We start from the raw sequence: 55,066 nt of genomic DNA, 5'->3' as shown, positions 1-55,066 counted from the left end.
TCGATGCGTTGCGTGAACTTGGAGTCGAGCGCGTCGTCGCGGTGTGTGAACTTCGCGTCCATCTGGTCGAATCGGGCGTCCATTCTCGACTCGAGGGAGTCGATGCGTTGCGTGAACTTTGCGTCCATCTGATCGAAACGGGCGTCCACCTGCTTAAATCTGGAGTCCACTTGCTCGAACTTTTGGTCCATGCGCTTGATGAACCACGCGAAACCAGAGAAGGTCGAGGCAACAATGGTCACCACCACGGCGACCGCGGAGATCACCACCGTCAACACTTCCACCGACACGTACATACCTCCATTCTGCCCAGTCTCTGGATCGGAGACCAGTGGGTTCTCGGAATGGTCCAGGAATCTACCGAGGCGACAATGGGCGGGAAGGTCGCCACCGCTGTTGGTGTGGACGACCCGCGCCCGGCATCTACGTGTGGAGGAGTCCACCGGCTACGGTAGAACCATGAGCGTGACGAGCCCCACTGAGCACTCCACCGATTCCTACCTCGACGATCTCTCAGACTTCATCACCGCCAGCCCCTCCAGCTATCACGCAGCGGAAGAAACAGCCCGCCGTCTCGAAGCGGCCGGCTACCGCCGGCTCAACGAATCCGAGCCCTTCCCCTCCGAAGCCGGAGGCTACGTGGTGGTCCGCGACGGCGCCGTCGTCGCCTGGTCCCTGCCCGGCGGTGAGCTCGGCACCCAACAGCTGCCGGCCTTCCGCATTCTCGGCGCCCACACCGATTCGCCCACCTTCAAACTCAAGCCCAACCCCTCCACTTCCACGGACGGCTGGAACCAGGCCGGAGTCGAGGTCTATGGAGGCCCGCTGGCCAATTCCTGGCTGGACCGCGACCTTTGCTTCGCCGGGCGGCTGATCAGCGACGATGGCGAAACGCACCTGGTGCATACCGACCCCATGGCCCGGATCCCGCAGCTGGCCATCCACCTGGACCGCGAGGTCAACAACGGCCTGACCCTGGACCGTCAGCGTCATCTGCACCCCATCTTCTCGGCCGGTGAGCAGGCATCCGATGTGATGACCGTGCTGGCCCGCCACGTGGGCCTCACCGCCGAGGAGGTCACTGGGGCCGACATCGTGCTGATCGACAGCCAGCGTCCGGCACGCTTCGGTGCCCGCGACGAGTTCTTCGCCTCCGGCCGGCTCGACAATTTAGCCTCCGTCCACGCCGGAGTCACCGCACTGAGCGGCTTCAACGCCCAACTGCCGGACTACGGCGACGATGCCCCGGTCATCCCGATGCTCGCCGCGTTCGATCACGAAGAGGTCGGATCCGCCAGCCGCACCGGCGCAGGCGGGCCCCTGCTGGAAGAAATTCTGGGTCGCATCCTGGAAGCGCTGGGCATCACCACGGTCTCCGAACGCTCTCGGGTACTCGGAGACTCCTGGTTGCTCTCCGCCGACTGCGGGCACCTGGTGCACCCCAACTATTCGGAGCGCCACGACCTGGCCAATCACCCGCGTGCCAACGCCGGAGTCCTGTTGAAGATCAACGCCAACCAGCGCTATGCCACCGACGGCGTCGGCGCCGCGGCTTTTAGTCGGTGGTGTGCCGCCGCGGAGGTACCGTTCCAGGAGTTCGTCTCCAACAACACGGTGCCTTGCGGCTCCACCATCGGCCCCATCTCCGCCACCCGGCTGGGAATCCGTACCGTCGACGTCGGCATCGGGCTGCTCTCCATGCACTCCGCCCGTGAAATGTGCGGGGCCGAGGATCCGCGTAGCCTCGGCCTGGTCACCACGGCGTTCTTCTCCGGGCCCTGATCCTTAGCTGAATTCTCGGTTTCCTGCCGGGTCTGATCTCGGGTAAGATGATCAAGGTTTTCTGCGCTCTGAAACTGGCTGATGCCGGGGACTGCGCAGACCACTGCACTAACTAGAACCTCCTGTTACGGAAAGACCGTGACCGCAAAGCCCGAAGGAGGTGGGTTCGCATGCGTGCATATGAACTGATGGTGCTGATCGACCCTGAGGTCGACGAGCGCACCGTTGAACCGACCATTCGCAAGTACCTCGACGTCGTCACCAAAGATGGCGGATCCGTGGAGAATGTGGACGTTTGGGGCCGTCGTCGCCTGGCCTACGAGATCCAGAAGAAGGAAGAGGCGATCTACGTGGTCGTCAACTTCTCCTCCACTCCGGAGACCTCGAAGGAACTGGATCGTCAGCTCGGCCTGAACGAAACCATCCTGCGCACGAAGATCATCCGCCCGGAAGAGCAGAAGATCTCCGCCAAGTGACTCGACGCTGTGACTGCGTCAAGACACTGAGCTGATACACGCCAGAGACACGGAAGCACCAAAGGAGCGGACATTATGGCCGGAGAACCAGTGATCACCCTCGTGGGTAACCTGACTGCCGATCCCGAATTGCGGTTCACCGCGTCGGGGCAGGCTGTCGCGAACTTCACGGTGGCCTCAACTCCCCGGACGTTCGACCGTCAGTCCAACGAATGGAAGGACGGCGAGACGCTTTTCGTGCGTGCCTCCGTCTGGCGTGAAGCCGCTGAGAACGTCGCGGAATCGCTGACCAAGGGTATGCGCGTGGTGGTCCAGGGCCGCCTGCGCGCCCGTAGTTTCGAAACCCGCGACGGCGAACAGCGCACCAACTGGGAACTCGACGTCGACGAGGTCGGACCGTCCCTGCGCTACGCCACCGCCAAAGTGACCCGCACTCCCCGCTCCGGCGGCGGAGGCTTCGGAGGCAACTCGGGCGGCAACGCCGGAGGCGGCTTCGGTGGGAATGACGGCGGCGGCTGGGGTGGCGGCAACCAGTCTTCCGGCGGCAACGGCGGCTGGGGCGGTGGCAACCAGGGAGGCAACTCCGGTGGTGGCCAGGCCGACCCATGGGGTGGCGCCCCCTCGGCTGGTTCGTGGGATACCCCGCGCAACGACGAGCCCCCGTTCTAACCCGAACAGCTCATTCCCCTTAGTTACACCCAATATTCACCCATCCCGCAGACTGATCTGCGGGCTCCCCAACTCAAAGGAGCACCACGATGGCAAAGGCTGAAATTCGTAAGCCCAAACCAAAGTCCAACCCGCTGAAGGCGGCCGACATCGAGGTCATTGACTACAAAGATGTCGCCCTGCTGCGCAAGTTCATTTCCGACCGCGGCAAGATCCGCGCACGTCGCGTCACTGGCGTGTCCGTGCAGGAGCAGCGCAAGATCGCCCAGGCCATCAAGAACGCCCGTGAGGTTGCCCTGCTTCCTTACTCCGGCGCAGGCCGCGGCTGATCGAGACGTCGAGGAAGGAAATAGATACAGATGGCTAAGCTCATTCTGACTCAGGAAGTATCCGGTCTCGGCTCTGCCGGTGACGTCGTAGAGGTCAAGAACGGCTACGCTCGCAACTACCTGGTGCCCCGCGGTTTCGCTACCGCGTGGACCAAGGGTGGGGAGAAGCAGGTCGAGGCGATCCGCGAGGCTCGTAAGACCCGTGCGATCGCGAACCTCGAAGATGCTCAGGCCCTGGCCGAGAAGCTGCAGTCCACTGCAGTGCGTCTCGACGTGACCGCTGGTGAATCCGGCCGCCTCTTCGGCGCCGTGAAGCCCGCTGACATCGCCACCGCTGTCGAGAACGCTGGTCTCGGCCAGATCGACAAGCGCAAGGTGACCATCCCCAAGCCCATCAAGGCCACCGGGAACTACCAGGCACAGGTGCGTCTGCACGACGACGTTCTCGCCGTGATCAGCCTGCAGGTTGTCGCGATCAAGAAGAAGAAGTGAACTGACGTAGCTCAGACCACTTGCTGAGGCGCCGCGGCGTTTCACGCTAAGAACCAGGGCAGGAACCCGAATCGGGTTCCTGCCCTGGTTCTGTTTCTGGTGTGTTAAGGTCATGGCCATGTCGACCTCTGCCACTCCAGCTCCACACCCCACTCCGGAATCAGTTGCCGAATTTCGGGAGAACCTCGATGCTGTGCGTGCACGCATCGACGCTGCTGCACAGCGGGCTGGCCGGGATGCCTCGGAAATCCGGCTGCTGCCCGTTTCGAAAACTGTGCCATCGGAAAGGCTGCGTCTCGCTATCGAAGCGGGCATGACCGGACTTGGAGAGAACAAAGTCCAAGAAGTCTCCCGCAAGGCTCAAGAGCTCTCCGATCTGGACCTCCACTGGGCCGTCATCGGACCTCTGCAGACCAACAAGGCTCGCGACGTGGCGCGCTACGCGCACGAGTTCCAGGCCTTGGACAGGATCAAGGTCGCTGAGGCCTTAGAACGCCGCCTGGAGGCCGAGGACCGCACCCTGGACGTCTACGTCCAGGTCAACACGTCGGCCGAAGAAGCAAAGTCGGGGCTGAACCCGGATGAGCTGCCAGAATTTTTGGCAACCTTGCCGCAGTTCTCTCGTTTGCGGGTGCGCGGTCTGATGACGCTTGCTGTGCACTCCGAAGACGTCGAGCAGGTGCGTGGTTGTTTCCAGTTACTGCGTCAGCTGCGCGACGACGCGAGGGAATCCACACCGGAGCTGATCGGTCCCGGTGAGCTCTCGATGGGGATGTCCGGCGACTTCGAATTGGCCATTGCTGAAGGGACCAATGTGGTGCGTGTGGGCCAAGCGATTTTTGGTGCCAGACCTGTCCTTCCGAAGCAAAAATAAGTTCCACGCAGAACCGGAACTGAGCACCGGTGTTCCATCAGGTGTTCGAAGTTCAGACACCTTGTGTTCAGCATTGGCTTTATTCCGGGATTAACAGGTGTGGATAGGCTGTGGATAAACGTACTACGTTGTGGAGTTCGCCCCGGTTCCACTCCCACTGCCACACAAAATCCCCTAGTGCAAGGCGGAAAAACTGGGGCAAAAATTCTCTGAGTCCACACACCAGGTTCTGCAAAATCCCAAGTCAGAGGGCTGTTGTGCACGGAGTGACACGGGTTCTCCACCAGTTATCCCCAAACACTTCACACATGTGGGTACTTAATTCACAAGTTATCCACAGTCTGGGGTCGACACGCGGTTGAGTGATATGTCTAAGCCGAGTAGTGTCACGTGGTATTCCCCCTGAGCGAGTGGATATTGGCCGGCCTGCTGGCACCAGTATTCCGGCGTGCATCCTCCTGCTCTTGGGGTCCAAGCGTGAGGGTGCCGGAGCGAGGGTTTCGGGGAAGGGAATCAAGCAACAGTGACGTCTACGCGGTTTGATTCCGCCCAAAGCTCCGGCGCCCCACGCGATGACCGCACCCCTCCCCAGGACCTCGATGCTGAACGCTCGGTACTGGGTGGGATGATGCTCTCCAAGGATGCGATTGCCGACGTCGTGGAAATCATCCGCGGACGCGACTTCTACTCTCCTGGTCATGAGCTAGTCTACGAAGCCATCATCGACTTGTATGGCCGCGGGGAGCCCGCCGACGCCATCACCGTGACCGCATTGCTGAACCGGCGCCAGGAGCTCCAGCGCGTCGGTGGCGCGGCAACGCTGCACGAACTGGTGCAGTCGGTGCCCACCGCGGCCAACGCCGGTTTCTATGCTGAAATCGTGCGTGAGAAGGCGGTGCTGCGACGCCTGGTGGGCGCGGGTACCAAGATCGCGCAGATGGGCTACGTCCAGGACGGCGAAGTCGAGGAAATCGTCAACGAGGCCCAGGCCGAGGTCTACAAGGTGGCCGAGGGGCGTCAGTCTGAGGACTACGTCGCCCTGGCGGACATTCTCGAGCACACCGTGGATGAGATCGAAGCGGCCGGATCCCACGGGGACGGCATGTCTGGTGTGCCCACCGGCTTCTATGAATTCGACGAGCTGACCCAGGGCCTACATGGCGGTCAGATGATCGTGATCGCTGCCCGCCCCGCAGTGGGTAAATCCACTCTGGCCCTGGACTTCGCCCGCTCAGCGGCCATCAAGAACAACATGGCCACCGTGTTCTTCTCCCTCGAAATGGGCAAGAACGAGATCGCCATGCGTCTGCTGTCGGCCGAGGCCACGATCGCGTTGCAGGATTTGCGCAAGGGCACCATCCGTAATGAGCAGTGGACCCAGATCGCCGCGACCGTCGGTCGGCTCAACGAGTCCCCGTTCTTCGTCGATGACTCCCCGAACATGTCCATGATGGAGATCCGCGCCAAATGCCGTCGACTCAAGCAGAAGCACGACCTGAAGCTGGTGATTCTCGACTACCTGCAGCTGATGAGCTCGGGCAAGCGCGTGGAATCCCGTCAGCAGGAAGTTGCCGAATTTTCGCGTGCACTGAAGCTGCTGGCCAAAGAGCTCGAGGTGCCGGTGATCGCGCTGTCCCAGCTGAACCGTGGTTCTGAGCAGCGCACCGACAAGAAGCCTCAGGTCTCCGACCTGCGTGAATCCGGCTCGATTGAGCAGGACGCCGACATGGTCATCCTGCTCCACCGTGAAGACATCTATGACAAGGAATCACCGCGTGCCGGTGAAGCGGACCTGATCGTGGCCAAGCACCGTAACGGCCCCACCAAGACCATTGTGGTCGGATTCCAGGGCCACTACTCGCGCTTCTCCAACATGGCCACCGATTCAGGCGGTTTCTAAGCCGAGCACGCCTTCTGAGGGGAGCTACGCCACCTCTGGTGGCACGGCGGTGTTGCGTATGTCGTGCAAGGTATCGATGATGACCTCCACGTCAGATTGAGGGAAAACCATATCCGGTCCTATTGGTGCATGGTCGGTATATGGAGGCTCGAACAGGCGCTCTGGGTCCATCACACCGTTGCGCGTCAGCTCGTCAACGATGAGATTGACGAAACGGACCTGATCGACGGTAAACCTGGTCTCATCCAGATAGTCCTTGAATGCTTCAGCGGCAGCGGCCCGGTCGAGTCCGACGAGACCGCGGATGAAGATCCCGAGGCCCCCGCCTTGCTCATTCGCCCAAACGATGTCGATAGGTCCGGCACCGGCTTCGACGAGCATGCCTTCGAGCTCCGAGAGATCGCCCGGAGTGAGTTGCTTATTTCTGCGGAGCCGCTGCAGCGCAAGATGTTCCAAGTGCTGGCGAAGATACGCTTCTGCCTTGGACTGGAAGCGTACGAAGTCAGTGCCTGGGGTGATGCGCGGAAAATCGACTTCTACACCGTCCCCCAAGAGGTCTTCGAAATCTGTGTATACGGGACTCCGCTGGGTCTTCTCGATAAAGCGCACCAAGCCACGAACCCGCTGTCGTGCAAGTTCGAGCATCGGTAGTGTCACGTCGAACCACCACTCATCGCCAGCTATTGATTCCAGCAGAACGCTCTGCTCCGCCACAGACGGGATTGCTAGCTTGCTGAGCAAGGATGTCGCAATATGCTGGACGGTTTCTCGGATCCGTTCGGCGAGTATCGCGTCCCCATCGAGTTGTGCCAGCTGTCGACGAAGAATCAGCAAGTCGAATCGTTTGGCGTCCTCGTCGTCATCGCGGACTGAGGTGGGTAGCCCGGCGATGGGCAGCAGCCGCTCGGCTTTTGCGGGCGTGAGTTGCTTCCACGCATCCTTCTCGGCGAATTCCTCGACTGCCGCACGGTGGGGACGTACGACGAAATTGTCGAGGTTCATCCCCTCGACGATTGAATGTAGCGTAGCTGCGGTCGAGGTGCGTAACTCTGGCTCAGCGTCGCCCAGTGCGGTCACGAGCCCGAGACGGGCCTCAAACAATCGCTGTGAGAGCGATTTTTGGATCTGGCCTTGCGAGCCGGGAAGGTCTTGGCCGAAGTACTCGAGATTGCCGCAGAAATCGAAGACGAGAAAGTCTTGTTTATCTTCTCCTGGTCCAAAGAGGTCGGGGCTCAATCGTGTGCCGCGGCCGATCATCTGCCAGAATTTCGACTTGGATCGCACCATCTTGAAGAACAGGAGGTTCACAACCTCGGGCACATCAATTCCGGTGTCGAGCATATCGACGCTGATCGCAATATGCGGCGCCTTGTCCGGAACCGAGAAGTCGTCGATGAGACTTTGCGCGTACGGGGTGCCGTGCGTGATGACACGGGCGAAATGGCCCGCATACTCCGGATAGGCGAGGTCGAAGCGACGCTGGATGAATTCGGCATGCTTCTGATTTTTCGCGAAGATGATGGTCTTACCCAAACGGTCGCTGCCGGCCACCTTGTAGCCGCGTACCATCAGCGTCTCGAGGACCTTATCGACGGTGTCTTCGTTGAATAGGAATCGATTGATCTCTTCGGCCCCGACCTCGTCGGGCGGGCCGTTATCTCCCCAGTCAAGGGAATCCCATTGTTCCTTCTCTTCCTCACTCAGGTCGGCATACTGAATTCCTGCGCGCAAGAAGCCACCGTCAAAGCTCACGCCACGCGGAGGCACGAGATACCCCTCGTCCACGGCTTCATCGAGCGAGTAATTGTCGGTGGGGACACCATCCTCAAGGTGAAACAGTCGATAGGTATTGTGGTCGACTTCGTCCTTCGGGGTGGCAGTCAGGCCGACCAGCATGGCGTCAAAGTAGTCGAAAATTGCGCCGTACTTGGCGTAGATGGAGCGATGCGCCTCATCAATCACGATGAGGTCGAAGTATCCTGGTCCGAAGCGCCGCAGTTTGTTGTCGACCTCGTTGATGAGATTCATCATGGTCGGATAGGTCGAGACGTAGACGCGCCCGTCGACGGCCTTCTCGGTGACAAGGTTGACGGTAGTCGACCCAGGTAAGTGGGCTTTGAAGGCGTTCGCAGCCTGTTTCACGAGCGCGGTACGGTCGGCAAGAAACAGCACTCGTTTGACCCAGTTGGCTTTCTGCAACAGATCGACCAGAGCGATCGTGGTGCGGGTCTTCCCGGAGCCAGTGGCCATCACCAGGAGTGCTTCGCGCTGATGACGATCGAAGGCATCGCTAACGGCTTTGATCGCCCGCACCTGGTACGGACGCCCTGCGATATCAGTGTTCACAGGCTGGGGCGACAGCGGTTGCTTTGTGCGTCGGCGTTGGATGAGTAATTCCAACTCGTCACGTGTGTAGAAGCCTTGAACCTCGCGCGGCGGGTAGCCCCCCGCGTCGTCCCAGATGCGGTGGACGTAGCCGTTGGTGTAGAAGATCACTGGTCGGCGTCCGAACTCGCGCTCCAGGCAGTCGGCATAGAGCTTCGCCTGTTGCTGCCCGACGTCCGGCGACATTGCCGTGCGCTTCGCTTCGATCACCGCAAGCGGCAGACCATCGGCACCCCACAACACATAGTCGACAAAGCCACGCCCCTCAGCGGTGGGCATACCTTGGACTTCGTATTCGCGATCGCGGTCTTGGTCCAAGGGCCAGCCGGCCTCGCGCAGGAGAACGTCGATGAACTGATCGCGCGCGGCGGCTTCGTCGTAGTCCCGGGTGTCTGGCGCGACGGACGCCTGGGCCTTAGCGATTTTCGCCTGAAGTTCGGCGATTTCGGCCTCGTGTGCCGCGAGCCGCTCATCCCTCTTGGCGAGCACACGGGCGTGCTCCTCATCTTGCTCGCGGAATTTTTCCGTAAGTTGGGAAATCTCCTCGCGTGAGAGCGGGGCTGAACGGGCGGCTAGAGCTGGGTCGAACCGCGCCTGGAGGGGCACCACATCAGGCCGAGGAGAGTAGTGGTAGGACGCCCAGACGATGACGTTGAACAGCTCTCGCAACACTGCAAGTGACGTTTCTTGGCTGATCTGCCGAGTGTCGTGGACGGCCGTGTTTGCCATGCGCCTGATTGCCGTGAGCTTTTGTCCGATGGCTGGTGGCACGTGTGTTTTGAACGAGGCGTCACTGATCTTCGCGGCAAGGTCACTTCGGTACGGCTCCCGTAGCGACAGCACGTCGTAGAGGTAGTCGACTAGGAGCTCGACAGCGCGGCGACTGTAGAAGCACGCCGAGCGCGGATCGGACGCGAGATAGGACTCCGCCCGGGCAGCGTCGGTGAACAGCTGTGGGATCGTCTCTCGCAGGAAGGCGAAGTTGCTCATGTATCCACCCCAGGGATGACGGTGTCGATGAGATACGTGCGCAGCGCGGGCACGTCGCTCACGATCGTGCGCCATACGCGGTGTTGGTTGAGGTCGTCGTATTGGTGGGCGGCAAAGTTGCGCATGTCGATGATTGCTCGCCATGGCTGGGCGGGGAAGCGCTCACGCACGGGAAGAGGGATCTTCGATACAGCTTCGCCGATGCGGATGAGCCCCATCTGGGCGGCCCACTGAGTTTGGACGTTCGCAAGGAATTTCTCCTCGCCTGCGGAGACGATGTCGCTAATCACGTCGCACACTGCAACCACGCGTGTTGCCGCATCCTGCGTTTTCGCCGCCTCCGAGGTCATATGGCGACGGCTTCCTTGAGTATCCGCTCGCGCATCTCCCCACGAAGTGAATCGACGTCCACCACATCGACGTCGATGTGCAGTAGATCAACCAGGTCGAGCCGGAGTCCGATGATGTCGAGCAGGCTGGCATCCGGCGTGAAGTCGACGAGTAGGTCGAGGTCGGAGCCTGCGGTATTGTCACCGCGTGCCACTGATCCGAAGATGCGGGGCGCGGCGGCACGGTGCTCGGAAACGAGGCGGTGGATGTCGGCGCGGTGCTGGTCAATTCGGTGCATTGGTGGCGCGTTGAGAGCGCGGCGCAGTCGTTCTAGCACCTCGGGGCTGGGCTCGCGGCGGCCGTTCTCGTAGGCGGATATATTCGGTTGCGAAACCTTTGCGGCGCGTGCCAGCTGCGACTGGCTCATGCCTGCCGCAAGTCGCTCAGCCCGAATATCCATATCTCTACTGTAGTGCAAGGGTTATCGCGGGCGATATAAGTGGCTACCTGAATGGCTTGGTTTAGAGATCTCCCCGAAATGCCCGGGACTGAAGTGAGGCGAAGAGGTCATCGTCGGCGGTGAGTGCATGAAGGGTGGCCTGTCGTAAACCTATAAGTACTTGCATGCGTTGAGCGTAAATGCGTTGGGTTTTTCGGGGTGGCACAAGGACTTCTATCGAGGCGAATGCTGATTTGTTGACGAGACCTTTCATCCCTCCGGTCGACCTACCACGGACTAGCTCAGGGAATGTTTTTAGCTGACCGAGCAGGAACATGGCGTCGATGGAATCAGAAGGGAGTATCGCATTGATCTGCTGATTAAAAGCGACAGGGCGATCGACAATGGAGGCCTTACCGATACTTAAAGCACTGCCTGCAATACAGGTGACGAGGATGGAGCCAGCCGGGGCGATTCGAGCGCGTCTCATTCCGGTCTCGGAGAGCCCTTCGATTGCACGCGTCGCGATGACATTGCCGAGATTGTCAGACTTAATCCATTCGATCGCATTGCCGAAATTCTCGGCGGAAGCGCGGGATGGTGAGTTGCCAGTCTCCACAGTCGCGAGCGAGCCGATCGACTCCTTCGGGAAATGGCGTTCGTTTGAAAAAGGGTGACCGAACATGTCGTGGAAGATCGACTGGGTGAGCGAGTCGAGGTGGGCGAGAACCTGGCGGCGCTTGGTGCGGATCGCGTCGGCTCGGTCAAGGAGCGCCGCGATCCGTTGCTGCTCGGGGATCGAGGGGAGGGGAATGGGGAGATTTCCGAGCGCGCTTAGTGAAATCGATTTGCGCCGGTGGATAGCGCCTTTGCCTAGCTGAGGGTAATGCGCGAGTGCCCGGGGGCTCTTGAGGAACCGGATCAGGTAGTTAGAGTCCACGCGAGATCCGTCAGCGCTGAACACCGTATACATCGGACTTATGAGTCCACGTTCGGGTGCAATGCCGATGGATCCTTCGTCGAGATGGATGGTGGCATAAGCAAAGTCCCCGGGCTCGACAAGCTTGTATCCGGTGACTTCGCGACTGAATACCTGCTTCTTGAAGTACTCCAAACTCGGTACGAATCCCGAGTGCTTGGTCACTGAGTAAACGGGGAAGTTGGTGTCGGCGCCCGCCTTTCGTCCCGCCGGACGAATTAGATCGCCGAGGACAACTGTTTTCACGAGAGCATCGCCTTCAGCTCGTCGAGGTCGGCAGCGATTTCGGCATCCAACTTCTCGATGTCGGCGATGATGTCGAGCGGGGCGGGATGTTCGACTTCTTCGTAGACGACTTCTTTGTACCTGTTGATAGTGAGGTCATACCCCTGCGCGACGATGTCCGTCTTGGGCACGAAGAACGACTGGTCGGTGCGGGCGCGATCCTTTTCTGCATCTCGCGCTTGCCAGCGAGCCAGCACATCCGGCAGATCGTTTGCTTCAACGGGGCTGCGTTTGTCGTCCAGAGAGAACCCATCGGCACGCACATCGTAGAACCAGACGTTATCCGTGCCGCCATCGTTCGTTTTGGTGAAAAAGAGGATGGCGGTCGAGACACCGGCGTAGGGGCGGAAGACGCCAGAGGGAAGCTTGACGACGGCATCCAGCTTTTGGTCTTCAACGAGCGTCTTGCGCAGCTTCTTGTGAGCTGAGCTCAAGCCGAACAGTACTCCATCGGGAACGATGACCGCAGCGCGACCGCCAGTCTTGAGGAGTTTCAAGAACAAGGCAAGGAACAGCAGCTCGGTCTTCTTCGTTTTGACCGTGTTCTGCAAATCCTTCGCGGTTGACTCGTAGTCCAGAGACCCAGCGAAAGGCGGATTGGCGAGGATGAGCGTGTACTTCTCGGTATCCCCAGCGGCACCCTCAGAAAGTGAGTCACGGTAACGAATATCCGGGGCTTCGATACCGTGCATGAGCATGTTCATGCTGCCGATGCGGAGCATGGTCGAGTCGAAGTCATAGCCGTGGAACATCGAATGGTGGAAATGGCGCCGTTGTGTGGCATCCAGCAGCGCATCATTGTGAGTCTCGCGGACGTACTCGCTCGCCGAGACAAGGAATCCAGCGGTGCCGCAGGCGGGGTCGCAGATCTCATCGACCGCTGTCGGCGCGGTCATCTGGACCATGAGGTCGATGATGTGGCGCGGGGTGCGGAACTGTCCGTTCACGCCAGCCGAGGCGATTTTCGACAGCAGATATTCGTAAAGGTCGCCGTTAGTGTCGCGGTCGGTCATCGGGATGCCGTCGAGCATGTCGACGACCTTCGACAGCAAGGACGGGGTGGGGATGGTGAAGCGAGCATCTTTCATGTGCTGGCTGTATGTGGTGCCATCGCCCATTCCACGCAGGAACGGAAAGACCTCGTCACCGATGATCTTGAACATCACCTCGGGGGAGGTGTTCTTGAAGTGGCTCCACCGAAGATCCGTCTGGCCTGCCAAAAACACTGGATTCTCGATCGGCTTGCCGGTGACCCGTGCCTTATTCTCGGCGAGGGTCTGGATCTCGTCCAGTCGGCGGATGAACAGCAGGTAGGTGATCTGCTCGATGACTTCCAGCGGATTGCTGATGCCTCCCGACCAGAAGGCATCCCACACGCGGTCGATCTTGGATTTCAGTTCCCCGGTGATCACTGTGTAGCTCCATCCGACAAGAGGAGAGTGAATCGTGTCGGGAGAGAGCTCATCGGTGGGTCCTTTGGGGTGCTGCTGAAACGGGTGACGCGCGTGGGGAGCGCATTTTCATCAGGTTATCAGCGGAACTTTCTCAATCTGCTGGCCCATGCGGTGGGTCTTCCACCAGCCGTCGGTGATGTCCCACGCACTGATGGTCACGATGCCGAATCCGAGAATCACGCCGAGGGTGCGCAGCGTGTCTTGGCTGACCCCGTTGCTCAGCGCCAGCTCGATCAGCTCGGCGCTGAACAGGTCGCCACGCCCCAGCAGGGTCATGGCCCAGCTGAGGAACAGGATCGCCAGGGCGGTGTTGGCCACGGCGAGAGCTGTGCTCCAGCGCCGTCGTCGATACAGCACGATGGCGAAAACTGCTTCAAGTACCAGCAATCCCAGTAACCCGACCATCCACCAGGGCCACAACTGCGGCGCGAGAATCGGAACCGATTCCCCGTCTACGTGGATGAATCCGCGCAGTTGATCCCACAGGACGGCACCGAGGGCCAGTCCCAGGAAGACCAGGGTGGCGATCAGGTCGGAGCGACCGGTGCCGTGGTCTTGCCAATCCGGCAGCTGGTCGACGTCCCAAGTGGTGCCCGTATCGGCACCGGTACGTTCGAAGATCACGAACACCAGGGTGACCCAGAAGCTCACATGCACCACCGACGCCAGGGCGACGCCGAGGGCCTGGCCGACCACCTCGCCGGGGGAGGAGTTGGCCAGTACCTGGGCGAAGGCGACCCCGCCGAAGGCACAGATCGGGACGATGATGAGCAACAGTTTCAGCAGTCGGCGCCACGCGATGAAATAGCGGGGGCCAATGAGGTGCAGAGGCTGGTTGGAGTACCCGGCGGCGAGGACGGCCGGGTCACCCAGGGCAGTGAGGACGGCGCGCTCGGCTTCTTCCGGGGTTTCTCCGGCCTCAATGCGGGCGTCGACGTCGTCGAGAATGGAAGCTTCCAGCTCGGTGCGGACGTCCTCCTGGACTGAGGCGGGCAGTGACTTCACGGTGGCCGCGATGTAGTGGGCTTACCCTGAATTAGTGGACATCTGAGCAAGGTGGCGGCTGTGGCTGTTACCAGGAAGGTGTCACGATGAGAACCATGACGAGTAAACGCCGGAGCTTTACCCCGGAATTCAAAAGAGAAGCCGCTCGATTGGTGATCGATACCGATCGCAGCATCCGAGCTGTCGCCGAAGAGATCGGCGTTGGAGAACAGTCACTTGGCCGGTGGGTGAAGATCGAGCGCGAGTCTCGCCAGCCAACGAAACGACGCACCGTCGAGGAGCTTGAAGCTGAGAACGCGAAGCTAACGAAGGAACTCTACGAGGCCAGAAAGGACAATGAGTTCCTGGGAAAAGCCGCGAGCTTCTTCGCGCAGAAGCGTCAGGACCGGAACGGTTTGAACTGATGCACGTGGAGAAGCACAATCACCAAATCAAGCGCATGGCGCGATTATTAGGAGTCTCCGCCTCGGGCTATTACGCCTGGGTCGGTCGCGAAGGTCGTCCTCCCGGGCCGCGTGCGGCACGTCAACGACAGATCGACGCGAAGGTTCGCGACGTTCATGCCGAGTCTGGTCACGTGTATGGAGCGCCTCGGATCAGTGCTCAACTCGGCCGAGAAGGGATCAACGTCAATCGGAAAACGGTGGCTGCGTCGATGCGTCGTCAGGGGTTGGAAGGGATCAGCCCACGAATGTTCTCCCCGGTGACCACGATCGCTGGAGTACGCCCGCATCGCATTCCAGATCGGGTGAAGCGCACCTGGGATCAAGGCGAACTGGACAAGGTCTGGATCAGTGATGTGACGTATCTACGTACCGGGGAAGGATGGCTGTATCTGTGCCTGGTCACCGATGCCCATAGCCGGCGCGTGCTGGGCTGGTCGATGTCGAGGGTGCAGAACTCCGAGCTGATTGAATCCGCGCTGCGAAGAGCGTGCTTGGTCCGGCAGAATCACAAGCCTGATGGCCTGGTATTTCACGCGGATCGAGGGGCCCAGTACACCAGTGAAGACACGTACAAAGTCTGTTGGGATTTGGGCTTGGCTCAGTCAGTCGGCCGGACCGGGGTTTGCTTCGATAATGCGATGGCAGAGAGCGTGTTCTCCAAATTGAAAACCGAGTTCTATGACCGTCGTGTCTGGGCTACCCGGGCTGAAGCTCGTGCTGGGGTCGTTCATTGGATTGAGCAGGTTTACAACCGTCGGCGACTGCATTCGGCCCTCGGGATGCTCCCGCCGGTGGAATACGAACATTCCCTTAGGGAACAGCAGTCAGCCGGTGAGATAGAAAGACTTCAGGCAACGGCCTGATGAACTAAGAACATGTCCACAACTTGCGGGCAAGCCCAGTAGCGGTCGGTCAGGGTGGCGCTCATGACGATGCTCCAGATGTTTCAGGGGAGCCCTCGGGGGTGAGTGAGGTGAGGGATGTGGTGAGTGCGAGCCAGTCGCTGTGCAGGGTGTCGGCCAGGCGGAGGCCCTGTTCGGAGGTGCGGTAGAACTTGCGGGGTCGGGATTCTTCGGTGTTCCACTCGCTAGTGAGGTGCCCTTGTTTATCGAGGCGGCGCAGCAGGGGGTAGAGCGTGGGATCAGGTGGGACTGCTATATCTGGTGGCGTGGTGATGGAGATCTGGGAGCGGGCGACGAGTGTGCAGCCGCCGCTGAGTTGGCTGGTGGTGCTGGCACTCGGCGTGGGTGCGCTGGTAGTGACGTGGACGCCGCTGGGATACCGGATGGTGCGGCAGGTGGGCACGCTGATCCACGAGGCCGGGCACGCCCTGGTCGCGGTGCTGGTGGGACGCCGACTCAGCGGGATCCGGTTGAATTCCGACACCTCCGGGGTGACGGTGAGTCGGGGGCGACGGAGTGGGCCCGGCATGGTGGCGACCCTGCTGGCGGGCTATCCGGCGCCGGCGCTACTGGGCCTGGGTGGCGCGTGGTTGGTGAGTCTCGGTTACGCCGCCGGCTGGCTGTGGCTGCTGGTGCTGCTGTGTGCGGTCATGCTGGTGCTGATCCGGAACCTGTACGGGCTGTGGGTGGTGCTGGCCACCGGGGTGGCGGTTGCGGCGGTGTCGTGGCTGGCCCCTGGGCCGATGTTGACCGGGATGGCGTACCTGTTGGTGTGGTCGCTGCTGTTGATCGCGCCCCGAGCCGTGGTGGACCTGCAGCGGGCGCGACGTCGTGCCGTGTCGGGGCGGGGTAGCGTGAGCGGCGGCACGGACGCCGACCAGCTGGCCGCCCTCACCCGGATCCCCGCCGTCGCGTGGGTTGCTGTGTATTGGTTGGTCTGTGCTGGGTGCCTCGTAGCTGGTGGGTGGCTGATGCTCGATGCGGCTACCGGGTCATTTCCGTGGTGATGGCCTCGTCGATGGCGTTCACGAAAGCGATGAGCTCGTCGTTGCTGATGATGAATGGCGGGCTGATCTGCAGGGTGTTGCCGCGCAGCGGCCGGGAGATGAACCCGAGCTCGATGATCTCGTCCGCCACCCGTTCTGCGGAGAGGTTTTCATTCAGGGTGACGCCGCCGAGCAGGCCCGCCACACGCACGTCCTGTACCGCGGAGTTTCGCTCGGCCAGGGCGGAGAGCTGTTGGTCCAGCACCGTTTCTAGTTCGCGGACGCGCGGGATCAGCTGCTCGCGCTCCAGCAGGTCCAGGTGCGCCAGGGCGACGGCAGCGGAGGTGGCGTGACCGCCGTAGGTGGAGCCATGCCGGAAGACCGGGGTGTCCGGTGAGTCCCGGTAGAAGGGCTCCCACAGCCGGGGGCTGATCAGAATGCCGCCCAGGGGCGCGTAGCCGGAAGTGACCCCCTTGGCGAAGGTCACGATGTCGGGGTCGACCTGGTAGCGCTCGGCCGCGAACATGGTGCCGGTGCGGCCGAACCCGGTGATCACCTCGTCCAGGATGATCAGGATGTCGTTCTCACGGGCCAGCCGTTGCAGTTTGTCGAGGTAACCCGGCGCGGGAGGATTCACCCCGCCGGTGCCCTGGACGGGCTCGGTGACGATGGCGGCGATGGTGTCGGCGCCGATCTCGTGGATGATGCGCTCCAGGGCGTCGGCGTCGTGCACGGGAACCCGCGCGGTTTCCGGGACGAGCGACTCGGTGCCGTAGCCTTCACGGTTGAACTCCAGGCCCGCGATCGAGGTGCCATAGGCGTGCAGGCCGTGATAGGCGAATTCGCGGCTGAGAATGAGCTGCTTGCTGGGTCGACCCTCGCGCTGCCAATGCCGGCGCGCCAGCTTGCAGGCGACGTCGATGGCGTCGGACCCTCCGGAATTCAGGATCACCTTGGAGCGCTCGATGGGCGAGATGCTGGCCAGGCGCTCACCCAGGGCCTGGGCCTGATCGTTCGTGAAGCGGGCGAAGGTGTGATAAGTCTCCAGCCGTTGCATCTGGGAGTATGCAGCCTGGGCCAACTCCGGATGGGAATGCCCCACATTGGCGTGCCAGAGCCCGGCGGTTCCGTCGAAAAGACGGCGCCCGTCGGTGGTGTGAATGTAGGAACCCTCACCGCGCTCGATGACGAGCTGACGTCCCAGCACGCTGGGGGTATGCGCCTGGGCCGGCCAGAGGGCGGGTCCGTCGACGAGGGGGGCGGTGGCGGTGGTCGGGGGGTGCAGGTCGGTGTTGCTCATCTGCTGGACCTCTCTTCGACGTGGATGACGACGCTTCTTCAGAAACGCACGGATCTGAGTGCCATTGTTTCCAGGCTAGGAGCTAGCACCGGTTAAAGAAAGTGGCGGGGAACACGCGGGTGAACATCGGGCGGTGCATCTTTTCGTCGAGGGTGGTTGCATACTAGGCTGACCGCAAAGCTCGACGGCGCGACCCGGAAGCCGAGGCGATCTCATGCTCCTGACGCAACCCGACCTCCAACTCGATCCGCTGTGGGCGCTGACGGCCGAATGTGCCGCCGACCTGCGTTTGAACCGGCTGAACCTGGTGATCGGCGTGTACCGGGATGAGCACGGGGTGTGCCCCGTGCCGCAGGCGGTGCAGGAGGCGGAGCTGCGGCTGGCCTCGATCGCCGCGACCAAGGAGTACACGAGCCCGTCGGGCAATATCGAGTTCAATGCGGGGATCACCGACCTGGTACTGGGCGACAGCGACCTGACCCAGCGGGCGCGCTCGCTGCAGGCGGTCGGCGGGACGGGGGCGCTGCGGCTGTTGGCCGAGCTGTTGGCGATCACCGGCCCGGAGCGCACGGTGCACCTGGGGGTTCCCGCGTACGTGAACCATGTGCCGGTGCTGCAGGCGGCCGGGCTGCGGATCCAGGAGTACGCCATCGAGAATGAGGGGTATCTGAACGTCGACGCCGTCGTCGAGGCGGTGCGGGGCGCGCGGGCCGGGGACGTGTTGCTGTTGCAGGGTGCCTGCCACAATCCGACCGGGCTGACCATGCCCGTGGCGGTGTGGGAGCAGTTGGGACACGAGATGAACCGGGCCGGGGTGATCCCGCTGATTGACCACGCCTATTTCGGGCTGGGCGACGGACTGGAAGAGGACCTGGCCGGGATGCGGCGGATGCTGGAGATCGTGCCGGAGGGACTCGTGGCGGTGAGCGCGTCGAAGGTGTGGGGGCTGTATAGCGAACGCACCGGCTGCGCCGTCGCCGTGATGTCGAACCCGGAGCGCGGTACGTACGTGCACGGGGTGCTCGAGGTGATCGCCCGGGCGGCGTACTCGCAGGCACCTTCGCACGGTGCCCGGGTGGTGGCGGAGGTGCTCGGCGACGACGGGTTGCGCGCGCAGTGGCGTGCCGAGCTGGACCAGATGCGGGAGCGGATCACCGGATTGCGCGAAGGGCTGGTGCGGGGGTTGACGGCGGCCTCGGACGCGCCAGAATGGCCGGCGCTGGCGGATCAGCGGGGGATGTTCTTGCGGTTGCCGCTGAGCCCGGAACAGATGGCCCGGCTGCGCATCGACCACGCGGTGTATGGCGTGCCTTCGGGGCGGATCAACCTGGCGGGGGTGCCCACCGCGGCGGTGGACCGGCTGGCGAACGCGATCCTCGAGGTGCATGATCGGGTGCGCGATGCTGGTTGATGTGATCCTGCGCGATGCCCGGGTGGTTACGGGTGCTGGTCCGGGCACTGATTCGCCCGCAGAGGTGGACCGTATGGCGGTGCTGAACGGGCGCGTGGTGGCGATCGGCGACGACGCCGCGGGGCTGACCGCGCGCGAGGTGGTGTCGCTGGGTGGGCGCACGGTGTTGCCGGGGTTCAACGACGCGCACGCGCACTCGGTCTGGTACGGGATGACCCTGATCGAGGCGGACCTATCGGCGGTGCGCAGCCTGGACGACGTGTACCGGGTGGTGCGCTCGCGGGCGGCAGACACCGACCCGGGGGAATGGGTGATCGCCTCGGGGTTCAACCCGGTGCTGATCGGCGGGGCCGTGCCCGATGCCGACGCCTTGGACGAGGCCTCAGACGGGCGGCCGGTGTGGATCAAGCACGCCTCCGGACACTCCTGCCAGCTCAGCGGGCTTGGCATGCAGCGAGCCGGGGTGGGGGCGCACCTGGACCGGGAGATCGACGGCGGGCGGATCGTGGTGGATGAGACCGGGCGTGCCACGGGGGTGCTCGAAGAGCGCGCCATGAAACTCATCCAGGACCTGCTGTTGCCCAGTTCGATCGACACCATCGCTCGCGCCCTGGACTTGGCCACCGCCCAGTACGCACGTGAGGGGCTGACCAGCGTGACCGACGCCGGGGTGGCCGGCGGGTGGATCGGCCACGCACCCGGTGAGCTCGCCGGCTATCAGGCGGCGCGTGAAGCCGGCACCCTGCGCACCCGGATGCAGGTGATGCCGGTCATCGATGTGCTGCAGAGCCTGGGCGGGCACGACGACGAACCGGAGCGGCAGGGGCTCAGCGGCGGGCTGCGCACCGGCTGGGGTGACGATGCACTGCAGTTGGGACCGGTCAAAGTGTTCACCGATGGGTCGATTCTTGGGCGCACGGCGCAGGTGACCGAACACTATGACGCCTGCCCCGGTCAACACGGCTACCTGCAGGAGGACCCGGAGGTGATGCGGGCCCGCGTGCTTGCCGCCTACGCCGCTGGCTGGTCTGTAGCCCTGCACGCCGTCGGGGATGCCGCTCTGGATCTGGCGCTGGACATCATCGAGGAGGCGCGCCGTCGTGATGGGGCGCGGAGCGTGCCGAACCGGGTGGAGCACGGGATTGTGGTGCGGCCCGACCAGATTGATCGGATGGCCCGGCTCGACGTCGCCTGCGTGATGCAGTCCAGTTTCATCAGCACGTTCGGAGAGGGCATCCGCGCCGCGGTGGGTCCGGAACGCACCGAATGGGCGCAACCGGCGCGCAGCGTGCTCGAATCGGGCATGCCGCTGGCGCTCAGTTCGGATCGGCCGGTCACCGCCGGGGCGCCGTTGCGGGGCATCCAGTCGTTCGTCGAGCGTCTCACTGAAGCCGGTCGGGAGTACGGGCACCGGCAGCGGATCACGGTTCAGGAGGCCCTTGCCGCAGCGACGGTGGGGTCGGCGCAGGTTACCGGGCAGCGTGACAAGGGCCGGCTGGTGCCCGGCCAGCTCGCGGATGTGGTGGTGCTGCGGGAACATCCGGTCGACGTCGACGTCAGCGAGATTCATGCGATTCCGGTGGACGCGACCATGGTGGGCGGCCGATTCACGCACCGCAGCCCGGAGGTGTGAAGAGTATCCGGGAGCGACCAGGACTCGAGCAAAGGGAGGCACGATGAGCACAGGATCGGATGAGAGGCGCGTGGCGCTGGTGACCGGCGGATCCTCCGGGATCGGGCTGACCATCGCCCAGCGGCTCGCGGCCGACGGGTTCCAGGTGGTGGTGACCAGCCGCACGGCTGGTTCGGGACACGACGACGGGGTGGGGCAGTCGGAGTCTGGACCGGTGCTCGCGATCGCCGCCGACCTGACCGCGCCCGGCGAACCGGCGCAGGTGGTGGGCGAGGTGCTGGAGCGGTTCGGTCGGCTCGACGTGCTGGTCAATAACGCGGGGCGTCGGCACGCGGGTCTGATCGCCGATACTCCGGTGTCCGAGATTTCTGAGGTGTTCGCCATCAACACGTTCGCGGCGATGGCGATGACCTCCGCCGCCGTCGAGCCGCTCTCGGTACGGGGCGGTGCCGTCATCAACGTGCTTTCCCGCCTGGCGAGCGTGGGCGTGGCCACCCTGACCACCTACACCGCCTCGAAGGGTGCGCTGCTGGCCTACACGCGCGGTGCGGCGGTGGAGCTGGCCCCGCACGGGATCCGGGTCAACGCGGTGGCCCCCGGCATGACCAAGACGCCGCTGATCGAGGATTGGCTCTCCGACCAGGACGACCCCGAGGGCGCGTTGGCGGCGGTGGTCTCCCAGATTCCGCTGGGTCGGCTGGGCACCACCGCTGACACCGCGGCGGCCGTGGCGTATCTGGCGTCGGACGAAGCGAGCTACCTCACCGGGGTGTCGATTCCCGTGGACGGCGGATACACCGCGCAGTGACGGCCTCTTCGGTGGGTGGGCGTCGCGCGGCTAGGCTGAAGGCTATGTCTGATTCTGCTCTTCCCGCTGATTCTGTTGCCGTCTCGGCCGTGCCCACTGTCGACGACGTCCGATCCGCCGCGGACGTGCTCGACGGCGTCGCCCACCGCACCCCCGTGCTCACCTCGACGCGACTGAACCGGGGGTGGAGCGAGACGGCCGGGCGCGAGGTGCAGGTGTTTTTGAAGGCCGAGAACCTGCAGCGGATCGGCGCGTTCAAGTTCCGCGGCGCCTATAACGCCCTGCACCGGCTACCCGCCGGGGACCCGGTGGTGGCCTACTCCTCTGGCAACCACGCGCAGGCGGTGGCGTTGGCTGCCCGCCTGCAGGGGCGCACCGCCACCATCGTGATGCCCGAGGACTCCCCGGCGGCCAAGCTGGAGGCCACCCTCGGCTACGGTGCGGAGGTGGTCCCCTATGACCGCTACACCGAGGATCGGGTGGCGATGGCGGAACAGCTCGCCGCCGGCACCGGCGGGCACATCATCCCGCCGTTTGATCACCCGCACATCGCCGCGGGTCAGGGCACGGCCGCCCTGGAGCTGTTCGAGGACGTCGCGCAGATGTCCGGTGCTGACCGGGCCACGCTGGACGCGCTGTTGGTGCCCTGCGGCGGGGCCGGATTGCTGGCGGGGTCGCTGCTGGCGGCGGCTGCGGTGGCCCCGGAGTGCGCGGTGTACGGGGTGGAGCCCGAGGCCGGCGACGACGTGAAGCAGTCGCTGGAGCGCGGCGAACGGGTGACGATTCCGGTGCCGCAGACCATCGCCGACGGCGCGCAGACCGCCCAGGTGGGGGCCGTGACGTTCCCGGTGGTGCAAGCCCACGCTGCCGGGATCCTCACCGTTTCGGATGCCGAACTGGTGGATCAGATGCGGTTCATGGCCACCTACCTGAAAACGGTGGTCGAGCCGACCGGATGCCTGGGCCTGGCCGGAGCCCAGGCGTGGTTGGCTGCTGGGTCTGCGGGCGCTGCTGGGTCTGCCGAAGAGGGACCGTTGCGCATCGGCGTCGTGCTCTCTGGCGGCAATATCGACCTGGACCGGTTCGCCGAGCTGGTGCGCCCATGAGCCGGACGACTCCAGGGCCTGAGCAACAGGTGCGCAGAATCGGGCGGCGCACCTTCGACTTCTCCCGCCAGATAGCGGTGATGGCGGTGATCAACCGCACCCCCGATTCGTTCTACGACGCCGGAGTCACGTTCGAACTGGATCGGGCGGTGACGGCAGGGCTGCGGGCCGCCGAGCAGGGGGCGGACTGGATCGACATCGGCGGCGTGCCGTTCGGGCGCGGGCCCGCAGTATCGGTGCACGAGGAGATCGACCGAGTGGTCCCGGTGGTTGAAGCGGTGGCGGCCGAGTCCGACGTCGTGATCTCCGTGGATACCTACCGCGCCGAGGTGGCTCGGGCGGCGGTGCAGGCCGGGGCCGCCGTCGTGAATGACACCTCCGGACTGGGCGACCCGGAGATGGCTCAGGTGGTGGCGGCATCGGGCGCGCACGTGGTGATCACTCACAGTGTGGGGCCGCCGCGGGAGGAGAAACCGGCGGCGCGGTTCGACGACGTCGTGACCGAGGTGCGGGACTTTCTGGAGGTGCGGATGCGGCGCGCCATCGACGCCGGGGTGCCGGCCGAGCGGATCATCCTCGATCCGGGGCATGACCTGGACAAGAACACGCTGCACTCCCTGGAGCTGACCCGCAGGCTGGACGAGATGGTCGGGCTGGGGGCGCCGGTGTTGGCGGCGGTGTCGAACAAAGACTTCATCGGCGAGGTGCTGGACCGGCCGAAACACGAGCGCGGGGCCGGGTCTGTGGCAGCGATGGTGGCGTGCGTGCTGGCCGGGGCGCGGATTGTGCGGATGCACGACGTCGTCGCCGCGGTGGATGCCGCCCGGATGACCGAGGCGATTCTGGGGTGGAGGACCCCGGTGCGCCTGGAACACAACACGCATCCCACCCACAATGTGTGAGCGTACTGACCGGAAGAGGCGGATCTGATGGGGACGAAGGACGAGAACGTGCGGATCGACCGGCTGTGGCCGGACCCGGCCGAGGACCTGAGCCCGGCGCAGCTGTTGGAGCACTACGCGTTTCCTGAGCGTCAGGGGGAGGCGCACGACTGGTTGCGGGTGAATTTCGTGACGAGTCTCGACGGCGCGGTGACCCGGGGCGGGGTGTCCGGTCCGCTGGGCACCGCCGGGGACGAGGCGGTGTTCGAGTTGCTGCGCCGCCAGGCCGATGTGGTGATGCTCGGGGCCGGCACCGCGCGGAAAGAGGGATACGGGGCCATGGTGCTCGACGACGACGCCGTCGCGTGGCGCCGGGACCGCGGGATGCCTGAGCAGCCGGTGTTCGCGCTGGTGTCCGGCCGGCTCGATCTGGACCCGGACTCGCCGATCTTCACCGAGGCGCCGGTGCGACCGGTGGTGTACACGCATCGCGGTGGAACCAGCGGAGCCGGGGCTGACGGGGGCGGATTGCACGCCGAGCGGCGGGCCGCGCTGAGCGAGGTGGCTGACGTCGTCGTCGTGGGTGAAACGGGGCTTGATGTGGGGTTACTGCGGGCGGATCTGCGTGCTCGCAGGCTGCACCGGGTGCACTGCGAGGGCGGCCCTACCCTGTTCGCCGCGCTGCTGGCGGCCGGGGCGGTGGACGAGCTGTGCCTGACCGCCGCCCCCACCGTCGAGTCCGGGCTGGCGGGGCGGATTACCCGCGGGACGTCCGCCGTGCCCACCGAGATGGAACTGACCGGGGTGCTGCGCTGCGGGAACGAGCTGCTGCTGCGGTACCGGACGCGGCGGGCATAGGTTCACGCGCGCGGGCGCGAAAGACTGACGGCTACGCGCGCGCGGCGGAGACGGCGCGGGAGTAGTCTTCCTTCACGGTGCGCAGGTGCAGCCAGCTGGTGAGCCGGTGCACGGCGTCGAGCGCTTTGAGCCGGTCCAAGCGGGCGAAGAGTTCGCGCGGGGAGGCCCCGGCCACCGTGGCAATCAGGTCGAACCCGCCGAGGGTGAGTGCGGTGAACTCGACCTCCGGGCTCTCGGCCAGCGCTGCCAACACGGACCGCTCGTCCCCGCCCAGGTTCAGCCCGACGCCGACCTTCACCCGGTCGGAAGCGGCATCCTGGCGCACCACCGCACTGATCTTCAGGATCCGGGCGTCGAGCATCCGGTGCACCCGGGCCCGCACCGCCGTCTGGGAGAGCCGGACCTGCTCGGCGAGGTCGCGGTAGCTGGTGCGACCATCGTGACGCAGCTGCTCGATGAGGGCGGTGTCAATGAGGTCCACGGTGCCGGTTCCGGTGAAATGCGAGGCGAAAGTACCGCGCACGACGTCGGTGTAGAGGTTCACCCGCACGGTTTCCGCGCCGGGTAACCCGCGAATCCAGCGCAGCGTTTCCCGCAGGGCGGCTTCATCGGCGGCGTGCACCTCGGCCACCACATCCACCGGACCCGACGTTGTGGACACCAGAGGGATCTCCGGGCGGGCGCACAGCCCCTCGATGAGCGCGGACAGGTCCCCGTGACCGGTGATGGAGACGTGGGCGAGGGCGCGGTCGCCGAGAAACGCCGGGTCGGCCGCGGCGACGATGCGGATCTGGCCCGAATCCAGCAGGGCGCGCACCCGGGTGGAGACCAGGGAGCGCTGCACCCCGAGCCGGGCGGCGAGCTCGCGGTAGGTGGCGCGGCCGTCCTCGCGCAGCGCCTGGATGAGGGCTTCGTCGACGTCGCGCGTCATCCGGCATCCAGCCAGGTCCGGTGTACTTCGGGCCGTAGGTCCTCCAGATACCAGGGTCCCTCCGGTCCGGGGGTGGGGCGGGGGCCCACGTCGACGACGAGCAGCCCGGGGGCGCCGTCGAGCGAGCCCAGCACCGCGCCATCGGGACCGGCCACCACGCTGCGCCCGTCGAAATCGAGCCCGTCCTCCACCCCGGTGTGATTGGCGTAGGCCACCGTCATCCGGTTCTCCAGGGCGCGGGCCGGCACGAGCAGCCGCGGAATCTCGGGGGCATCCCCGGCCAGGGCGGTGGGCACCAGCAACAGTTCCGCACCCGCGGTGGCCGCGGCCCGGGCGATCTCTGGGAACTCGATGTCGTAGCAGACCGCCAGGCTCAGAGCGCGGCCGCCGTAGTGCACCACCGGTGGCGGGGTATCGCCGGCAGTGAAGGCGGCACGCTCCTCGGGTCCGAACAGGTGCACCTTCTGATAGTGGGCCAGGCGCTGACCCGTCGCGTCCACCAGGGTGGCCGTGATGCCGCGGTGCTCGGGGGCGCCGTCGTCGGGCAGGCTGTACACCAGGGCGATGGCGTGACGACGGGCGATCTCCTCCAGGGCGTGGTGCGCGGCGGCGACGTCGTCGTCACTCACCTCGGCCCGCACGCGCGCGGGCGCGTAGCCGACCGGGAAAAGTTCCGGGGTGAGCAACAGCGTGGCCCCCTGCTCGGTAGCGGCAGCGGCGGCGTCGTTGATCAGACCCAGATTGTGCTCGATCCGCAATGGTTCGGCGGTTTCCTGGAACACGGCGATTTTCATGGTCCCAGTATGCCCGCAGACCGCTACCGTGGTGAGGGCTGGGACACACTCCGCGGCGAATTCGGCGCAGATGATGTGCGCAGTGAGCAGTATCGCGGCACAATGGAGAATCGTTGGCGGTCCTGCCGTGCGATGGTGAGATGGTGGCGACACAAACGCGGTTTCGGAGGGTTTCCGAGGCGGTTCCGGTGATTGCCGCCCGCGGATTCTGCGCGTAGGTTACCCACAAGACCGTGCTGTAGATCACCTTCTGAGGAGAGTTGCATGACCCCGCACTCGGATACCACTGCCCCGATCGGCCCCCGGGATTCAGCGCAGACCCCGCGCTATGCCGGGCCCGCCACCTTCGCCCTGCTGCCCACCTTGGACGAGGTCGGCCACGCCGACATTGCGGTGGCCGGGGTGCCCTTCGATTCCGGGGTGAGCTACCGCCCCGGCGCGCGCTTCGGCCCCAACCACGTGCGCGAATCCTCCCGGCTGCTGCGCCCCTACAATCCGGCACAGGACATCTCCCCGTTCGCCGTCGCTCAAGTCGCCGACGCCGGAGACATCGTGGCCAACCCGTTCAACCTGGACGAGGCGGTGGCCCAGGTGGCCGACGGTGCCCGCGCCCTGCTGGAACGCGCTGACCGTCTGGTATGCATTGGCGGCGACCACACGATCGCTTACCCGTTGCTGAAGGTCATGGCCGAGAAGCACGGCCCGGTGGCGGTGCTGCACGCCGATGCGCACCTGGACACCTGGGACACCTACTTTGGCGCCCCGGTCACCCACGGCACCCCGTTCCGCCGCGCTTCCGAGGAGGGGTTTATCGACCTGACCGCCAGCGCCCACCTGGGCACGCGTGGCCCCCTGTATGGCAAGCGGGACCTCGACGAGGACGCCGCACTCGGCTTCCAGATCACCGGCAGCGTGGACATCGAGGAGCACGGTATCGCCGCTGCTATTGACCGGCTGCGCGCCCGATTGGGGGATGCCCCCGTGTACATCTCCATCGACGTCGACGTGATGGACCCGGCCCACGCCCCGGGCACCGGAACCCCCGAGGCCGGTGGGATGACCAGCCGGGAAATGATGCGGGTGATCCGGGAGCTGTCCGACCTGAATATTGTGGGCGCTGACGTCGTCGAGGTGGCCCCGGCGTATGATCACGCCCAGCTCACCGGGATCGCCGCCAGCCACCTGGTGTACGAACTCGTTTCAGCCATGAGCGGAGGACAGCGATGAGCGCACCACAGACCGGGCCGACACCCGAGACCGGACCGCTGACCATGCTCGGCCCGGACTTCCCGTTCAGCTACGACCATTACCTCTCCCACCCCGCAGGTCTGGGCTCCGTGCCCGCATCGGCCTACGGCACCGAGGTGGCCGTGGTGGGCGCCGGACTGGCCGGGGTGGTCACCGCTTACGAACTGATGAAAATGGGGCTCAAGCCGGTGGTCTACGAGGCCGGGGCGATCGGAGGACGCCTCAAGTCACAGTCGTTCGAGGGCAACTCCGACGTCGTCGTCGACCTAGGCGGGATGCGTTTCCCCACCTCAGGCCGGGCCTTCTACCACTATGTGGACCAGCTGGGGTTGGAAACCCGCGAGTTCCCGAACCCGCTGGCCGACGTCACCCCTTCCACGGTGGTGGAGCTGAAGAACGAGACCGTCTACGCCGAGGAAGCCGAAGATCTGCCGGACTTTTACCGCGAGGTGGCCGAGGCCTGGAAGCGGGCCCTGGTGGAAGACGCCGAACTCGACGCCGTGCAGACCGCGATTCGTGCCCGCGACACCGCCACGCTGAAACGGCTGTGGAACGAGCTCGTGGTGAAATTCGATGACGAATCGTTCTACGGGTTCCTGGCGTCGTCGCGGGCGTTCGGTGAGCTCAGCTTCGAGCACCTGGAGACTTTCGGCCAGGTCGGCTTCGGGTCGGGCGGCTGGGACACCGACTTCACCAACTCGATTCTGGAGGTGCTGCGCGTGGTGTTTACCGACGCCGACGACCAGCACCGCGGCATCGTGGGCGGGGCGCAGCGGCTCCCGTTGGAACTGTGGGAGCACGTGCCCACGCAGATGGTGCACTGGCCGGCCGGCACCTCGCTGGCCTCCCTGCACGGCGGCACCCCGCGGGGCGCGGTCACCGGGATCCACCGCGGGGAGAACTCAAAGCTGCCTGGTGGCGGGATCCGGATCACCGAAAAATGGGGGCGCACCCGCGAGTTCGCCTCCGCCGTCGTGACCTGCCAGTCGTGGCTGCTCTCGAGCCGGATCTACACGGATGAATCCTTGTTCCCAGCGGGAATGTGGACGGCGATCGAGAAGAGTCACTACATGCTCTCCTCCAAGACCTTCGTGATGGTGGACCGGCCGTTCTGGCGGGATATCGATCCGGAGACGGGGCGCCCGGTGATGTCGATGACGCTGACCGACCGGCTTCCGCGTGCCACCTATCTGTTGGACGAAGGGCCCGACCAGCCAGCGGCGATGCTGTTGTCCTACACCTGGAACGACGACGCCCTGAAGTGGCTGGCCCTGGACGCCACCGAGCGCACCCGGTTGATGCTGCACTCGCTGCACAAGATCTACCCGGGGCTGGACATCGGCTCGCATATCGTGGGCGAACCGATCACGGTGTCCTGGGAGGCCGACCCGAACTTCATGGGTGCCTTCAAGAACAATCTGCCCGGTCACTACCGGTACCAACAGCGGCTGTTCGGCCACTTCATGCAGGACGAACTGGAGACGCACCAGCGCGGAATCTTCCTGGCCGGCGACGATATTTCCTTCACCGCCGGCTGGGCTGAGGGCGCGGTGACCACCGCATTGAACGCAGTGTGGGGCGTGGTCCGGCACCTGGGCGGCAGCAGCGCCCCCGAGAACCCGGGCCCCGGGGACCAGTGGGATGAGCTAGCACCGGTGCGACTGGACGGCACCAGCCACGGATCCGGTACCGCGACAGGGGGCATCCGATGAAGGAGAGTACATCGTCGACGTCGGCACACACGTACCCCGAGGTGGACACACCGCCGAGCCGGTCTCGGGCGTCCAGCGCCTGGTGGTTCCTGCTCCCGTCGCTGATCGGGGTGCTGATCTTCATGGTCCCGGTGCCCGACGGTGCCGGCTCCGTGACTATCCCCATCGCGTTCCTCTCGGACACCCTGACCACCGGGCTCGGCGTCGTCGTCCCGTGGATCATTGTCACCCTGGTGGCGGTGTCCGTGGTGGGCACGTTGCTGTGGTGGACCGTGCGTCCGGGATTCTTGGACAACCATCTGGGCCGTACCCTCTTCGACGTCGGCTGGATGTGGCTGGCGGTGCGCGTGGCCGGGCTGGTGTTCGCGCTGCTGATCATTCTGCAGGTGGGTCCGGAGCAGGTGTGGGGCGAAAACACTGGTGCGGTGATCCTGGATCTCGCCACCGTCCTGGTCTCGGTCTTCTTCCTGGCCGGGCTATTACTGCCGCTGCTGCTGAGCTTCGGACTGCTGGACTTCGTGGGCGCGCTGATGACCCGGTTGATGCGCCCGCTGTTCCGCCTGCCCGGACGGTCCTCCGTGGTGGGGCTGAGCTCCTGGCTCGGCGACGGCTCGATTGGCGTGCTGATGGCGAATCAGCAGTACGTGCAGGGGTACTACACCAAGCGCGAGGCCGCGGTGCTGGGCACCACGTTCAATATCGTCTCCGTCACCTTCACGGTGGTGATCCTGGGGTACCTGGGGTTGCAACACATGTTCCTGCCGTTCTACCTCACCATCGTGGTGGCCGGGTTGATTGCCGGGGTCGTGATGGTGCGGATTCCGCCGCTCTCCCGAATTCCCGACGAGTACGCCGAGGGCGTGACGCCGCAGCCGGAGGACGAGGCTCCGCCGCGGCGCGGGATGCTGCGTCGGGCGTGGAGCAACGGCCTGGACCGGGGTGCGGAGGTGCGCCTGGGTACGGTGATCCGCCACGGGTTCTCCAATGTGTTGGAGATGTGGGTCGTGGTGGTGCCCAGTATCTTGGCGATCGGCACGGTGTCCGTGATGCTGGCCGAGCACACCCCGCTGTTCACCTGGCTGGGCGCCCCGTTCATCCCGGTGCTGGAGCTGATGCAGGTGCCCGAGGCGGAGGCTGCCTCGGCCACCCTGCTAATCGGGTTCGCCGACATGTTGCTGCCTGCGGCGTTCGCTGCCTCCATTGACGCCGAGATGACCCGGTTCATCGTCGGTGCCCTGTCGATCACCCAGCTGATCTTCATGTCGGAGGTGGGAGGCATGTTGCTGGCCTCGCGGATTCCGGTGCGCTTCCACCACCTGGTGGCGATCTTCTTGCTGCGCACCGTGATCACCCTGCCGATCATCGTGGTGATGGCCCACCTGTTCTACTGATCAGACGGTGCAGGCGGGCGTGTCAGTCCCGTGCTAGACCCGCTCTAACTTCTCCAACAGGTGCAGCCACACCTCGGAGGCGGTGGGGAACGCGACGACGGCGTGGCGCAGGGTGCCGACCGGGACTTTACCCACGATCGCCACGGTGGCGGCGTGCAGCAGCTCCCCGGCGGCGGGACCCACGAAGGTCGCACCCAGCACCAGCCCGGTGTCGGCGTCGACGACGAGCTTCGCGCGGCCGGTGAGATCATCCCGCAGCAGGGCCGCACCGGGGACGTCGGTGAAGTCCACCTCGGCGGTGACGGTCGAGTGTCCGGCGGCGCGGGCCTGGGCTTCGGTGAGTCCGACCGAAGCAACCTGCGGTTCGGTGAACACCACCTGCGGGACCGGTGTTGCGTCGGAGGTGGTCTTCGCGCCGCTCAGCCGGGCGGCAAGCTGCCGGGCCTGGTACTTACCCAGGTGCGTCAGTGCGGGGCCACCGGCGGCGTCGCCGATCACGTGCAGCCAGTCGGGCAGCCCGGAGTGATCCCCGCGGGCCAGCGCGGCGGCGTCGACGTCCACCGACTCCAGATTCAGCCGGTCCAGATCGGGCCGGCGACCGGTGGCGAGCAGTAGCTCCTCGGCCTCCATGAGCTCGGATTCCGAGGTGCGTACGGTCACCGCCCCGCCCTTGACGCGCCCCAGTCCCGGGTCGATTCCGGCGGGACGGCGCACCGAGGTGACCTCGGTGAAGGTGTGGATGGTGACGCCGGCAGCTTCCAGGCCGGCGGTCACGAGATCCGCCACGAACGGCTCGGCGTCGCCCAGCACATCCGCCCCGCGCACCAGCAGGGTCACCTGTGCGCCCAGCGCTGACATCCAGGTCGCGGCCTCGCAGGCCACGGGCCCGCCGCCGACGATCATCAGCCGTGCCGGCACCTCCTGCGCCCCGGTAGCGTCGCGGTGATCCCACACCGGAACGCCCTCAAACACCGCGGGAATCCGGGGCGTGGAGCCCGTGGCGATCACGACGGCGCGCCCGGCGGTCACCGTGTGATGCGCCCCGGAACGCTGGTGGATCTCGATCTGGCGCTCGCCGACCAACCGGGCGTGCCCGCGCAACACCTTCACCCCGGCCTTGTCTGCCCAGCGCGCCTGTCCGGCGTCGTCGTAGTGGGCCACCCAGTCGCTGCGACGACGCAGCAGGGCATCCGGAATCGGCGCGGTCGGTTCCACCCCCGGCAGATGCGCCGTCGTGGACGCCACCTGCAGCGGCCGCAGCAGCGCCTTCGACGGGATGCAGGCATAGTAGGAGCACTCACCGCCCAGCAGTTCATGCTCGACGATGGCGGCACTCAGCCCGGCGCGCACGACGCGTTCGGCGAGCACCTCGCCTGCGGGCCCGCCACCGAGCACGATGACGTCGGCGACAGACTCGTCCTGGGATTGAGTGGGGGAATCGGGGGATACCGGCATGGTTGGACCGCGTCCTTCCTCGGGCCGAGCACGATCTCGGCCCTCTCGTTGTGTGGCGCGTTCCCCTCCCGGTCCATCATGGTCGCTGGAGCCGGTCCGCGTCTACCGTCGAACGTGGTGAAATTCTGCACGATACGTTTCAGCGTGCTCGGGCGTTGTTAAGCGGTGAGGATGCCGGGGCCGCCGTGGAGTTCGCGGTGCAGGCGCTCCATGCGCTGGTCCAGTTCGGCGGCGGTGTCGGCGGCGTCTTTGAGCTCGGCGAGCATGCCGGAGGGGACGTCGCCGTCGTACTTGTAGTGGATCTTGTGCTCCAGGGACGCCCAGAAGTCCATGGCGATGGTGCGCAGCTGGATCTCCAGAGTCACATCTCGCCGGCCGGACGACAGGTAGATCGGCAGGGTGATGATGGCGTGCAGCGACTTGTACCCGTTGGGTTTCGGGTGGGCGATGTAGTCCTTCACCTCGAGCAGGGTGATGTCATCCTGGGCCGCGAGCAGGTCGAAGGTCCGGTAGACGTCGGTGACGAAGCTGCAGGTCACTCGCGCCCCGGCAATGTCGGTGATCTCCCGGCGAATCCGCGGCAGATCCAGTCCGACTCCCTTGCGCTCGGCCTTGTTCAGGAGCGAATCAACGGTCTTCACGCGGGTGGAAATGTGCTCGATCGGGTTGTAATCGTGGAGCTGCTTGAACTCGTCTCGCAGCACCGCCAGCTTCGTCTCGACCTCCCGGGTGGCGAACTTGTACTCCAGCAGCATGCCCTGCAGCGAACGGCGCAGCGCCTCCAGCTCTTGACCGGTGAAGGTCATCGACCCCGACCCGGACTGCACGGTGAAGGTCTCCTCCGAGGTGGCAGATCGGGACAGCCGCTGGAAGGGTCGCGGTGCGGCGTCAGAAGAGGGGAAGGGGGTCAGGCTCACGGCTGCTCCGATTCGGTGTCGGTCGTTCTTCAGGAAGTCTAGGCGGCTCGGCTCCACGGTTCCTGGGATGTGTCCGCTAAGTCCGGGGGCTGACCTGTGCGTCGCGGACCTCCACGACGGTGACCTTGACGTACCCCACCACGTGCTGGCGCTCCTGGAGGCGGGTGACGACGGCGTCGTGCACATCGGCGGCGACCGTCAGCGTCTGGTGGTCCCGCTGGGCGGAGACCTCCACCTGCACCGACACGCGTCCGTCGTCGAGGGTGACCCGCACACCGTCGGTGCGGCTGGGGTCGGCGTCGCGCTGGGTCCAGCCGTAAGCCTCGGTGTCGGTGAGCGGTGCCCGACGGCTCGGGCGCAACCGGCTCGCGGCCCGGCTCAACCCGTCGGTGAGGGTGGACAGCACATCAGTGACCGTGGGTTCGCGGCGCAACACCCCGGCGACGCCATCGATGGTGTGGGCCAGCAGCTCCCGCAGGGCGTGCTCGGTGTTGGTGGGTCGAGAGCCGGAACCGGTACCGGAATCCAGCGGTTCGGGAGTGCAATCAGGCATCATAGTGCAGGTCCTCCAGCACGAGGTCGACGGAAGTCAGCTCCACGCCCAGCTCGGAGGCGAAGGTGTGGATGAGAGCGGAGCGCAGCTGCTCGTCGTAGCCGCTGCGCCAGATGCGGGGGTCGACGACGAGGCTGACGCGGATGCTCATCCGGGTGCGTCCGCCGTCGGGGTTCTCGTCCACGTGAATGCGTGAGCGGCGCGCGAGCACCCCGGTATAGCTGTCCACCACGCGGCGGATGGTGGAGAGGAACACGTACTCGCTGAAGCTGAGATCGGTGGTCGGGGTGCGATACACCGGCACCGGTTTGCCGCGGCGGACGTGGGAGCGGGCGAAATCGACGACGCGCTGAGCCAACTCGGGGCTGATCTCGTGCTTCTCGTCGGCCTCGCGGGCTTGTTCGGTGAGGTCACGCAGGCGTGTGAATCGTCGTCGCGCCTCGATGCAGTACGTGCAGGACTGCTCGTGTTCCGTGGGTGGACGGTCCAGATTGTCCCACACGTCGTCGATGGAGCGGCCGCACTCGAGAATGTCATCGGTGCTCATCGCCACCCCTCCATTCCCTCGGCCAGAGATTTGCGCGCTCTGGCTAAGCGTCCGCGTGCCGTGGGTTCTGTGATTTCTAGTGCATCAGCAATCTGCTGATAAGAAAAGTGTTGCAGTTCGCGTAACACCCAAACCATGCGCTGTTCTTCGGGCAATGATTCCAGCAGTCGGCCCAGCTCATCCATGGACGACGACTGTTCCGCCTGACGCACCGGGTCGGTGTCGGCGGCGCTGGTGGCGGTGGTTTCATCCAGTAAATCGGAGCTGAGCAGGGCGGCGGATTGGGAGCCACGTCGGCGCAACAGGTCCCTGCAGCGGTTCACGCACTGCCGGTACAGCCAGGAGGAGAACGCCTCGGGCTGGCGCAACTGGTCCAGCTTGGTCCAGGCGGAGGTGAAGGTGTCCTGGACGGCGTCTTCGGCGTCGACCCGCGAATTAAGCGTGCGGTAGGCCATGCGGAACAGGGGAGTCTGATAGCGCAGGACTAGTTCTTCGAAGGAGGCGACGTCGCCGTCCTGGGCACGCAGCACCAGAGTCACCAGATGCGGATCCGGTTCGGCGTCCATGCGACCTCCCTTCGAGGTTTCGAATGATAGTTTCAGTGTCGTTCAATGTGTATGTCTACCTACCATGCCAGCTGAGAATAGACTACTTCTAAGTATCAACAGGGCGTGGGCGAAAAATCCTCCGCCGTGCAGAACTGGTACTGTGAGCGCTCCCCGGGCATGCTGCTGAGCAGGACGAAGAACGTGCCCACCAGGGCGCATGAGTCAGAGAGAAGGATACGTCCATGGACGCAACCGAGACCAGGGTCGAACCGTCAATGACGACGGTGGGCGACGAGATCGCCTCGCCGCTGCAGACCCCGTTAGGCCGCACCACCATTAACGACAGCGTCGTCGCTAAGCTGGCGGGCCTGGCGGCACGCAATGTGCCCGGGGTCCACGCGATGGGCACAGCCGCCCGTCGCATGTTTGACGCGGTGTCGAACCGGATTCCCGGCTCGCAGGTGAACGTGGCCGGCGGGGTCTCCGTGGAGAAGGGCGACGTCCAGGCCGCCATCGATCTGACCATCATTGTGGAGTATGGCTCCTCGGTGGTGGCGGTGGCCGAGCAGATCCGCACGGACGTGATTGCGAGCGTCGAGTCCGCCACCGGTCTGGATGTGATCGAGGTGAATATTCACGTCTCCGATGTGCACCTGCCGGAGGACGACGACGTGGAAACGTCCGAGACGAAGGTGCTGCTGTGAGTGGAATGAGCCGGACGAGCCTGGGGTTGATCGTCGGCCTGGTGCTGGGGATCGTGGCCTATTTTGGCGGATTCATGGCCTTCCTGGTGGTGTCCTTCTTCGCCGCCGTCGGACTGGTGGTGGGTTTGGTGCTCGACGGACGCCTGGACCTGGGTGCCCTGGTGGGTCGCGCCACCGACCGGCGGTGACCGGGATGGGTGCGACGACGACCGAAAGTCCGGGGGCGCCTGCGGGTGCGGGCACGGCTGCCGCGCAGCGCGGTGGCTTGGTCCTGACCGAGAAGGTGGTGCAGAAGATCGCCTCCCAGTGCGCTTCCGAAATGGCGGACGTTGAGGGTCGCTCCGGTGGTTTTCTGGGTCTGGGCGCTCAAGGGGATTCGCAGGCCCGGCCACGGGTGCACGTGAACCTCTCCGGCACCTCGGCCGCGCTGGAGGTCGAAGTCGGGCTGCCGTTCCCGGCGTCGATTCAAGACACCACTCAGCGGCTGCGCGATCGCTTGGCGCAGCGGGTGACCGAGCTGACCGGGGTGCGCGTGCGCCAGGTGGATGTGCGGGTGCGCTACCTGCATCCGCGGGTGCGCCGAGCGGATGAGCGGGTGCTGCGATGAAACATTTGCGACGCCGTCCCCCGCGGACCGCTGTGTCCCTGGTGGTTGCCGTCGTCGTGGTGGCGATCGCCGGGGCCACCCTGTGGGCGGGGCTGACCGCGCTGTTCACCGGGGACTGGCCGCCGGCGGTGGCGGAGTTGCTGACCGGGGTGAGCGACCTGTCGTGGAACGGTGTTGCCGGCTGGAGTGTCGCGGTGGTGGCTGCGCTGGTGGGGCTGGTGCTGGTGCTGTGCGCGGTGATCCCGGGCGCACAGAATGCCGCACCCCTGGACGCGCCCGAGCCGACCGAAGCCACCCGCACGCCCGTGGAGGCACTGCTGCTCACCCAGGGGATGGCCACGCTGGTGTCGGCGGTGGCCGCACAGGTCGATGGGGTGGCGGGTGTGCGCACCTCCGCTGGGCCGCGATCGGTGGTGGTGACGGTGACGACGCCGCTACGCGAGACCGAGACACTGGTGGCCGAGGTGCGGGAGCACGTGGAACAGCGCCTGGCCGGCACCGGTCTGACCCGGGTGCCGCGGGTGCGCGTGACCGCTCAGGTGAAGGAGGCCTCATGAAAACCCGTGCCGGAGTGCTGAACCGGGTGCTGCTCGGAATGCTGGGCACGCTGCTGCTGGCCATCGGTGTGACCTGGGGGCTGATCGCCGCGGGAGTGTTCGCTGGTGTGGACCCCCTGCTGGCCCCGGAGGCGAGACCGTGGGCGGGTGCGACGACCGTGGAGACTCTGGCGTGGCTGCCCGCCGTGATGGTGGCGGTGGGGGTGATGCTCGCGGTGGCCGGCCTGGCCTGGGTGATCGCCCAGATTCCGCGCAGCCGCCGGGCCGCCACGCTGCGTTTCCACGCCGATGCGCGCACCGGAACCACCGTGATGGATGCGGCCGTGCTCACGGATGCGGTGGCCGCCACCGCGGAAACGCTCGACGACGTCGTCGCCGCCCGGGCGGTGCTGCGCGGGGCACGCCGCGACGCCGAGCTGGCGGTGCAGGTCACCGTGCAGGAACGCGGAGATGTGGCCGCCGTCGTGCGTCGTGTGCATGACGAGGTCCTCCCGCAGACCGTGCAGGCCCTGGGAGTACCGCTCAGCGCGGCGGGAATCCTCGTGGACGTGACCCGTCAGTCCGGGCGCCGCCACGAGGTGCGGGTGCAGTAAGGACCCCCTCGCGAGGAACGGTCAGCCCTCGCGGCGCTTGACCAGGCTGAGTTCGAACTCCAGGGTCACCTTGTCGCTGACCAGCACGCCGCCGGAATCCAGCGGGGTGTTCCAGGAGACGCCGAATTCCTTGCGGTCGATGCGGCGGCTGCCTTCGAACCCGGCACGCTGTTGCCCGAACGGATCGGTTTCCAGGCCCAGCATCTCCAGCGGGATCGAGATGTGGCGAGTGACATCGCGGATGGTCAGATCACCGGTGACGATGAAGCTGTTCTCCTCCACCTCATCCACGGCGGTGGAAACGAACACCATCTCCGGGTAGGTCTCGACGTCGAAAAAGTCCGCGCCGCGCAGGTGCTGGTCGCGGTCGGCGTTGCGGGTATCCACACTGGCCATGTCGACTCGCACCTCGATGGCGGCGTCGGAGGGCGCGTCACCGTCGAAGCGAACCGAGCCGGTGACGGAGTTGAAGGCCCCGCGGACCTTGGCCACCATGGCGTGCCGGCTCTGGAACCCAATGCGGCTGTGCGCGGGGTCGATGTCCCAGGTGCCGGCGAAATCAGGATGAAGGGTCACGGTACTGTTCCTCTCGGGAGTCATGGACGGCGCGACTAATGGAGCAACCATCGCTTGAACATTGTGCCATGTTCGGACCGTGCCCTGCAGAGACCGACGAGATCCGGGTCACGGCCCCGCCGGTCTTCCGGAAGGTCAGTCCCGTGTCCCGGCCGCGTGGCGGGCGGCCACCCAACCGAAGGTCATGCCGCCACCTACCTGAGCACCGGCGCCCGGGTACTCCGAACCGAAGGGCGACTGCGCATCGTTGCCGACCGCGTACAGGCCTGGAATCGGGGAGCCGTCGGCGTCAAGCGCCTGAGCGATCGGGTTGGTGGCAATGCCGCGGGACGTGGCCAGCGGGGTCGGCACGACGGCGATGGCGTAGAAGGGCGCCTCTGCCACCGGGCCGATATTCGGGTTAGGACCGTGGTTCGGATCGCCGGCCACCTGCCCGAAGAGCAGGTCGCCCTTATGGAAGTCCTCGTCCACCCCGGTGGCGGCAAAACCGTTGTAGCGGCTCACCGTGTTGATCAGCCCCTGGGCGTCCACCCCGATGTTCTCGGCCAGCTCGCGCAGGGTCTGCCCGGTGTGCAGGTAACCGGAGTCGATGTGGCGTCGCAGTGCCAGCTTGGGCAGGTGCGGCATGGTGATCATGCCCAGCCCGTAGCGGGCCAGGGTGCGGGAATCCACCACCAGCCAGGCCGGGATGCTCGGGGTAGTCTCATGCGCCGCGTACATAGCGCGCACGAAACGGTGGTACGACGTCGACTCGTCCACAAAACGCTCACCGGCGGAGTTCACCGCGATGACGCCGGGTTTGCCGCGGTCCCAAATGTGCGGGAAGACGGCGATGGAGCCATCGGCTCGGGTGCCCACGGAGGAGGGGAACCACAGGGCGTTTTCGCCGTTGTCCGGGCCGAGGGCCGCGCCGATCTGGGTGGCCAGGGCATGGGTATCGCCGGTGACGCCCTCCGCGGCGCGGGAGAACTGCGGGGTGGGTGAGGGCAGGTTTTTGGCGCGCAGGTGCGGGGACTGTGCGAACCCGCCGGCGGCCAGCACCACACCACGGCGTGCGCGCACGGTGAGCTGGCGACCCTGATACTCGACGACGGCGCCGGTCACGGCTCCGGTCTCTGCGCCGGTTTCTGTGCTGGTCTCGCGGAGCAGTTCGATGGTGCGGGCATGACGCCACACCTCGCCGCCGCGCTCCACCAGCTGGTAGTACAGGCGAGCCACCAGGGCGTTGCCCATCACCAGGCGGGTGCCGCGGGGATGCTGGCGCACCCGGTCGGCAGCCCAGCGCACGCCGAGGCCGAGGGCGGTGGTGGCGGCTTGAGCGGTCTTTTTGGCCTGGCCGGAGAACAGCCCGAGCAGCGTGTTGACCTCGGGACGGCGGACCATCAGCTCACCACCCATCAGCGCGAACTCGTGCACCGGCGGGCGAACATGGGCGAAACGGTGGCCTAATAGGCGCCCGTCGAAGGGTTCGGGCTCCAAGGCGCGGCCCGTGGCACCGGTTTCGGGCAGCTCGGAGTGGTAATCGACGACGGCGGGGGAGTGCAGGAAGCGCACGCCCAGGTCCGCCATCGCGTCGAGCATGCGGGGGGCGTTCTCCACGTAGGCGGTGCGCATTTCTCGCGGGGACTTCTCGCCCACCAGGGTGTCGAGATAGCGCTGCACGCGTTCGGCGTCGTCGGTATTGCCCTCGGCCCGCTGATACGGGTTGTTCGGAACCCAGGCGGTGCCCGCAGAATAGGCGGTGGTGCCGCCGATCCAGTCGGTCTTCTCCAGGGCGAGCACCGTCATGCCTTCGGCGACGCCGGTCAGCGCGGCGGACAGTCCGGCCGCACCGGTGCCCAGCACCAGCAGGTCCACCTCACGATCGGCGTGGGCGGATGTATCGGCATCGGACCGGTGGGTGGCGGTGCGTGGCGCGTCGGCGTGCGAGGAAGACATGACGATTTCTGCCCTTCGTAACGGGGGATTTTGGTCCATCGTCGCGACAAGCGGGTGCTGTGGACCACACAGGTCCCGTTGATCGGGAGTGATTCAGCGCGCGGCGACCCGCACCAGCTCGTCCACCACCTTATCCAGGGTCTGGGTGTGCCGGTCGGTGGGGTTCAGGGTATCCCCCTCAAAATCGAAGCGGTTGTAGAGCAGCACCTGGTGCCCGATGCTGGGCTGGTTGTACGGCTGAATGCTGACCCGCCAGGCATCCACCGCGCGCGCCCCGCCCACGCCCCCGTACGAGACGAACGCGACCGGTTTGTTCATCCAGGGTGCATCGAGCAGATCGTAGGCGTTCTTCGCGTATCCGGGCATGGCACGGTTGTACTCGGGGGTGATGAACAGGAACCCGTCGCAACGATCGACGTCGTCGCGCCACCGCACCAGATCCGCCGGGGCGTCGGCCTCCCCGGACTGACCGTAGCGGCGCAGGGCGGGGAGGTCGTAGTCGGCCAGGTCCAGGGTGGTCCACTCGACGTCGTCCAGCGCGCGGGTGTTCAGGCGATCAAGCACCCAGGCGCTCACCGAATCGGCCTTGCGCGGGGAGCGGACGGAAAGAATGACGACGCCGAGTTTCACGGTGGTCCTTTCGAAAGAGGTGCTGTGCGGGCTGGGTTAACCGTTGCTGTTCATACCGTACCGGTCCCGGTGGTGACGGGCAGGGGGCGAAGCCAGCTGTATGTCTGCGCGTGACGAGCCCACGGTGGGCGGCTTAGGCTGAAGGAAACTCTGGCTGTTCTGGCCGAAGGATACCGAAGATAGGAGTCATCATGACCGACACACCCGCTGGCACCTCCGAATTCCACTCCCGCGGCAACGACCCCTACTCCCGACTGGAAACGGTGCCCGAATTCAGCGTCACCTCCACCACGGTGACCGATGGCGGGGCGTGGCCCGCGGCGCAGTATTCCGGGGCCTTCGGGGTGCCCGGGGGCGAAGACGTGTCCCCGCAGCTGAGCTGGTCGGGTGCGCCCGAGGGCACGCGGTCCTACGCGGTGACGGTGTACGACCCGGACGCTCCCACCGGATCAGGGTTCTGGCACTGGTCGGTGGGCAACATTCCTGCTGAGGTGACCGAGCTGGCAGAAAACGCCGGGGTGGCGGATGGTTCCGGGCTGCCAGCGGGTGCGTTCCAACTGAAGCACGACGGCGGAGGAACCGGCTTCATCGGTGCCGCCCCGCCGGCCGGACACGGGGAGCACCGCTACTTCATCACCGTGCACGCCCTGGATGTACCGGAGCTGGACATTCCCGCGGATGCCTCGAACGCGTTCTTCGGGTTCAACCGCTTCGGCCACGAGATCGGCCGGGCGACCCTGGTGGTGACCGGCGAGATCACCGAGTGATCGTTCAGTTCAACCGGGCGGCCCGGACGGCGCGGATCGCCCACGGCGTCGTCGCATTGGTGGCACTGGCCGCGGTGTCGACGTCGATGAATATCGGCAGCTGGAAACACAGCCAGTTACCCGACCATGTGGGCTACGCCGGCGGGTTCGACGCCGGGTGGGAGCACATGGCGAATCAGCCCGCGTACTTTACGGTGACCTCGTGCCTGCTGGTGCTGATCGCGTCGGTGGCTGCTGCGGTACGCCCGGCGGGCCGCGTGGTGGGCCGGTGGGGCGCGGTGTTCGCCGTCGTGCGCATCGCCTCCATCGGCTGCATCGCGATTACCGGGCTGGTCTTTAACGTGCTGTTGCGCGACGACTCGCCCCTGGTCGGCGTCGAGTGGTGGAACGACACGCTGGCGCATGTGGTCTTGCCGGTGCTGGCGCCCGCGGTGTGGCTGGTGTTCGGCCCGCGCGGGGAGACCACCGGGCGACGAATACTGGCCTCGACAATCCTGCCGCTGACGTGGCTGGGAGCCACACTTTTCCGCGGCCCGCTGCTGGACTGGTACCCCTACGACATCCTGGATGTGCCGGGGCGGGGCTGGGGCGTGGTGGGCCCCACGGTCGGGGTGATCCTGGTGGTGTATCTCGTCGTCGTCGGGGTGATGTTTGCCGTCGACCGAGTTCTCGCTTCAAACCGTTTGAAATTTAAGAGAGGCTAACCTAAACTCATAGCCGCACAACTTTGTGATGGCTACGGAAAGGGCCTCCCCATGATCTCTTCACGCACGCGTGGAACGTTGGCGGCAGGCTCGCTTGCCCTGCTGTTCGCGCTGACCTCCTGCTCCTCCGACGACGGCGGCGCCGAGACCGGTGCTGAGGGAGACGACTTCACCCCGGTGACGATCGAGCACGCCCTGGGCACCGCAGAGATCACCGACAAGCCAGAGCGCGTGGTAACCCTGGGCCAGGGTTCAGCCGAGACCGCCATTGCGCTCGGGGTGACCCCGGTGGGCATCGAAGAGTACCCGTGGGGCGCGGATGAGACCGGGTACCTGCCCTGGATTCACGACGCCGTCGAGGAGTCCGGAGACGAACTGCCCGAACAGTTCACCGGTTCCACCGAACTCGATGTGGAAGCGATCGTCGCCCTGGAACCCGACGTGATTCTGGCACCCTGGTCCGGCGTCACCCAGGAACAGTTCGACGTGCTCAACGACATTGCGCCCACCGTGGCCTACGAGGAGCAGCCCTGGGTGATCACCTGGGAGGAACAGATTAACGTGGTGGCCAAGGCGCTGGGTGAAGCGGACCAGGCGGAGACGCTGATTCAGGACATAGAGAACCAGTTCGACGAGGCCGCCCGTGAGGACTGGTCTCGTTATACGTTCTCCTACATTTACAACGACGGCCCGGGCACCCTGGGTGTGTTCTACCCCGGCGAGCAGCGCGTGGCCATGCTCTCCGGACTCGGCCTGACCCCCGATCTGAGCGCCCAAGATCTCGCCGAGTACGACGTGCCCGGCACCGACTCCGCCATGATCGGGCTAGAAAATGCGGACATGCTCAACGATTCCGACCTGATCTTCACCTTCTACTCGGACGCGGCGAACCGCCAAGAAATCGAATCGCAGGAGCTCTACGGTTCTATCCCCGCCATCGACAACGGCGCCGTGGTGGCTGCCGAGGACCAATCGTTCGTGACGGCGTCGTCCATCATCAACCCGCTGACCGTGCCGTGGGTGATCGAGCGGTACCAGCCCATGATCGAGGAGGCCATTGAGAACGTCGACGCGGAGTAGCTCGACGACGCACCGGGGTGCAGCTGGTCGGGGTGCGGCTGGTCGGGGCGCGGCTACCCTGACCGTGACGGCGCTCGTGTTGGGCGTCGCCGTCGTGTGTTCCATCCTGTTCGGTTCGCGGGTGATCAGCGCTGCGGATACCTGGGCGGTGGTGACCGGTACCCCGGACGATTCGCTGGCCTACGTGCGCGAGGTGGTGGCCGCTCGGGTGCCGCGTACCGTGATGGGCGCGCTGGTGGGCGCGGCGCTCGCGGTGTCCGGGGTCATCATCCAGGCGATCACGCGCAACCCGCTGGGCGAGCCCGGGTTGCTCGGGGTGACCGCCGGATCCTCCGCTGCGGTGGTGACCGCCGTCGCGTTCTTTGGGGCGTCCAGCGTGCGCGGGGCGGTATGGATTGCGTTGCCCGGCGCGGTGATCGCGGTGCTGGCGGTGTACCTGTTGGGGCGGCCGTCGAAAACCGACTCCGTGATTCCGCTCGTGCTGGCCGGGGCGGTGATTTCCGCGGTGCTGTACGCCTACATTCAGGCCATGATCCTCACGCGCCCGGATGCGTTCGACTCTTACCGTCACTGGGTGGTGGGCTCGCTGGCCGGGGCTCGTTTTGACACCGTGACGGCGGTGGCGCCGGCGCTGCTACTCGGGTTTTTGCTCGCGCTCGCACTGAGTTCCGGCCTGAATTCGTTGGCGCTCGGTGACGACGTGGCCACCTCGCTGGGGGTGCACGTGCCCTGGGTGCGCGCTGGCGGGATTCTGGCCGCGACGCTGTTGGCCGCGGGTGCGACGGCGGCCGTCGGGCCGGTGGCGTTTGTGGGGCTGGCGGTTCCCCACATGATGAGGGCGGTGGCCCCGGCCGACGTGCGCTGGCAGATCCCCCTGAACGCGCTCGGCGGGGCCGCGCTGCTGCTGGCTTCCGACGTCGTCGCGCGGGTGATCGCCCGGCCCCAAGAACTGATGGTCGGCGTGGTGACTGCGTTCGTGGGGGCGCCGTTCCTGCTGCTGGCGGTCCGCCGCGGACGGGCGGGTGTGTGATGGCCCACTCTGTCACCTGGTACCGTCTGGGCCCGGTGCTGCTTCCGGTGCGACGTCGGTCCCGCCGACTGGCGTTGATGCTGGTGGCGGCGGTGGTGCTGTTGGCTGCGGTGACCCTAACCCTGGGGGACCTCGGACTCGGCCCGGTTGATGTGGTGGCTGCCGTGCAGGGGGAGATGAGTGCGTCCACCCGGTTCGTGCTGGAGCGGTTGCGCGGGCCGCGGCTGCTGGTGGCGATCGGGGTCGGTGTCGCGCTGGGTGTCTCCGGCGGGCTGTTCCAAACCGTGACCCGTAATCCACTGGGTTCCCCAGACGTGCTCGGCCTGGCCGCCGGTGCCGGAGCCGGGGTGGCAGTGGCGACGCTGATGGCACCCGGGCTCTCCACCCCCGTGGGCGCGGTGCTGGGTGCCGGCGCCGCCATCGGGTTGGTCTACGTGTCCACCGGTCTGGGGTTTGCCTCCCCGGCGCGGGTGATCATCACCGGCATTGCGGTGGCGGCGATGGCCACTGCCGTCACGCAGTACGTGGTGGCGGTGGTGTTGCGTGACCACGGATCCCAGCTGGCCGCCTACATTGCGGGCAGCCTGAACTCGCGGTCGCTGGGGCACGCCGCGATCATCGGGGTGGCGTTGCTCGTCCTGCTGCCCGTGGTCGGATGGTGGTCCACGCGGCTGCAACTGATGGATCTCGGAGACGACGTCGCCGAAGGGTTGGGGGGCTCGGCCGTGGGCACTCGCACCGCGGCCATTGTCCTGTCGACGCTGCTCGCGGCATCAGCTGTCGCCGTCTCCGGCCCCATTGCCTTCGTGGCGCTGACTGCTCCGCACATCGCCCGTCGACTCTCGCGTGCCCCGGGTCCGAACCTCGTACTGGCCGGGCTCACCGGTGCAGTCATCATGCTCGCGGCGGATCTGCTGGCGCAGCAGGTGTTTGACGGGCTGCCCGTGGGCATCATCACCGCCGGGGTGGGCGGGGCCTACCTCGGCTACTTGCTCGTGACCGAATGGAGGAAGACCAGCATATGACGCAATCCACCTTGCGCGCCGAGTCCATCACGGTGGGCTACGGCGGCGCTCCCGTGCTGCAGGACTTGGATTTCGCGGTGCCGCCGGGCCGTTTTACCGCGGTGATCGGACCGAATGGTTGCGGGAAGTCGACCCTGGTGAAAACCTTGGCGCGCACCCTGAAGCCCGAGTCCGGGCACGTGGTGCTGGAGGAGAAACCGCTGCAGCAGTGGCGGACCAAGGAGATCGCGCGTCGAGTGGCGCTGTTACCTCAGCACCCGGTGACACCTGACGGCGTGACGGTGCGCTCGTTAGTGGCGCGTGGCCGGCACCCGTACCACGGGCCGTTGCGGCAGTGGGCCCCGGGCGACGACGACGCGGTGGAGTCTGCCCTGGACGCGACCGGTGTGGCGGAGTTGCGCGATGAACCGGTGCTGGGGCTGTCCGGTGGGCAGCGGCAAAGGGTGTGGATTGCGATGGTGTTGGCCCAGGACACCTCTTTGGTGTTGCTCGATGAGCCAACGTCGTTTCTTGATGTGGCCCATCAGATCGAGGTGCTGCACCTGTGCCAGGACATGGTGGCCGATGGTCGCACCGTGGTGGCCGTGCTGCATGACCTGAATCAGGCGGCCCGCTATGCCGACGAGGTGGTGGTGATGAACCACGGGCAGGTGGTTGCATCGGGCGCGCCGTCGGAGGTCATGACCTCGGATCTGGTGGCCGAGGTGTTCGGGCTGGCCTGTGAGATGGTCGCCGACCCGCAGTCCGGCACTCCCATGGTGGTGCCCCTGGCGCGGTGAGCTGTGCCGGTTCCGGTGGGTTACCCGTTGCGCTCGGCTTTGAACCGGGCCCAGGCCTCGGGCAGTCGGGCGTCGTCGACGAACCACCCCATGTAGTCACGCATATTCTCGAGGCGGGTGTGGGCGGGGCTGCCGGCGGGTAATAGTGGACACCGATCCTCGACTCACTCCGAGTTCCTCGGAGATGGCGGCGGCGCTGACCCCGGCCGAGTCATCGAGCAGCAGATAGGCGGCGATGCGGCCTTCGATGCGCGAGGCGCCTTCGATCGCCCAGTAGTCGGCGAACCGCTCGATAAATTCAGGCCGGTCATGACCCACCCGAGCAGTTTATCTGGGCAGGGTAGGGTTCGACCGCTGTGGGTCGGGAGTGCTTCACTGGTCTCGATGCCGGCTGGAGGTGGCCTCGTTCAATGGAATTATGCGGCCGGTTCGGCGTCGTCGGGCACGGGAACCTTGAGCCGGTGCACCGCACGCGGTTCCCATTTCCGGAAGTGACACGACGTGGTGGCGATCGGCGGTAGCGGATCCTCCGGCGGATCGGTCACCGGAACCAGAACACACTCCTCCCCGGTGAGCAGGGAGGGCTGTTCTGGTGAGGCTGATGCCGCGGGTGTCTCAATCCCCGGAATCAGCGCAGGCTGAGGGCTCCCCGGAGCGTCGAGGGTTGCTTCGGGGCTCACCTCGGTGTCGAGGTAACGATGTGGATGGTCGCGCCAGTACGTGTTGCGGGCAGGCTTGCGCTCCGCATGCGTCAGATAGGGACGCAACTTGGTCGTCGGCGTGAACCAGGGAACGCCTCGATCCATGGTGATGGTCCAATGTCCGTCGTGGACGGCATGGTGGTGGTGCGTACACAGCAGCACCCCGTTGTCGATGGTGGTGGGTCCGCCGTCTTTCCACGGGGTGATGTGGTGGGCTTCGCTCCAGGCTGCGGGGAAACTGCACCCGGGAATCGCGCAGCCGCCGTCGCGGGCAATCAGAGCCTTGCGCTGGTGCGTGGTGAACAAGCGGTGTGACTTCGCGGTTTCGAGCACCTCGCCCTCGGTGCCCAGCACCACCGGGAGGATGTCCGCGTTGCAGAGCAATCGCCGCAGCATGCCCGCCCCGGCTGCGCCACTGTACCCGGCTGAGACCAGGAGCTCCTGGGAGGAACCGGCGGTCAGGAGCGCGGGGTCGAAGGTCTCAGGGAGTAGGCCGCTGTGATGGGCCATGCGCAGCATCGGGAGTAACCCGGCGGTCACCACGAGTTGTGGACGGGTTCCGCCCTGATCGGGCAGGCCGTTGTCGAGACCGCGCAGCCCAGAGGTCAGCACGCCCATGAACCCATCGTGGGCGCGTTGGGTTCGGGTGCGGTCATCTGCGACGACGGGTGCCTCCAGATCGGTGTCGTCCGTTGTCTCGGAGCAATTCTTCGAGGACCGAGAGCGCGGACTGTTCGCCGCGGAATCGACGAGGGAGAGCATTTCGTGGCCATCCTGGGTGGTGGCCATCTGCCAGAGGAAGAGGTCACCCTCGCGGCGCAGGAAGGTGAGGGAGCGATCCTGGTAGGCGTCGCGCTCCTCGGGGCTGAGAACGTCTTGCGGGCTGAGATTCATCAGCACCGAGTTGCGCCACCGGGATACTTCCGCACTGAACTCGCCGAAGGAGGCGTTCTTTGCTGCCTCCGCCAGGAATGTATCACTGGTACGCAGATATTCGTCCACTTCGTGGGTGGGCACGTGATGCTGTTGGGCAGCCGCGCGGATTTTGTCGACGGCTCGGGTGATGACCGCCAGCCGGTCCGTGCCGAGCCAAAGATCCTGCAGCCCCTGGGCGATGGACGGCAGCAACCGCCCCAGCTGACCCGCGCTTCCCGGCTTCTCACGGTGGTTCTGTTCGGCATCGTGCGGCCGACGGGGAGCGTGAGGTTGGAAATGCTCGGCGTGACGGGCGCGCTGTTGGGCGGCGTGACGGGAGATATCCGTGGCGTCTTGCAGGAATTCACCGGGGTTACGGAATCCGACCTTACCCTTCTCAGGCAGACCCAACAGGGCGGCACGATCCTTCGGTTGAGCGAAGACTTCCGTCGTGAAGCCATCGAGGCGCGACGTCACACCAGATACCAGCTTGGATAGGGTTTCGCCGGCGCGGAGCAGGGCCGGGAGGGTGCCCGCGGGCTGCTCTGTATTGGTCGACGTGAACTGGGTGAACTCTGAGCGCGCATCGGGTGCGGAGAGGCGGCGTGACACCACCCGGAGCCCCTGTTCCAGGGTGCGGAAGGCCTCCTCCAGCGAGAGTCCATCAAACCACGACTCGACGGCGGCGGATTCGGCCCGGGTGGGCGCGGCGTCATCAACGCGCACGGCACTCATGAGCACACACCGCCTTCCCGGATCTACATCGGCTCTCGTCGAGCGTTTGATACATCCAGCCTACATGAATGAGCATAAATAGTACAGGCGTTTCATCCACAGATTTTCTGTGACTGAAGAAGTTCTCCACAGATACCGTCAAAGGGGTTGACTTTGCAGGCAAACAGCAGCATTTTCGCGCGCACCCGCACGCATCAGAAGAGGCATGAATATCCATCGAAGTCAGAGAGCTCGACTCCGAGAACCTATCGAACACGAAAAAGCGCCGGGTGCGGCACCGGCTTTATGAAGGAACCAGTGCGCACTCGGCGCTCTCGGGCAGATGGTGCCGCTCGGTGGCCCGAGCCAGGGCTTCGATACCCCATCGCGACACACCGCTGTCTCAAGCCCTATCAGGGCAGGCCGTTACAGGGCGGCGAAGGCCTCGCGCAGATCGGTGTCGCCGTCGTAATAGTTGATGGTCTTGCCGATGGTGGCGTCCTCCTCCAGCGCGACCAGGATGCTGGCGGCCACGTTGCCGCGGGAGGTGTCGCGCCCGTCGTTCTCGTTCTGGGCGGGGGTGCCGTCGTCGATGCGCACCCGTCCCGTGGGCTCTTCGAGGGTGAGCTTGCCCGGCCCCAGGATGGTGTAATCCAGTCCGGAATCGCGCAGATAAGCATCTGCTTCTGCTTTCGACTGGGCGTAGGGGAAGAAGGAGTGGTCCTCGGGAATGCCGTGCTCCAGGCTGGCACCCGCGTAGGAGACCATCACGTAGCGGGCCACCCCGGCATGACGTGCGGCGTCGATGGAGCGGCGGGCGGCGTCACGATCGACGGCGTAGGTGCGCTGCGGGCTACCGCCGCCGGCGCCTGCGGACCAGATGACGGCGTCCTTGTTCACGAAGATCTCCGCGAAATCGTTCACCGTGGCGTTTTCGATGTCGAGCACCAGGGCGGTGGCGCCGGTGGCTTCCACTTCCTGGACGTGTTCGGGGTTGCGGATCACCGAGGTGACGGTGTGTCCGGCTTCGACGAGCAGCGGGACGGCGCGCAGTGCGACCTTGCCGTGTCCACCGATGATGACGTAGTCAGCCATGTGAGTCCTTCCATTGCGTCCATTGTGGTTCCCGGTCCGGAATGAACCGGGTCTCATGGCGCATAACGGCATTGGCCCGAGCACTATTCCATGCCCAGGCCACCGCCGTCAGGATCCCAGCGGATCAGCCCTGTGCGGCCTCGGCGGCTTCCAGGATCTCCGGCATGGTGTTGTCCAGCGCCCACGGCACAGACAGTGGCGTCGCCGTCGAGATGGCGTAGATCTGCGGGGCGTCGGTCTGCAGCACCCAGGCGTCGTTGGTGATCGCGGGGATGGAGGAGAGCAGGTCGTCACCCTCCACGGCCGCGCGCACGGAATCGTCCATGGCCCAGGTGATCAGCAGGTCGGATTCGAGGCTGGCGGCGTTCTCGGGCGAGACGACGACGCTGAAGCCCTCTGCACCGTCGGCGGCTTCCACGGCGGCCGGCGCCTGTTCCAGGCCCAGGCTCTGCAGGAACTGCACGCGGGCGTCTCCCTCGGTATAAACGCTCACCGGGTCGGCGCTGGCCGGGTCTACGGCGCCGTAGATGAAGGTGGTGCCCTCGAGGACGTCCGCGTGCTCGGATGCGTAGTCGGTCAGGGCCTGCTCGGTGGACGAAATGACCTCTTCGGCCTCGGTTTCCTTGCCCAGCGCCTCGCCGACCAGGGTGGTGCCGTCCTGCCAGGAGGTGGTGTAGTTCGGGGAATCCTCCGGGTAGGCCACCACCGGGGCAATGTCAGAGAGCTGGTCGAACTGCTCCTGGGTGATGGCCGACTGCACGGCGAGGATGACGTCGGGCTCGGTGGCCGCGATCGCCTCGTAGGCTAGCTCTTCGGCTTCCACGTAGGTTTCGGGGGCATCCGCACCCAGTTCGGCGACGGCGTCGTCGTACCAATCCGTGGCGCCGCCCTCGTTGCCGCCGTAGGACTGCTCAGGGATGCCCACCGGGGCCACGCCCAGGGCCAGTGAGATGTCGTGGGAGGCCCAGCCGACGGTGGCCACGCGCTCGGGCTGTTCGGGGATCTCGGTGGTGCCGAAGGCGTGCTCGACGCTGCGGGGGAACTCGCCGGAGGCGGCACCGTTCTCGGAGGCGGAGGCGGAGTCGGTGGCGCCGTCGTCGTCAGCGGAGCAGGCGGACAAGGTCAGACCGGAGGCAGCGAGCATAGCGGTCAGGCTCAGTAGCCGGCGGGAAGCGCGGTTCAGGGGACGAGGGGACACGACGGTGCCTTTCGGGTGGATAAAGATTGATATGAGGTTAGCCTACCCTAAAGCTCTGTGGGTGCCGTTGCCAGAAAGGGGCCAGTCGAACGCGGTAGCCTGAGGGGGTGAGTGAATCCCCGCGCCCCGCACAGACCCCGCCCGCCCGCGACGCCCATGGCGAGCAGGTTTCCGAGATGTTCAACGGCATCGCCGAGCGCTACGACCTGATGAACCTGGTGATGACCTGGGGTCAGGAGCCGCGGTTCGTGCGCCGCACTGTCGAGCGCGCCCAGTTGCCGGATGCCCCCACCGTGCTGGATCTGGCCACCGGCACCGGCGACATCGCTCTGGAGATCCTGCGCCAGCGCTACGGCGCCCACATCATCGGCGCAGATTTCGCCCCGGAGATGATGGAGGTCGGCCGGCGGCGCCCCGGCGGCGAGCAGATCAGCTGGGTCGAGGCCGATGCCATGGACCTGCCCTTCGAGGAGGGGGTGTTCGATGCGGTGACCCACGGCTACCTGCTGCGCAATGTCACCGATATCCCCACCACGCTGGCCGAGCAGTTCCGGGTGCTCAAACCCGGCGGCTGGATGGTAGCCCTGGAAACCTCCCCGGCCCCGGACAATGTGATCAAACCCTTCTCCACCGCGTACATCAAATGGGTGGTGCCGCGGTTGGCGAACCTGATCACCCGCAACGCCGAGGCCTACGAGTATCTCTCCGCCACCACCCGCGGGTTCAAGACCCCGGCCGAAATCCACGGGTTGCTTGACGACGCCGGATTCGTGAACATCGGGCACGAAACCCACCTGTTCGGCACCATGGCGATTCATTGGGCGCAGAAACCGGTGACGACGACGGGATGACCCGCGGGTCCATCGCCAGGAGGAGGCGTCGTCGTCGAGAATCACGCCGCAGGGCGACGACGCGGCGGGGGTAGGTCGACCAGGCTGGAAGCATGAACTCTCCAGACCAGAACCCAGCACAGCATCCCGTCCTGATCGCAGACCATCTGACCAAAACCTACGGCTCGACGACGGCGCTTGGCGGCGTCAACCTCAGCCTGTACGCGGGCGAATCCGTGGCCATTATGGGTCCGTCCGGCTCCGGTAAGACCACGCTGATGCACTGCCTCTCCGGCATTCTCACCCCTGACGCCGGGAGGGTGCACCTCAGCCTGCCGCAGCAACAGGTCGAGATCACCTCCCTGAACGAGGAGCGCCGCGCCCAGTTGCGCCGCGAACACCTCGGCTTCGTGTTCCAGGAGGGGCTGCTGCTGCCCGAACTCACCGCCCAGGAGAACGCCGCGCTGCCGCTCATGCTCTCCGGGGTGCCGCGCGCCGCCGCCGAATCTCACGCCCAGCAGTGGCTGTCTTCCCTCGGACTCGACGGCATGTTTGACCGCCGATTGGGTGAGCTCTCCGGCGGGCAGGCCCAGCGCGTCGCCATTGCGCGGGCCCAGATTGCGGATCCGACCGTGGTGTTCGCCGACGAACCCACAGGGGCGCTGGACTCGATGACCTCGGATGCGGTACTCACTGCGCTGCTTGATTCCACCGTCTCGCGCGGCCGCACCCTGGTGCTGGTCACCCACGACCCGCAGGTGGCGGCTCGCTGCTCCCGGTTGATCCGGGTGCGCGATGGCCACATCGTCGCCGATGAGCGCACCCACTGTTCCTCGAACCAGGAGGTCACCCGATGAGCGCGGCACTGATGACCCCCACGACGACGCCGGCTCCCACCGGCTCCGCGCGCGACGGCGCCGTCACTGTGCTGCATCTGTTCCTCGGCCGGGTCTTCGCCGACCGCCGGGTGTGGGTGCTGCCGGTGGCCGCCTTCGCCGTCGTCTCCGCACTCGGGCTCAGCGTGGCCGGTGGTGTGGGCTACTTCTTCTCCATCGACAACGACCGGGCCGAGACGTACCGGGTGCTCGCGATCCTCGCGGTGCTGCTGCTGGTGTTGCCGATGGCCCAACTCGCCGCCTCCGCGGCCCGGCTGCTGGCCCGGCGTCGCGATGAACGTCTCTCCTCGCTGCGACTCGTGGGTGCCTCCTCGTCCACACTGCGCCTGCTCGCCGTCGCCGAATCGTCCGCCTTCGCCGCGGTGGGTTCGGCGCTCGGGGTGGTCGGGTATCTGATGCTGATGCCGCTGGCCGGGCTGTTGCGTTTCGACGGCGGGCCCATCGGTGTGGCCGGCATGTGGCTGGGTGTGCCCGGCACCGCACTGGTACTGCTGGCGATCATCGCCATCGCGGTGGTCTCCTCCCTGGTCGGGCTGCGCCGGATCGAGATCACTCCGCTGGGGGTACGGACCCGCGCCCGCCCGGCCCGGGTGCACTGGCTGCGCTTCGTCATCGCCGGGGTATTGATCGTGGCGGCTCAGCTGATGGCCAACGCCGTCGGCGCCCAAACCATTGCGATGGTGGTGACCATGATTCTCGCCGCGCTCGCGGTACCCATGGTGGCGCTGCACTTCATCGGACCCTGGCTGATCGCGCTGATCACCCGCCGGAAACTGCGTCGCGCGAACACCGTGGAGGCCCTCGTCTCGGCCCGCGCGGTGTTGGAATCACCCCAGCAGGCCTGGGCGCAGATCGGCGGGGTGGCGCTGACCACCTACATCGGCGTGGTGGGCGGCGCCGGCATGTCGCTGGTGAATGCCGCTTCGGCCGGACCCTTGCCCCCGGAGGAGCTGAATCTCACCGTGGACCTACGCACCGGGGTGCTGCTCACCATGGTGATCGCGTTCCTGCTGACTGCGTGTTCGGTGGCGATCACCCAGGCTGCCCAGGTGCTCGACCGCGCTGAGCTCTACCGGGGACTGCAGCGCATCGGCATGGGGCGGTCCCAGCTGGAGCAGATGCGGCGCGACGCCGTCTTCGGTCCGCTGTGGATCGTGCTGATCTTCACCCTGGTTGTCGCCGGGATCACCGCGTTGCCGGTGCTTGGCCTGGCCGCGATCTTCAGCCCCGTGTCTATGGCGATCGTCGCCCTCTGCCTGGCACTGGGCATCGTGTTGGTTCGGGGCGGAGTCGCCGTCGGGAATGCCCTACAATAGTTAGTGTACTAACTAATGGAGGCTCCCATGGGTTTCGTTCCCGCCGCCCTGAGTGACGATCACACCGGATTATCCCGCTGGTACCGGATCCGCTGGACCGTGCTCTACACTGTGTTGAGCATTTTCGGCCCGGCGGACCGGCAAACCGGCATCGACCCCCGCGCCCAGCTGCGCCAGGAGCGTGCCCGACTCACTGTGGCCGGGCACCGCGACGCCGGCACCGAGCCCTCAGCGGAGCTGCTGCGCATGGTCGAGTCCGGCTAACAGACTCGTCAGGGTCCGGTGCAGCTCGACGAAGCCCTCCTCGTCGAGTCCGAGCCGGTCCAGCATGATCTCGGGCACCTCCAGGGCGCGCTCGCGCAGCTGGCGGCCCTCCTCGGTGAGCTCCACGATGAGCGTGCGCTCGTCGGCCGTACTGCGCTCGCGGGTCAGATATCCCTGATTTTCGAGCCGCTTCAGTAGCGGTGAGAGGGTGGCCGGCTCCTGGCGCAGCACCGCGGCCAGGTCCTTCAGCGCCATCGGGGCGGACTGCCACAGCGCCAGCATCACCAGGTACTGTGGGTGGGTCAGGTGCAGCGGATCCAGCACCTCCCGGTATGCCCCGATCACCGAGCGGGACGCCACCGACAGGGCAAAGCACACCTGGTTCTCCAGGGCGAGCGGATCTTCACGGGGCGAGGTCATATCACCAGGATGCCCTATCCGGGGCGAGGAGTGGGGCGCGCGGCGAGACACTCAGTGGGACGCGCCGAGCTCGATGAGCAGCACGCCCCCGACGATCAGCGCGATCCCGAGCGTCATCACCCAGGTCAGCCGCTCCTGAAACAGAACACGTCCGGCGATCGCGGTGAGCGCCACCCCGGCCGCCGTCCAGATACCGTAGGCCATGCCGAGCCCCATGCCCTGGGCCAGCGTCAGACTCAGCAGGCTGAACGCGGAGGCATAACCGACGACGACGGGGACGTACCACCAGCGCGACCCGGCCACGGCCATCCTCAGACACAGGGTGGCGGCGACCTCCATCACGATGGCGCCGCACAGCAGTACCCAGGCCACGGCGATCCCGCTCATGAGCGGCTCCCCCCGATGTCGATGCAGATGACGCCGAGAATCACCAGCGCGATGCCGGCGGCCATCACCGGGGAGATCACTTCGCCAAACAGGACCGCCGAGCCGAGTGCGGTCAGCGCCACCCCACAGGCGCCCCAGATCCCGTAGGCCATGCCGATCCCGAACCCGGTGCGCAGCACCTGGGCGAGGCACGCGAACGCGCACACATACGCCAGCGCGACCACCGGGTACAGTCCGGGTTGATCGAGGGCGCCGCGCAGCGAGAGCGAACCGGCCACCTCGCAGACGATGGCCACGGTCAAGAAGGTCCAGCCCCGGCGGTTGAATCGGTGCGAAGGCACATCCTCGGCGACGTCGTCGAGCGCCCCGATCGTCATGGCGTGCTGGCTCCTACCGAGTCTTCTGCTGCAGCTGCTGACTCACTGTCGAGCAGCTGGTGTCCCAGGACCCGCACCTGCTCCTTTTCTTGTGGGTCGGCGGCGCCCGTACCCAGCGCGGCGTTGAACCACATGCCGTCCGCGAGC

At 65.7% G+C, this 55,066-nt stretch carries 59 protein-coding genes and 1 pseudogene (2 of these 60 cut by a window edge); 33 read left to right on the top strand and 27 right to left on the bottom strand.

All coding sequences use genetic code 11. The features are described 5' to 3' along the window. Window positions 1-296: the 5' portion of a response regulator gene (locus tag P8192_RS14315; RefSeq protein ID WP_278157664.1), read on the bottom strand. It extends 139 nt beyond the left edge of the window; only the first 296 of its 435 coding nucleotides appear in the window; its start codon is at window positions 294-296; its stop codon lies off the left edge, out of view. Between the two features lie 163 nt (window positions 297-459). Here P8192_RS14315 and P8192_RS14310 point away from each other — a divergent pair, with 163 nt between their 5' ends. From P8192_RS14310 to dnaB, 7 genes are all read left to right on the top strand, one after another. Continuing rightward, window positions 460-1,782, top strand: a complete 1,323-nt coding sequence (locus tag P8192_RS14310; RefSeq protein WP_278157663.1) for a M18 family aminopeptidase — start codon at window positions 460-462, stop codon at window positions 1,780-1,782. Window positions 1,783-1,952: 170 nt separating this feature from the next. Then, window positions 1,953-2,258 carry a 30S ribosomal protein S6 gene (rpsF, locus tag P8192_RS14305; RefSeq protein ID WP_270106840.1) on the top strand — a complete coding sequence of 102 codons (306 nt, stop codon included), beginning with the start codon at window positions 1,953-1,955 and terminating at the stop codon, window positions 2,256-2,258. Between the two features lie 75 nt (window positions 2,259-2,333). Then, window positions 2,334-2,927: a single-stranded DNA-binding protein gene (locus tag P8192_RS14300; protein WP_270106841.1), complete on the top strand. Its 594-nt coding sequence runs from the start codon at window positions 2,334-2,336 to the stop codon at window positions 2,925-2,927. 89 nt (window positions 2,928-3,016) lie between these two features. Further along, on the top strand, window positions 3,017-3,256 hold the full coding sequence (rpsR, locus tag P8192_RS14295; protein ID WP_270106842.1) for a 30S ribosomal protein S18: 240 nt from the start codon (window positions 3,017-3,019) through the stop codon (window positions 3,254-3,256). 30 nt (window positions 3,257-3,286) lie between these two features. Then, complete coding sequence (gene rplI, locus P8192_RS14290; protein ID WP_278157662.1) at window positions 3,287-3,748, top strand: 50S ribosomal protein L9; 462 nt, start codon at window positions 3,287-3,289, stop codon at window positions 3,746-3,748. Window positions 3,749-3,866: 118 nt separating this feature from the next. Next, entirely contained in the window at window positions 3,867-4,622 is a 756-nt protein-coding gene (locus P8192_RS14285; protein WP_278157661.1) for a YggS family pyridoxal phosphate-dependent enzyme, read from the top strand. A gap of 523 nt (window positions 4,623-5,145) precedes the next feature. Then, window positions 5,146-6,522, top strand: coding sequence for a replicative DNA helicase (gene dnaB, locus P8192_RS14280; protein WP_270106845.1), 1,377 nt, complete (start codon window positions 5,146-5,148; stop codon window positions 6,520-6,522). Window positions 6,523-6,546: 24 nt separating this feature from the next. On the opposite strand, the gene P8192_RS14275 is transcribed toward dnaB, so the two are convergent. From P8192_RS14275 to P8192_RS14250, 6 genes are all read right to left on the bottom strand, one after another. Then, on the bottom strand, window positions 6,547-9,897 hold the full coding sequence (locus P8192_RS14275) for a DEAD/DEAH box helicase family protein (protein ID WP_278157660.1): 3,351 nt from the start codon (window positions 9,895-9,897) through the stop codon (window positions 6,547-6,549). Further along, a complete protein-coding gene (locus P8192_RS14270; RefSeq protein WP_270106846.1) occupies window positions 9,894-10,247 on the bottom strand; it encodes a HepT-like ribonuclease domain-containing protein in 354 nt (117 codons plus the stop codon). The genes P8192_RS14275 and P8192_RS14270 overlap by 4 nt, the downstream gene beginning before the upstream one ends. Continuing rightward, the gene (locus P8192_RS14265) at window positions 10,244-10,687 is read right to left on the bottom strand and encodes a helix-turn-helix domain-containing protein (protein WP_278157659.1); all 444 of its coding nucleotides are present in this window, start codon (window positions 10,685-10,687) and stop codon (window positions 10,244-10,246) included. The genes P8192_RS14270 and P8192_RS14265 overlap by 4 nt, the downstream gene beginning before the upstream one ends. A 61-nt stretch (window positions 10,688-10,748) precedes the next feature. Continuing rightward, window positions 10,749-11,891 carry a restriction endonuclease subunit S gene (locus tag P8192_RS14260; protein WP_270106848.1) on the bottom strand — a complete coding sequence of 381 codons (1,143 nt, stop codon included), beginning with the start codon at window positions 11,889-11,891 and terminating at the stop codon, window positions 10,749-10,751. After that, a complete protein-coding gene (locus P8192_RS14255; protein ID WP_278157658.1) occupies window positions 11,888-13,342 on the bottom strand; it encodes a type I restriction-modification system subunit M in 1,455 nt (484 codons plus the stop codon). The genes P8192_RS14260 and P8192_RS14255 overlap by 4 nt, the downstream gene beginning before the upstream one ends. A gap of 111 nt (window positions 13,343-13,453) precedes the next feature. Then, entirely contained in the window at window positions 13,454-14,389 is a 936-nt protein-coding gene (locus tag P8192_RS14250; RefSeq protein WP_278157657.1) for a permease prefix domain 1-containing protein, read from the bottom strand. An 86-nt stretch (window positions 14,390-14,475) separates the two neighbouring features. Here P8192_RS14250 and P8192_RS14245 point away from each other — a divergent pair. After that, window positions 14,476-15,698, top strand: a protein-coding gene (locus P8192_RS14245) for an IS3 family transposase (protein ID WP_278156091.1) whose coding sequence is annotated in 2 segments (ribosomal slippage) — window positions 14,476-14,749 and window positions 14,749-15,698 — 1,224 coding nt in all. Because the reading frame shifts where the segments join, the coding sequence is not laid out codon by codon here. Window positions 15,699-15,759: 61 nt separating this feature from the next. On the opposite strand, the pseudogene P8192_RS14240 reads toward P8192_RS14245, so the two are convergent. Continuing rightward, window positions 15,760-15,972 (bottom strand): annotated as a pseudogene (locus P8192_RS14240) (PadR family transcriptional regulator); the annotation flags it as partial. 37 nt (window positions 15,973-16,009) lie between these two features. Between P8192_RS14240 and P8192_RS14235 the strand changes: the two are divergent. Then, on the top strand, window positions 16,010-16,744 hold the full coding sequence (locus P8192_RS14235) for a M50 family metallopeptidase (protein ID WP_347403415.1): 735 nt from the start codon (window positions 16,010-16,012) through the stop codon (window positions 16,742-16,744). Here P8192_RS14235 and P8192_RS14230 read toward each other — a convergent pair. Then, window positions 16,722-18,023 carry an aspartate aminotransferase family protein gene (locus tag P8192_RS14230; RefSeq protein WP_278157655.1) on the bottom strand — a complete coding sequence of 434 codons (1,302 nt, stop codon included), beginning with the start codon at window positions 18,021-18,023 and terminating at the stop codon, window positions 16,722-16,724. The two genes, P8192_RS14235 and P8192_RS14230, sit on opposite strands and share 23 nt — an antisense overlap. A gap of 214 nt (window positions 18,024-18,237) precedes the next feature. Here P8192_RS14230 and P8192_RS14225 point away from each other — a divergent pair, with 214 nt between their 5' ends. The 6 genes from P8192_RS14225 to P8192_RS14200 are packed head-to-tail and all read left to right on the top strand — an operon-like array spanning window position 18,238 to window position 24,720. Next, a complete protein-coding gene (locus P8192_RS14225; protein WP_278157654.1) occupies window positions 18,238-19,434 on the top strand; it encodes an aromatic amino acid transaminase in 1,197 nt (398 codons plus the stop codon). Then, window positions 19,424-21,067, top strand: coding sequence for an amidohydrolase (locus P8192_RS14220; RefSeq protein ID WP_278157653.1), 1,644 nt, complete (start codon window positions 19,424-19,426; stop codon window positions 21,065-21,067). Before P8192_RS14225 ends, P8192_RS14220 begins: the two co-directional genes overlap by 11 nt. A gap of 43 nt (window positions 21,068-21,110) precedes the next feature. Then, window positions 21,111-21,875 carry an SDR family NAD(P)-dependent oxidoreductase gene (locus tag P8192_RS14215; protein WP_278157652.1) on the top strand — a complete coding sequence of 255 codons (765 nt, stop codon included), beginning with the start codon at window positions 21,111-21,113 and terminating at the stop codon, window positions 21,873-21,875. A gap of 44 nt (window positions 21,876-21,919) precedes the next feature. Beyond that, a complete protein-coding gene (locus P8192_RS14210; RefSeq protein WP_278157651.1) occupies window positions 21,920-22,981 on the top strand; it encodes a pyridoxal-phosphate dependent enzyme in 1,062 nt (353 codons plus the stop codon). Next, window positions 22,978-23,883, top strand: coding sequence for a dihydropteroate synthase (gene folP, locus P8192_RS14205; protein ID WP_278157650.1), 906 nt, complete (start codon window positions 22,978-22,980; stop codon window positions 23,881-23,883). The genes P8192_RS14210 and folP overlap by 4 nt, the downstream gene beginning before the upstream one ends. 27 nt (window positions 23,884-23,910) lie before the next feature. Beyond that, window positions 23,911-24,720: a pyrimidine reductase family protein gene (locus P8192_RS14200; protein ID WP_278157649.1), complete on the top strand. Its 810-nt coding sequence runs from the start codon at window positions 23,911-23,913 to the stop codon at window positions 24,718-24,720. A gap of 31 nt (window positions 24,721-24,751) precedes the next feature. Here P8192_RS14200 and P8192_RS14195 read toward each other — a convergent pair whose 3' ends face one another. After that, a complete protein-coding gene (locus tag P8192_RS14195; RefSeq protein WP_278157648.1) occupies window positions 24,752-25,651 on the bottom strand; it encodes an Lrp/AsnC family transcriptional regulator in 900 nt (299 codons plus the stop codon). Beyond that, the gene (locus P8192_RS14190) at window positions 25,648-26,445 is read right to left on the bottom strand and encodes a nitrilase-related carbon-nitrogen hydrolase (protein WP_278157647.1); all 798 of its coding nucleotides are present in this window, start codon (window positions 26,443-26,445) and stop codon (window positions 25,648-25,650) included. The genes P8192_RS14195 and P8192_RS14190 overlap by 4 nt, the downstream gene beginning before the upstream one ends. 264 nt (window positions 26,446-26,709) lie before the next feature. Between P8192_RS14190 and speB the strand changes: the two genes are divergently transcribed. The 3 genes from speB to P8192_RS14175 are packed head-to-tail and all read left to right on the top strand — an operon-like array spanning window position 26,710 to window position 30,796. Next, window positions 26,710-27,672 carry an agmatinase gene (speB, locus tag P8192_RS14185; protein WP_278157646.1) on the top strand — a complete coding sequence of 321 codons (963 nt, stop codon included), beginning with the start codon at window positions 26,710-26,712 and terminating at the stop codon, window positions 27,670-27,672. After that, window positions 27,669-29,405: a flavin monoamine oxidase family protein gene (locus P8192_RS14180; RefSeq protein ID WP_278157645.1), complete on the top strand. Its 1,737-nt coding sequence runs from the start codon at window positions 27,669-27,671 to the stop codon at window positions 29,403-29,405. Before speB ends, P8192_RS14180 begins: the two co-directional genes overlap by 4 nt. Beyond that, window positions 29,402-30,796 (top strand): YjiH family protein, encoded by a 1,395-nt coding sequence (locus tag P8192_RS14175; protein ID WP_278157644.1) that lies wholly within the window; start codon window positions 29,402-29,404, stop codon window positions 30,794-30,796. Before P8192_RS14180 ends, P8192_RS14175 begins: the two co-directional genes overlap by 4 nt. A 33-nt stretch (window positions 30,797-30,829) precedes the next feature. Here P8192_RS14175 and P8192_RS14170 read toward each other — a convergent pair whose 3' ends face one another. The 5 genes from P8192_RS14170 to P8192_RS14150 all read right to left on the bottom strand — a co-directional run bounded on the left by P8192_RS14170 (window position 30,830) and on the right by P8192_RS14150 (window position 34,834). Further along, complete coding sequence (locus tag P8192_RS14170) at window positions 30,830-32,251, bottom strand: dihydrolipoyl dehydrogenase family protein (RefSeq protein ID WP_278157643.1); 1,422 nt, start codon at window positions 32,249-32,251, stop codon at window positions 30,830-30,832. A gap of 158 nt (window positions 32,252-32,409) precedes the next feature. Then, window positions 32,410-33,057, bottom strand: coding sequence for a GTP pyrophosphokinase (locus tag P8192_RS14165; protein ID WP_278159848.1), 648 nt, complete (start codon window positions 33,055-33,057; stop codon window positions 32,410-32,412). Between the two features lie 187 nt (window positions 33,058-33,244). Further along, complete coding sequence (locus P8192_RS14160; RefSeq protein WP_278157642.1) at window positions 33,245-33,724, bottom strand: hypothetical protein; 480 nt, start codon at window positions 33,722-33,724, stop codon at window positions 33,245-33,247. Beyond that, window positions 33,714-34,268: a hypothetical protein gene (locus P8192_RS14155; RefSeq protein WP_278157641.1), complete on the bottom strand. Its 555-nt coding sequence runs from the start codon at window positions 34,266-34,268 to the stop codon at window positions 33,714-33,716. The genes P8192_RS14160 and P8192_RS14155 overlap by 11 nt, the downstream gene beginning before the upstream one ends. Next, the gene (locus tag P8192_RS14150) at window positions 34,265-34,834 is read right to left on the bottom strand and encodes an RNA polymerase sigma factor (RefSeq protein ID WP_278157640.1); all 570 of its coding nucleotides are present in this window, start codon (window positions 34,832-34,834) and stop codon (window positions 34,265-34,267) included. Before P8192_RS14150 ends, P8192_RS14155 begins: the two co-directional genes overlap by 4 nt. A gap of 224 nt (window positions 34,835-35,058) precedes the next feature. On the opposite strand from P8192_RS14150, the gene P8192_RS14145 reads away from it, so the two are divergent. From P8192_RS14145 to P8192_RS14125, 5 genes are read left to right on the top strand one after another with little or no spacing between them, the layout of a single operon-like run. Continuing rightward, entirely contained in the window at window positions 35,059-35,520 is a 462-nt protein-coding gene (locus tag P8192_RS14145; RefSeq protein ID WP_278157639.1) for an Asp23/Gls24 family envelope stress response protein, read from the top strand. Window positions 35,521-35,525: 5 nt separating this feature from the next. Continuing rightward, window positions 35,526-35,708, top strand: a complete 183-nt coding sequence (locus P8192_RS14140; protein ID WP_278157638.1) for a hypothetical protein — start codon at window positions 35,526-35,528, stop codon at window positions 35,706-35,708. A 5-nt stretch (window positions 35,709-35,713) separates the two neighbouring features. Continuing rightward, window positions 35,714-36,127, top strand: a complete 414-nt coding sequence (locus P8192_RS14135) for an Asp23/Gls24 family envelope stress response protein (RefSeq protein ID WP_278157636.1) — start codon at window positions 35,714-35,716, stop codon at window positions 36,125-36,127. Then, window positions 36,124-36,684: a DUF6286 domain-containing protein gene (locus P8192_RS14130; RefSeq protein WP_278157635.1), complete on the top strand. Its 561-nt coding sequence runs from the start codon at window positions 36,124-36,126 to the stop codon at window positions 36,682-36,684. The genes P8192_RS14135 and P8192_RS14130 overlap by 4 nt, the downstream gene beginning before the upstream one ends. Next, a complete protein-coding gene (locus P8192_RS14125) occupies window positions 36,681-37,277 on the top strand; it encodes a hypothetical protein (protein WP_278157634.1) in 597 nt (198 codons plus the stop codon). Before P8192_RS14130 ends, P8192_RS14125 begins: the two co-directional genes overlap by 4 nt. A gap of 21 nt (window positions 37,278-37,298) precedes the next feature. Here P8192_RS14125 and P8192_RS14120 read toward each other — a convergent pair whose 3' ends face one another. The 3 genes from P8192_RS14120 to P8192_RS14110 form a co-directional block, all read right to left on the bottom strand. Beyond that, entirely contained in the window at window positions 37,299-37,853 is a 555-nt protein-coding gene (locus P8192_RS14120) for a YceI family protein (protein ID WP_431521122.1), read from the bottom strand. A gap of 135 nt (window positions 37,854-37,988) precedes the next feature. Then, a complete protein-coding gene (locus P8192_RS14115) occupies window positions 37,989-39,791 on the bottom strand; it encodes an FAD-binding protein (protein WP_278157632.1) in 1,803 nt (600 codons plus the stop codon). Between the two features lie 93 nt (window positions 39,792-39,884). After that, complete coding sequence (locus P8192_RS14110) at window positions 39,885-40,421, bottom strand: NADPH-dependent FMN reductase (protein WP_278157631.1); 537 nt, start codon at window positions 40,419-40,421, stop codon at window positions 39,885-39,887. A 191-nt stretch (window positions 40,422-40,612) separates the two neighbouring features. Here P8192_RS14110 and P8192_RS14105 point away from each other — a divergent pair, with 191 nt between their 5' ends. The 6 genes from P8192_RS14105 to P8192_RS14080 all read left to right on the top strand — a co-directional run bounded on the left by P8192_RS14105 (window position 40,613) and on the right by P8192_RS14080 (window position 45,806). Next, entirely contained in the window at window positions 40,613-41,188 is a 576-nt protein-coding gene (locus P8192_RS14105; protein WP_278157630.1) for a YbhB/YbcL family Raf kinase inhibitor-like protein, read from the top strand. Beyond that, the gene (locus P8192_RS14100) at window positions 41,185-41,892 is read left to right on the top strand and encodes a Pr6Pr family membrane protein (protein ID WP_278157629.1); all 708 of its coding nucleotides are present in this window, start codon (window positions 41,185-41,187) and stop codon (window positions 41,890-41,892) included. Before P8192_RS14105 ends, P8192_RS14100 begins: the two co-directional genes overlap by 4 nt. A 51-nt stretch (window positions 41,893-41,943) precedes the next feature. Further along, on the top strand, window positions 41,944-42,972 hold the full coding sequence (locus P8192_RS14095) for an iron-siderophore ABC transporter substrate-binding protein (protein WP_278157628.1): 1,029 nt from the start codon (window positions 41,944-41,946) through the stop codon (window positions 42,970-42,972). 64 nt (window positions 42,973-43,036) lie between these two features. Beyond that, the gene (locus tag P8192_RS14090; protein WP_278157627.1) at window positions 43,037-44,002 is read left to right on the top strand and encodes a FecCD family ABC transporter permease; all 966 of its coding nucleotides are present in this window, start codon (window positions 43,037-43,039) and stop codon (window positions 44,000-44,002) included. Beyond that, window positions 44,002-45,027, top strand: a complete 1,026-nt coding sequence (locus tag P8192_RS14085) for a FecCD family ABC transporter permease (RefSeq protein WP_278157626.1) — start codon at window positions 44,002-44,004, stop codon at window positions 45,025-45,027. The genes P8192_RS14090 and P8192_RS14085 overlap by 1 nt, the downstream gene beginning before the upstream one ends. Then, the gene (locus P8192_RS14080) at window positions 45,024-45,806 is read left to right on the top strand and encodes an ABC transporter ATP-binding protein (protein ID WP_278157625.1); all 783 of its coding nucleotides are present in this window, start codon (window positions 45,024-45,026) and stop codon (window positions 45,804-45,806) included. The genes P8192_RS14085 and P8192_RS14080 overlap by 4 nt, the downstream gene beginning before the upstream one ends. A 96-nt stretch (window positions 45,807-45,902) precedes the next feature. Here P8192_RS14080 and P8192_RS14075 read toward each other — a convergent pair whose 3' ends face one another. From P8192_RS14075 to P8192_RS14060, 4 genes are all read right to left on the bottom strand, one after another. Continuing rightward, window positions 45,903-46,124: a hypothetical protein gene (locus P8192_RS14075; protein ID WP_278157624.1), complete on the bottom strand. Its 222-nt coding sequence runs from the start codon at window positions 46,122-46,124 to the stop codon at window positions 45,903-45,905. Window positions 46,125-46,222: 98 nt separating this feature from the next. Beyond that, complete coding sequence (locus P8192_RS14070) at window positions 46,223-48,157, bottom strand: HNH endonuclease signature motif containing protein (protein WP_278157623.1); 1,935 nt, start codon at window positions 48,155-48,157, stop codon at window positions 46,223-46,225. 405 nt (window positions 48,158-48,562) lie between these two features. Then, entirely contained in the window at window positions 48,563-49,231 is a 669-nt protein-coding gene (locus tag P8192_RS14065) for an SDR family oxidoreductase (protein WP_278157622.1), read from the bottom strand. Between the two features lie 124 nt (window positions 49,232-49,355). After that, window positions 49,356-50,429 (bottom strand): ABC transporter substrate-binding protein, encoded by a 1,074-nt coding sequence (locus tag P8192_RS14060; protein ID WP_278157621.1) that lies wholly within the window; start codon window positions 50,427-50,429, stop codon window positions 49,356-49,358. A gap of 107 nt (window positions 50,430-50,536) precedes the next feature. On the opposite strand from P8192_RS14060, the gene P8192_RS14055 reads away from it, so the two are divergent. The 4 genes from P8192_RS14055 to P8192_RS14040 all read left to right on the top strand — a co-directional run bounded on the left by P8192_RS14055 (window position 50,537) and on the right by P8192_RS14040 (window position 53,735). Then, window positions 50,537-51,280: a ubiquinone/menaquinone biosynthesis methyltransferase gene (locus P8192_RS14055; RefSeq protein WP_278157620.1), complete on the top strand. Its 744-nt coding sequence runs from the start codon at window positions 50,537-50,539 to the stop codon at window positions 51,278-51,280. Window positions 51,281-51,372: 92 nt separating this feature from the next. Further along, window positions 51,373-52,116, top strand: a complete 744-nt coding sequence (locus tag P8192_RS14050) for an ABC transporter ATP-binding protein (RefSeq protein ID WP_278157619.1) — start codon at window positions 51,373-51,375, stop codon at window positions 52,114-52,116. Further along, a complete protein-coding gene (locus tag P8192_RS14045; protein ID WP_278157618.1) occupies window positions 52,113-53,471 on the top strand; it encodes a permease in 1,359 nt (452 codons plus the stop codon). Before P8192_RS14050 ends, P8192_RS14045 begins: the two co-directional genes overlap by 4 nt. A gap of 27 nt (window positions 53,472-53,498) precedes the next feature. Beyond that, a complete protein-coding gene (locus P8192_RS14040) occupies window positions 53,499-53,735 on the top strand; it encodes a hypothetical protein (RefSeq protein WP_278157617.1) in 237 nt (78 codons plus the stop codon). Here the strand turns inward: P8192_RS14040 and P8192_RS14035 are convergent. The 4 genes in view from P8192_RS14035 to P8192_RS14020 are tightly spaced (at most 51 nt apart) and all read right to left on the bottom strand, a layout consistent with a single transcriptional unit that may run on beyond the window. After that, window positions 53,700-54,155, bottom strand: a complete 456-nt coding sequence (locus P8192_RS14035; protein WP_270106888.1) for a MarR family winged helix-turn-helix transcriptional regulator — start codon at window positions 54,153-54,155, stop codon at window positions 53,700-53,702. The two genes, P8192_RS14040 and P8192_RS14035, sit on opposite strands and share 36 nt — an antisense overlap. A gap of 51 nt (window positions 54,156-54,206) precedes the next feature. Continuing rightward, window positions 54,207-54,542, bottom strand: coding sequence for a DMT family transporter (locus P8192_RS14030; RefSeq protein ID WP_278157616.1), 336 nt, complete (start codon window positions 54,540-54,542; stop codon window positions 54,207-54,209). Continuing rightward, a complete protein-coding gene (locus P8192_RS14025; protein WP_278157615.1) occupies window positions 54,539-54,919 on the bottom strand; it encodes a DMT family transporter in 381 nt (126 codons plus the stop codon). The genes P8192_RS14030 and P8192_RS14025 overlap by 4 nt, the downstream gene beginning before the upstream one ends. Beyond that, window positions 54,916-55,066, bottom strand: partial view of a TetR/AcrR family transcriptional regulator gene (locus P8192_RS14020; protein WP_278157614.1) — the final stretch only. The gene runs 464 nt beyond the window's last position; only the last 151 of its 615 coding nucleotides appear in the window; its start codon lies off the right edge, out of view — the gene reads right to left on this strand; its stop codon occupies window positions 54,916-54,918. The genes P8192_RS14025 and P8192_RS14020 overlap by 4 nt, the downstream gene beginning before the upstream one ends.

This window comes from Citricoccus muralis (assembly GCF_029637705.1).
Lineage (GTDB): Bacteria > Actinomycetota > Actinomycetes > Actinomycetales > Micrococcaceae > CmP2.
The sequence above is the reverse complement of the archived record's forward strand: the minus strand, read 5'-3'. Positions and strand labels throughout refer to the sequence as shown.

Bases quoted from the DNA above. Each gene is read 5' to 3' on its own strand.
- P8192_RS14310 (WP_278157663.1), top strand. From the start codon at position 460: ATGAGCGTGACGAGCCCCACTGAGCACTCCACCGATTCCTACCTCGAC.
- rpsF (WP_270106840.1), top strand. From the start codon at position 1,953: ATGCGTGCATATGAACTGATGGTGCTGATCGACCCTGAGGTCGACGAG.
- P8192_RS14300 (WP_270106841.1), top strand. From the start codon at position 2,334: ATGGCCGGAGAACCAGTGATCACCCTCGTGGGTAACCTGACTGCCGAT.
- rpsR (WP_270106842.1), top strand. From the start codon at position 3,017: ATGGCAAAGGCTGAAATTCGTAAGCCCAAACCAAAGTCCAACCCGCTG.
- rplI (WP_278157662.1), top strand. From the start codon at position 3,287: ATGGCTAAGCTCATTCTGACTCAGGAAGTATCCGGTCTCGGCTCTGCC.
- P8192_RS14285 (WP_278157661.1), top strand. From the start codon at position 3,867: ATGTCGACCTCTGCCACTCCAGCTCCACACCCCACTCCGGAATCAGTT.
- P8192_RS14275 (WP_278157660.1), bottom strand. From the start codon at position 9,897: ATGAGCAACTTCGCCTTCCTGCGAGAGACGATCCCACAGCTGTTCACC.
- P8192_RS14270 (WP_270106846.1), bottom strand. From the start codon at position 10,247: ATGACCTCGGAGGCGGCGAAAACGCAGGATGCGGCAACACGCGTGGTT.
- P8192_RS14265 (WP_278157659.1), bottom strand. From the start codon at position 10,687: ATGGATATTCGGGCTGAGCGACTTGCGGCAGGCATGAGCCAGTCGCAG.
- P8192_RS14235 (WP_347403415.1), top strand. From the start codon at position 16,010: ATGGAGATCTGGGAGCGGGCGACGAGTGTGCAGCCGCCGCTGAGTTGG.
- P8192_RS14230 (WP_278157655.1), bottom strand. From the start codon at position 18,023: ATGAGCAACACCGACCTGCACCCCCCGACCACCGCCACCGCCCCCCTC.
- P8192_RS14225 (WP_278157654.1), top strand. From the start codon at position 18,238: ATGCTCCTGACGCAACCCGACCTCCAACTCGATCCGCTGTGGGCGCTG.
- P8192_RS14220 (WP_278157653.1), top strand. From the start codon at position 19,424: ATGCTGGTTGATGTGATCCTGCGCGATGCCCGGGTGGTTACGGGTGCT.
- P8192_RS14215 (WP_278157652.1), top strand. From the start codon at position 21,111: ATGAGCACAGGATCGGATGAGAGGCGCGTGGCGCTGGTGACCGGCGGA.
- P8192_RS14210 (WP_278157651.1), top strand. From the start codon at position 21,920: ATGTCTGATTCTGCTCTTCCCGCTGATTCTGTTGCCGTCTCGGCCGTG.
- folP (WP_278157650.1), top strand. From the start codon at position 22,978: ATGAGCCGGACGACTCCAGGGCCTGAGCAACAGGTGCGCAGAATCGGG.
- P8192_RS14200 (WP_278157649.1), top strand. From the start codon at position 23,911: ATGGGGACGAAGGACGAGAACGTGCGGATCGACCGGCTGTGGCCGGAC.
- P8192_RS14195 (WP_278157648.1), bottom strand. From the start codon at position 25,651: ATGACGCGCGACGTCGACGAAGCCCTCATCCAGGCGCTGCGCGAGGAC.
- P8192_RS14190 (WP_278157647.1), bottom strand. From the start codon at position 26,445: ATGAAAATCGCCGTGTTCCAGGAAACCGCCGAACCATTGCGGATCGAG.
- speB (WP_278157646.1), top strand. From the start codon at position 26,710: ATGACCCCGCACTCGGATACCACTGCCCCGATCGGCCCCCGGGATTCA.
- P8192_RS14180 (WP_278157645.1), top strand. From the start codon at position 27,669: ATGAGCGCACCACAGACCGGGCCGACACCCGAGACCGGACCGCTGACC.
- P8192_RS14175 (WP_278157644.1), top strand. From the start codon at position 29,402: ATGAAGGAGAGTACATCGTCGACGTCGGCACACACGTACCCCGAGGTG.
- P8192_RS14170 (WP_278157643.1), bottom strand. From the start codon at position 32,251: ATGCCGGTATCCCCCGATTCCCCCACTCAATCCCAGGACGAGTCTGTC.
- P8192_RS14165 (WP_278159848.1), bottom strand. From the start codon at position 33,057: ATGACCTTCACCGGTCAAGAGCTGGAGGCGCTGCGCCGTTCGCTGCAG.
- P8192_RS14160 (WP_278157642.1), bottom strand. From the start codon at position 33,724: ATGATGCCTGATTGCACTCCCGAACCGCTGGATTCCGGTACCGGTTCC.
- P8192_RS14155 (WP_278157641.1), bottom strand. From the start codon at position 34,268: ATGAGCACCGATGACATTCTCGAGTGCGGCCGCTCCATCGACGACGTG.
- P8192_RS14150 (WP_278157640.1), bottom strand. From the start codon at position 34,834: ATGGACGCCGAACCGGATCCGCATCTGGTGACTCTGGTGCTGCGTGCC.
- P8192_RS14145 (WP_278157639.1), top strand. From the start codon at position 35,059: ATGGACGCAACCGAGACCAGGGTCGAACCGTCAATGACGACGGTGGGC.
- P8192_RS14140 (WP_278157638.1), top strand. From the start codon at position 35,526: ATGAGCCGGACGAGCCTGGGGTTGATCGTCGGCCTGGTGCTGGGGATC.
- P8192_RS14135 (WP_278157636.1), top strand. From the start codon at position 35,714: ATGGGTGCGACGACGACCGAAAGTCCGGGGGCGCCTGCGGGTGCGGGC.
- P8192_RS14130 (WP_278157635.1), top strand. From the start codon at position 36,124: ATGAAACATTTGCGACGCCGTCCCCCGCGGACCGCTGTGTCCCTGGTG.
- P8192_RS14125 (WP_278157634.1), top strand. From the start codon at position 36,681: ATGAAAACCCGTGCCGGAGTGCTGAACCGGGTGCTGCTCGGAATGCTG.
- P8192_RS14115 (WP_278157632.1), bottom strand. From the start codon at position 39,791: ATGTCTTCCTCGCACGCCGACGCGCCACGCACCGCCACCCACCGGTCC.
- P8192_RS14105 (WP_278157630.1), top strand. From the start codon at position 40,613: ATGACCGACACACCCGCTGGCACCTCCGAATTCCACTCCCGCGGCAAC.
- P8192_RS14095 (WP_278157628.1), top strand. From the start codon at position 41,944: ATGATCTCTTCACGCACGCGTGGAACGTTGGCGGCAGGCTCGCTTGCC.
- P8192_RS14085 (WP_278157626.1), top strand. From the start codon at position 44,002: ATGGCCCACTCTGTCACCTGGTACCGTCTGGGCCCGGTGCTGCTTCCG.
- P8192_RS14080 (WP_278157625.1), top strand. From the start codon at position 45,024: ATGACGCAATCCACCTTGCGCGCCGAGTCCATCACGGTGGGCTACGGC.
- P8192_RS14070 (WP_278157623.1), bottom strand. From the start codon at position 48,157: ATGAGTGCCGTGCGCGTTGATGACGCCGCGCCCACCCGGGCCGAATCC.
- P8192_RS14065 (WP_278157622.1), bottom strand. From the start codon at position 49,231: ATGGCTGACTACGTCATCATCGGTGGACACGGCAAGGTCGCACTGCGC.
- P8192_RS14050 (WP_278157619.1), top strand. From the start codon at position 51,373: ATGAACTCTCCAGACCAGAACCCAGCACAGCATCCCGTCCTGATCGCA.
- P8192_RS14045 (WP_278157618.1), top strand. From the start codon at position 52,113: ATGAGCGCGGCACTGATGACCCCCACGACGACGCCGGCTCCCACCGGC.
- P8192_RS14040 (WP_278157617.1), top strand. From the start codon at position 53,499: ATGGGTTTCGTTCCCGCCGCCCTGAGTGACGATCACACCGGATTATCC.
- P8192_RS14035 (WP_270106888.1), bottom strand. From the start codon at position 54,155: ATGACCTCGCCCCGTGAAGATCCGCTCGCCCTGGAGAACCAGGTGTGC.
- P8192_RS14030 (WP_278157616.1), bottom strand. From the start codon at position 54,542: ATGAGCGGGATCGCCGTGGCCTGGGTACTGCTGTGCGGCGCCATCGTG.
- P8192_RS14025 (WP_278157615.1), bottom strand. From the start codon at position 54,919: ATGACGATCGGGGCGCTCGACGACGTCGCCGAGGATGTGCCTTCGCAC.